Genomic DNA, 55,638 nt, shown 5'->3' with positions numbered 1-55,638 from the left:
CCTCGGTGCGCAGGCGGGTGATGCAGCCTTCGACCTCTTCGATGTTGTCGATGCCGCCGAGACCGGCGACGATCTTCTCAGCCTTGCTGGCCATTGCTTTCTCCCTCTGTCTCGGCCCGTCGGCTGCTCTGCCGGGTGCCGTCGTGCGCTGTGCTGCCGTCCCCGGCCGGAGGTCGGGGGGTGATGGGTCCGGTTCGGTGCTGACGCGAGGTCAGCCGACGGTCGTACCGCGTCATGCCGTGTCGTGCTGCCCGGCAGCGCGACCAGCATGACCCGATCCGGAGCGATATGCCACGTTAGTCCACTTTTGGCCCATTCCGGCGCGCATGCCCCGGACCGCCGTCCGAGGATGACGATCAGCGGGGTTCGTGCTCCCGGTGCTCGCGGCCTGCGTCCCGAAGTGGTCTACACCAATATATGTGTACTCCGATGAACGCAGGAAGAGCCCCGGGTGTTCCTGGCCCTGCCCGAAGGTCCCCCCGGGGGCCCGCGGCCGGCAACTGCTCTCGGAGGGCGAAGGATGAGTTCGGCAGGCGCCACAGCCCCGCAGACCGCGTGGTGGCACACCTTCTACGGCGGCCTCCAGAAGATGGGCCGCTCGCTCCAGCTCCCGGTCGCAGTGCTCCCGGCCGCCGGCATCCTCAACCGGCTCGGTCAGCCGGACGTCTTCGGCAAGGACGGCCTGGGCTGGGACAACGTCGCCAAGGTCTTCGCGGCGGCGGGCGGCGCGCTGCTGGACTCCTCGCTCGGTCTGCCGATGCTGTTCTGCATCGGCGTCGCGATCGGCATGGCGAAGAAGGCGGACGGCTCGACCGCGCTGGCGGCCGTGGTCGGCTTCCTCGTCTTCTACCAGGTCCTGCACGCCTTCCCGGAGGACTGCAAGCTGCCGACCGTGCTGGTCGGCAACCAGTGCGTGGACTTCACCTCCGCCAAGGCGGCCGCGGCGACCTACCAGAACCCGGGCGTACTGGGCGGCATCCTGATCGGCCTGCTGTCGGCGTGGCTCTGGGTGCGTTTCCACCGCACCAGACTGGTGGACTGGCTGGGCTTCTTCAACGGGCGCCGTCTGGTGCCGATGATCACCGCCCTGGTCGGCATGGTGGTCGCCGTCATCGCGGTCTGGGCGTGGCCGCCGATCGGCCGGGCCTTCAACGACTTCAGCCAGACCCTCGCCGACCTGGACGCGTGGGGCGCGGGCATCTTCGGTCTCGCCAACCGCGCACTGCTGCTGATCGGCATGCACCAGTTGCTGAACACCTTCGTCTGGTTCCAGTTCGGCGACTTCACGAAACCGGACGGCGCCGTCGTCCACGGCGACATCCCGCGCTTCCTGGCCGGCGACCCCACGGCGGGCCAGTTCACCTCCGGTTTCTTCCCCATCATGATGTTCGCGCTGCCCGCCGCCGCCCTGGCGATGGCCCACGCGGCCAAACCGCACCGGCGCAAGGAGATCTACGGCCTGATGCTCTCGGTCGGCCTGACCTCCTTCGTCACGGGCGTGACCGAGCCGATCGAGTACTCCTTCGCCTACGTCGCCCCGGCGCTGTACGCGGTGCACGCGCTGCTGACGGGCGCGTCGATGGCCGTCACCTGGGGGCTGGGGGTACACGACGGGTTCAGCTTCTCGGCCGGCCTGATCGACTACGCGATCAACTGGAGCCTGGCCACCAAGCCCTGGATGATCATCCCGATCGGGCTCTGCTTCGCCGCCGTGTACTACGTGCTGTTCCGGTTCATCATCGTGAAATTCAACATGAAAACGCCCGGACGCGAGGACGACGACGAGGTCGAGGACGTGACCAAGGCATAAACCGAGCGTCACCACGAGCTATCCGATAAAGCCCCCGGACGACCGGTCCGGGGGCTTTCGGCTTATCCGGGGCGGGCCTTTGGTCCCGACACGAGACTCCGGACAATTCCGGGGCCGGAAATTCGGGGACAGGACCACGACCCCGACCGCGCCCGGCCTGCGCCCGGGCGGCACCCGGACAGCACCGGCGGGCACGGCGGGCAGGCGTCGACGGGCAACGGGGCCCGCACAGGAGGGCAACGGGTGGGCCGCAGGGGGACACCGGGCGGGCACGGCGCCCGCGGACCGCGGCCGGGGGGTCCGGGTGGGGGTCCGGGTGGGGGGAAGATCACAACCCGCCGAGAACCACCGCCGGACAATCCGCCACCACCGCCGCCCTGCCGTTTCGCCTCCGGTTTCCTGCGCGAAGAGATCGCGGCGGCGGACCCGGGAGCAATCCCGACGACGATTACCGGGTGCCCGGCGAGGGGGGTACATGACACCGGCGCCCCGCAGGGCCGCGACCGTCCGGGGCGGGCCGGCTCGGGCCCGGCTCCCCCGGCCGCCGCGACCTCGGCCACCTCCCCCGCCGTCCTCCGGCGGACCCCCGCCCGCCCCTCCCCCGCGTCCGGGGCCGTCCGGGGCTCCCGAGGCCCCTCCCGTCCGGCCTCCGACGGCCCTGCGGGCCGGGCCTGCCGGGGGTCCCGGCTTTTTGTTGCGCAAATAGCCAAAATCCCAATCACCGCGGGTAATCATGATCGTCGATCCGCAAGTAGGTTTCGATTTCATAGCGCTTCCCATCAGCAGCGCTTTCGGGGGTTCCCCCCCTTCTCCACCCGTGCTACAAAACTGGTCTACACCACGTGTGGTGTAGACCAGTTCGCGGTTCGGCCCCCTGTGCCTGTCCCCCGACCGACCCGCCCTTGCCGTTAGGAACCCACCCCCATGAGTCAGTCTGCGCAGGCACCGGCGCCCGCCGCGGCTCCGGCCACGCCAAGCCCCACCAAGAAGTTCGGCCAGAACCTGATCCAGGGTCTGCAGAAGATCGGCCGCAGCCTGCAGCTGCCCATCGCCGTGCTCCCGGCCGCCGGTCTGCTCCTGCGCCTCGGCCAGGACGACGTCTTCGGCAAGGACGGCCTCGGCTGGGACAAGGTCGCCGCGGTGTTCGCCACCGCCGGCAACGGTGTCTTCGACAACCTGCCGCTGCTCTTCGCGGTGGGCATCGCCATCGGCTTCGCCAAGAAGGCCGACGGCTCGACCGCCCTCGCCGCCCTGGTCGGCTTCCTGGTCTACAAGAACGTGCTCACCGCGTTCCCGATCACCGAGGGCCACGTCACGGACGGCAAGTGGGTCGCCCCGACCTACCAGAACCCGGGTGTGCTCGGCGGTATCGTGATCGGTCTGCTCAGCGCCGTGCTGTGGCAGAAGTACCACCGCACCAAGCTGGTCGACTGGCTCGGCTTCTTCAACGGCCGCCGTCTCGTCCCGATCATCATGGCCTTCGTCGGCACCGCCGTCGGTGTCCTCTTCGCCCTGACCTGGGGCCCGATCGGCGACGCCATCAAGAGCCTGAACGACACCCTGATCGGGGCCGGCGCGCTCGGCGCAGGCGCCTTCGGCCTGGTCAACCGCGGTCTGCTGCCGGTCGGCATGCACCAGTTCGTGAACTCCTTCGCCTGGTTCCAGACCGGTGACTTCACCAAGCCCGACGGCACCGTCGTGCACGGCGACCTGACCCGCTTCTTCGCCGGCGACCCCACCGCCGGACAGTTCATGTCGGGCTTCTACCCGATCATGATGTTCGCGCTGCCCGCCGCCGCCTTCGCCATCGCCCACACCGCCAAGCCGCACCGCCGCAAGGCCGTCACCGGCATGATGCTGTCCCTGGCGCTGACCTCCTTCGTCACCGGTGTCACCGAGCCGATCGAGTTCTCCTTCGTCTTCATCGCCCCGCTGCTGTACGTCATCCACGCGCTCCTCACCGCCGTCTCGATGGCCCTCACCTGGGCGCTCGGGGTGCACGACGGCTTCACCTTCTCCGGCGGTCTGATCGACTACCTGCTCGCCTGGAACAAGGCCACCGACCCGTGGATGATCATCCCGCTCGGCCTGGCGTTCGCCGCCCTGTACTACTTCCTCTTCCGCTTCGCGATCGTCAAGTTCGACCTCAAGACCCCCGGTCGCGAGGACGACGACGAGATCGAGGACGTCACCAAGGCCTGACGCCGGGAACCACCTGACGCCGCTCACGGCCCCGCCCCGCCACCCGCTCCCCCGGGTGGCGGGGCGGGGCCGTTCGCGTGCCCCGCCCGGGTCCCGTAGCGGGTCCCGTCCGCGCCCCGTACCGGAGACCGCCCGTGCCCCGTACCGGAGACCGTCCGTGCCCCGTACCGGAGACCGCCCGTGTCTCGTACCGGAGACCGCCCGTGTCTCGTACCGGAGACCGCCCGTGTCTCGTACCGGAGGCCGCCCGGTGAGACGGTGGTTGACGAACCGGGAAGATCGCTGGTCAACTGAAGCGGTGAACGCCCCTCGCATGCTGGTCACCCGCAGCCACATCGACTTCGGTCGCGTGTGGTCCGCGGCGTGTTGCGCCTGACCCGAGCGTTCCCCCCGCCGCCGCGCCGCTGACGTCCCCGCCGCGCCCCGGCCGCACCGCCTCCCGTCCCGCCCGTGACCCGGGGCTGCCGCCGTCCGCCCGGCCGCACCGCGCGCGAACCCGCGCGCGGCGGGCCCGCACGGCACACCACGCGTCCGTACGCACCGCGTCCGCGCACCTCGCGGCCCGGCGCACCGCCTCCGCACGCACCGCTTCCGTACGAGGAAAGTCAAGGCCACACATGCCCCGCCAGCTGCATCTTTCCGCCGCCCTCGACAGTCCGGGCCACGTCGACGCCGGTCACTTCACCGCCCTCGCCCACCTCGCCGAACGGGCCACCCTCGACTTCGTCACCCTCGACGACTCCTACACCCCCGAGCCGCGCCGGCTCGACGCGCTCGCCACCTTCGCCAGGCTCGCCCCGGTCACCGGCGGCCTCGGCCTGGTGCCGACCGTCACCACCACCCACACCGAGCCGTTCCACACCTCGATATCCGTCAACACCCTGGACTGGGTGAGCGAGGGCCGCGCCGGCTGGCTGGTCGGCGTCTCCGACACCGAGGCCGAGGCGAAGGCCTTCGGCCGCAAGGGCACCGCGCCGGCCGACGAGCTCTGGGCCGAGGCGGCCGACGCCGCCGAGGTCGCCTCCCGGCTCTGGGACAGCTGGGAGGACGACGCGGAGATCCGCGACACCGCCACCGGCCGGTTCATCGACCGCGAAAAGCTGCACTACATCGACTTCGAGGGGCCGCACTTCTCGGTCCGCGGACCCTCGATCACCCCGCGTCCGCCGCAGGGCCGGCCGGTCGTCGCCGTCACGGTCTCCGCCTCCGACCTCGCCCCGGACGCCGCCGCCGGGGGCCGCGCCCGGGTCGACACGGCCGTCCGGTACGCCGACGTCGTCCTCCTGGACGCCCCCGACCGGGCCGCCCGGCTGACCGCCGCCACCGAACTTCGGCTGCGCGGCGGCGAGTCCCTGCGGATCCTGGCCAGGATCCCGGCCGCGCTCACCGACGACGCCGCCGCATCCGCGCTGGTCACCGAGGTGACCGAGGGCGGCGGCGGAGTAGACGGCTTCCACCTGGTGCCCGTCGACCCGGCCCGTGACCTCGCCGCCGTCGCCGACCGCGTCGTCCCGGCGCTGCGCGAGCGCGGCCTGTTCCGCACCGCGTACAGCGGCCGCACCCTGCGCGACCACCTCGGCCTGGCCCGCCCGGCCGGCCGCTACGCCGTCGCCGCCACCATCACCCACACCCCCGCCGCCGGCAACGACGCCGCCGCCCCCGCCGCTCCCGCCGAGGTGACCCGATGACGGACCGCCCGCTCAAGCAGATCCACCTCGCCGCGCACTTCCCCGGCGTCAACAACACCACCGTCTGGACCGACCCCGCGTCCGCCAGCCAGATCGACTTCAGCTCCTTCCGCCGGCTCGCGGAGACCGCCGAGCGCGGGCGGTTCGACTTCTTCTTCCTCGCCGAGGGCCTGCGGCTGCGCGAGGTCAAGGGCCGCATCCACGACCTGGACGTGGTCGGCCGCCCCGAGTCGATCACCGTGCTGGGCGCGCTCGCCGCCGTCACCACCCACCTCGGGCTGGCCGCCACCGTCAACGCCACCTTCAACGAGCCCTACGAACTGGCCCGCCGGTTCGCCTCGCTGGACCACCTGTCCGGCGGCCGGGCCGCCTGGAACGTGGTGACCTCCTCGGACGCCTTCACCGGCGAGAACTTCCGCCGCGGCGGCTACCTCGACCGCGCCGACCGGTACACCCGGGCCGCCGAGTTCGTCCAGCTGGCCCGGGAGTTCTGGGACGCGACGGACGGCGGCACGGTCCGCCACCAGGGCCCGCAGTTCGACGTCGAGGGGACCCTCTCGGTGCCCCGCCCGCCGCAGGGACACCCGGTCGTCATCCAGGCCGGCGACTCCGACGAGGGCCGCGAGTTCGCCGCCGCCACGGCCGACGTCATCTTCAGCCGGCACCACACCCTCACCGCCGGCCAGGCGTTCCACGCCGACGTCAAGCGCCGGCTGGCCGCGTACGGGCGCAAGCCGGACGAGCTCAAGATCATGCCCGGGGTCACCTACGTCCTGGGCGACACCCAGGCGGACGCCGTCGAGCAGGCCGCCGAGATCCGGCGCGCCCAGGTCAGCCCGGCGACCACGATCGGCTACCTGGAGCAGGTCTGGGGCATCGACCTCTCCGACCACGACCCGGACGGCCCGCTGCCCACCGTCGACCCGCTCCCTGACTCCGGCATCGTCAAGGGCCGGACCACGCTCGGCGATCCGCTGGAGATCGCCGCCAAGTGGCGCGCGGTGGCCGCCGAGAAGAAGCTCACCAGCCGCGAACTGGTGATCGAGGTGACCGGCCGGCAGTCCTTCATCGGCACCCCGGAGGCGGTCGCCGAGCAGGTCAACACCTACGTGCAGAGCGACGCGGCGGACGGCTTCATCCTCGTCCCGCACCTCACCCCGGGCGGGCTGGACGGGTTCGTCGACCGGGTGGTGCCGCTGCTCCAGGAACGCGGGGTGTTCCGCACCGAGTACTCCGGGACGACGCTGCGCGACCACCTCGGTCTGCCGGTCCCCAACCGGCGCTGACCCGGCCCGCGTCCGACCGCCCGGCCGCACCGCCCCGGCCGTCTCGGGCCGTATCTCCGACCGTATCTCCGGCCGGGGCCGGGGCGGTCAGACGCGGCCGAGACGGGCCGCGTACACGCCGGCCTGGAAGCGGCTCTCCGCGCCCAGGCCGGCGGTCAGTTCGGCGACCAGCCGGCGCACCGTCCGCTCGGACACCTCCAGCTTCCGGGCGATCGCCACGTCGGTCAGCCCGGCCGCCAGCAGCCGCAGCACCGCGCCGTGCCGATCCGTCATCTCCTCCGCACCGGGTACGAGTTCGACCGGCGTGCAGGCCGCCGACCAGAAGTACTCGAACAGTTCGGCCACCAGCGCGACCAGCGCCGGCTCGCGCACCACCACCGCCGCCTCGGCGGCGGGGGCGTCCCCGCCCGGCCCGGTGCCCGGGGCGGGCAGGATCGCCAGCCGGGCGTCGACCACGATCAGCCAGAGCGGCAGCGAGTGGGCCGTCCTGATCCGCGCCCCGGCCGCGGTCAGCTCCCGGACGTGCGCGAGCACGGCCGGCCGGCGCAGCGCCGCGGCCGGGTAGATGGTGCGCAGCGCGGCCCCGTGGGCGAGGGCGAGCCGCTCGCGGGCGAGCTTGCCTGCGAGGGCGGCCCCGGAGAGGTCCTGGCCGGGGCGGAGCGAGAGCGCCTCGGTGCGGGCGCCGCGGGCGGCGTCCTCCAGCAGGGCGGCGATCCGTTCGGCGCCGCTGACCAGTTCGAGGGCGCTGCCGGTCCGGTGCCGGTGCTGGACGGGGAGGTAGCGGGTGTGCAGGCGGTCGACCGAGTCGCGGGCCCGGTGGAGCGCGCCGACCAGGGCGGTGACCTGTTCGTCGGCGTCGATCAGCAGTTGGCGGACGGCGGTGTCGACGGAGACGGCGGCGTGGCCGGGGGGATCTCCGGCGGCGGTGGGCTGGAGCAGGCCGAGGGCCAGCAGTTCGGCGGTGGCGGCGGCGAGTCGCGGTTCGTCCCAGTCGGGGCCGGTGGCGGCGGGCGGGCGGCCGGGTTCGGCGAGCAGGCGGGCGTAGAGCTGGGTGGCGTCGCCGTCGGTGGGGCTCTCCATCGGCGCAGCCTAGTGAAGGGGGTACGGGTCGGGCGGGGGTTTCCGAGGGGCGAGACGGCTCGCTTCCGCTCCCGGTCATGGCCGGTTCCGGCAGTGCCGGAGCGGCTGACCTGCGGCGGGCGGGTGGTCAGGATGGGCGGCATGGCAGCTCTTCCCGAAGCTTCGACGATCTGGTTGGACGGCGCGCTGGTGCCCTGGCAGCAGGCGCGGACGCACGTCCTGACGCACGGCCTGCACTACGGCACGGGGGTGTTGGAGGGCACCCGGGCGTTCGCCACTGCGGACGGTCCGGCGGTCTTCCGGCTGTCCGAGCACCTGCACCGGCTGGACCGCAGTGCGCGCATGCTGCGGATGGAACTCCCTTTCTCCGTGGACGACTTGGCCGTGGCGACGGTGGACCTGGTGCGGGCCAACGGTCATCGCTCCTGCTACCTGCGGCACTTCGCCTTCCTGGGGTACGGCGCGATGGGCCTGGACATGCGGTTCTCGCCGACCACGACGGCCATCGCGAGCTGGGAGTGGCACGGGCAGCTCCCGGACGCCGCTGCGGGGATCAGACTGAAGACGAGCAGTTGGCGGCGGACCGATCCGAACACGGTGCCACCGGCCGCGAAGGCGACGGGCCCGTACCTGAACGCGGTGCTGGCGCGCCGGGAGGCGACCGACGCGGGGTACGACGAGGCGCTGCTGCTGGGACCGGACGGCACGGTGAGCGAGTGCACCGGCGAGAACGTGTTCGCGGTGCGCGGCGGGGTGTTGCGCACGCCGCCGGCGAGCGCGGGCGCGCTGGAGGGGATCACCCAGGACACGGTGCTGACGCTGGCCCGGGACCTGGGGGTGGAGGTGCGGGTGGAGGCGCTGCTGCGGTCGGACCTGTACGCGGCGGACGAGGTGTTCCTGTGCGGTACGGCGGCGGGGGTGGTGGCGGTGGGTTCGCTGGACGACCGCGCGTTGCCGTGTGCGCCGGGCCCGCTGACGGTGCGGTTGCGGGAGGCGTACGAGGCGGCGGTCTCGGGCGCGGATCCGCGGTACCGGCACTGGTTGACGCCGGTGGGCGCGTAGGCGCCTACGCGTCTGGGCGCGTGGGGCGTGCGGGCGTGTGGGCGCGCGGGGGCACGGGCCCGGCGTGGGGCGCGCGGGCCGGGGTCAGATCGGGTAGACCGCGCCGGCCCGGGCGATCTCGACGGGGCCGGCGAACGCGGCGGTGGCGTCCCGGAGGTTGTGCTCGGCGTCGGTCCACGGCGGGATGTGGGTGAGGACGAGCCGGCGGGCGCGGGCGGCGGTGGCGTGCTCGCCGGCCTCCCGGCCGTTGAGGTGGACGGCCCGGTAGGTGTCGCGGCCGTCGATGTAGGCGGCCTCGCAGAGGAAGAGGTCGGCGTCGCGGGCGAGTTCGACGAGTTCGGGGCTCTCGCCGGTGTCGCCGGAGTAGACGAGGCTGCGACCGTCGTGTTCCAGCCGGAAGGCGAAGGCGTCGACGGGGTGGTTGACCTGGGCGACCTCGACGCGGAACGGGCCGAGGTCGAAGCGTCCGGGGGTGAGGGTGCGGAACTCGAACACCTCCTTCATGCCCGGGTTCTCGGGCATGTCGTAGGCGCGGGCCATCCGTTCGGCGGTGCCGGCCGGGCCGTAGACGGGCATCGGGTCCGGACAGCCCTCGGCGCGGTAGTTGCGGGCGACCCAGTAGGCGCAGAGGTCGACGCAGTGGTCGGCGTGCAGGTGGCTGAGCAGGACGGCGTCGACCTCGTAGATCGACACGTACTTCTGCAGGGCGCCGAGTGCGCCGTTGCCGAGGTCGAGCACGACGCGGTAGCCGTCGGCCTCCACGAGGTAGCTGGAGCACGGCGAGTCGGCGGACGGGAAGCTCCCCGAGCACCCCACCACGGTCAGTTTCATCCGAGCCCCTCCGCCCCGACACGTCCTGGCAGCCGCTGGTCATGACAGAGCGGGCCGGGTCGGCCGGCCGGTAGCGCTGCCCTTCGCGTGTGTCGAGGGTAAGGGCGGAGGGGCACTTTGCCCCCGTCTCCGTGCCGTGCTGTGGCTGGAATCACCAGAACGCCGGGGAGCCGGGGGCGTGCCTCGGTCGGCGGGCGGTCGGACGGTCGTTCAGCGGTGGTTCGGCGGTGGGTTCAGCGGTGGCCGGGACGCCGGCGGGCCCAGGCGCGGATGGTCTCGGGGTACCAGCGGGGGTGGCCGCTGCCGTCGGTCACGTCCGGTTCGGGGATCAGGCCGTGCCGTCGGTAGTTGCGGACGGTCTCGGGCTGGACGTTGATGTGGCGGGCGATCTCGGCGTACGACCACAGGTCGGTGCTGCGGCTCACGGGTCACCTCCGGCTGTGCGTGGGGGGACGTGCGTGATCAGCTTTTCCGGGCCCGGCGGCACCTTTAGCGCAGAACTGACACCGTGGTCGTACCGTGACAGACCGGGAGCACGGTACGGACAAATCCCCGATCGTCACGGGGACGAACGGGCGTCCGTCCGGCGAACGGCCGCGCGGACGGGCGCCGCGCGGACGGGCTCCACGGCCGGCCGCCCGGGCCGGGCGGTCTCAGGCCCAGAGCTGACCCTGCAGCGCCTCGACGGCCGCCTCGGTGGACTCGGCGGTGTAGATGCCGGTGGAGAGGTACTTCCAGCCGCCGTCGGCGACCACGAAGACGATGTCGGCGCGCTCGCCGGCCTTGGCGGCCTTGCGGCCGACGCCGATCGCCGCGTGCAGGATCGCACCGGTGGAGACGCCCGCGAAGATGCCCTCCCGCTGGAGGAGTTCGCGGGTGCGCTGCACGGCGTCGGCGGAGCCGACCGAGAAGCGGGTGGTGAGCACCTCGGCGTCGTACAGCTCGGGGACGAAGCCCTCGTCGAGGTTGCGCAGGCCGTAGACCAGGTCGTCGTAGCGCGGTTCGGCCGCGACGATCCGCACGCCGGGGACCTTCTCGCGCAGGAACCGGCCGACGCCCATCAGGGTGCCGGTGGTGCCGAGGCCGGCCACGAAGTGGGTGACGGCGGGCAGGTCGGCGAGGATCTCGGGCCCGGTGGTGGCGTAGTGGGCGCCGGCGTTGTCGGGGTTTCCGTACTGGTAGAGCATGACCCAGTCGGGGTGCTCGGCGGCGATCTCCTTGGCGATGCGCACCGCGGTGTTGGAGCCGCCGGCGGCCGGCGAGGGGATGATCTCGGCGCCCCACATGCGGAGCAGTTCGCGCCGTTCCTCGCTGGTGTTCTCGGGCATCACGCAGACCATCCGGTAGCCCTTGAGCTTGGCCGCCATGGCGAGCGCGATGCCGGTGTTGCCGCTGGTGGGCTCCAGGACGGTGCAGCCCGGGGTGAGCCGGCCGTCGGCCTCGGCGCGCTCGATCATGTGCAGCGCCGGGCGGTCCTTGATGGAGCCGGTGGGGTTGCGGTCCTCCAGCTTGGCCCAGAGGGTGACCAGGCCCTCGGTGTTGCCGGGGATCTCGGCGGAGAGCCGGGGCAGGCGGACCAGCGGGGTGTTGCCGACGGCTTCGAGCGGGCTGTCGTAACGCAAGGGGTGCCTCCGGCAACGGCGGTGAGGGTCGGGTCGGGCAGCTCGCCCCGCTCCGGCCGACCGCGGTGGCGGGCGGAGCGGGGCGGGGCGAGCGGGAGGTCAGCGGGCGCCGCCGGCCACGGCGGGCAGGATGGTGACACTGTCACCGTCGGCGACGTTGGTGGAGATGCCCTCCAGGAAGCGGACGTCCTCGTCGTTCAGGTAGACGTTGACGAAGCGGCGCAGTTCGCCGCCGTCCAGCAGGCGGGCGGCGATGCCCGGGTGGCGGGCGTCGAGGTCGTTGAAGAGCTCCGCGAGGTTGCTGCCGGTGCCCTCGACGGCCTTGGCGCCGTCGGTGTAGGTGCGGAGGATGGTCGGGATGCGGACCTCGATGGCCATGGGTGCGCTCCTGTGCGAGTCGTGAGGTGGGGTGGACGCCGCAGCGGGCGCGGCAGGGCGTGGTGGGCCCGGAGCGTGGAACCTGCGACGGGCCTGGGCGGGCGGCTCAGCGCGAGCGCGCCGGCGTGCCGGGACAGATCGCACTGGCGAGCCGGCACAGGTCGACGTGCAGGCGCGCCACGAGGCGGGTGCCCGGGGCCTGGGTGCTCACATCGACGGAACGCATGGGCTCATCGTATAGATTCCCGGGCCCGCTCATCCATGCCCGTCTCGGGATCCGGATGCTTCCGTTTCCCATGCTGAGACTACCGGGGAACGGCAAAGGCCCGCCGACGACGCACGGGCGGTCGGCGGGCCTCGCCCAGGTGGGTGCGGGTCAGGGCTGGTGGGCCTCGACGACCTGGACGTCTTCCTCTGTGATCTCACCGTCCACGATGCGGAACGAGCGGAACTGGTAAGGGTCCTCCGGGCCGTTGCCGTCAGCGGTGGAGACGAGGACGTAGTGGGCGTTCGGCTCGGAGGCGTAGCTCACGTCGGTGCGCGACGGGTAGGCCTCGGTGGCGGTGTGCGAGTGGTAGACGATCACGGGCACCTCGTCCCGGTCGTCCATCTCGCGGTAGAGCTTCAGCAGGTCACCCGAGTCGAACTCGTAGAAGGTCGGCGAGCGGGCCGCGTTGAGCATCGGGATGAACCGCTCGGGGCGGTCGCTGCCCTCCGGGCCGGCGACGACGCCGCAGGCCTCGTCCGGGTGGTCGGCGCGGGCGTGGGCGAGGATCGCGTCGCGCAGTTCTCGGGTGATGGTCAACATGCGGCCAGGATAGCCACGCCCCGGCGGCCGTCGGCCGTGGTGTCCACGGCCTGGGCCGCCGGGGTCTCGCGGGCCGGTCAGTGCGGGTCGCCGGCCCCGCCCCCGGAGCCGTTGCGGGCGTGCAGGTGGTCGTGCGCGACGGCGTGGACGGCCTCCGGGCGGCGGCGCTTGAGCACCTGGTAGCCGATCACCAGGACCACGGCCCAGCCCGGGAAGACGTACAGCGAGATCCGGTTGCTCTCGTCCAGGGCGATCAGCACGACCACGAGGACGAGGAAGGCGAGCGCGGCCCAGCTGGTCCAGGTGCCGCCGGGGGCCTTGAAGCTCGGCGGCGGCAGGTGGCCGCCCCTCCAGGCCTTCCGGTAGCGGATCTGGCAGATCAGGATCATCGCCCAGGTCCAGAGGCCGCAGACGGTGGCGACCGAGGTGATGTACTCGAACGCCTTGGCCGGGACGAGGTAGTTGAGCACCACGCCGGCGCCCATCAGCAGGCAGGAGAGGGTGATCGCGGCGGCCGGGGTGCGGCTGGAGTTGAGCTTGGTGAGCCGGCCGGGGGCCTGGCCGCGCAGGGCGAGGTCGCGGAGCATCCGGCCCGTGGAGTACATGCCGGAGTTGCAGGAGGAGAGCGCGGCGGTGAGCACCACGAAGTTGATGATGCCGGCGGCGGCGGGGATGCCGATCTTGCCGAAGGCGGCGACGAACGGGCTGACGCCGGGCTGGAACTCGGTCCACGGGACCAGCGAGAGGATGACCACCAGGGCGCCGATGTAGAAGAGCGCGATACGCCACGGCAGGGTGTTGATGGCGCGCGGCAGGGTCTTCTTCGGGTTCTCGCTCTCGCCGGCGGTGACGCCGACGAGTTCGACGCCGAGGTAGGCGAACATGACGATCTGCAGGGTCATCACGGTGGCGCCGATGCCCTTGGGGAAGAAGCCGCCGTTCTCCCAGAGGTGGGTGATCGACGCGGTGTCACCGGCGTCGCTGAAGCCGAGGGTGAGCACCCCGATGCCGATCAGGATCATGCCGATGATGGCGGTCACCTTGATCATGGAGAACCAGAACTCGATCTCGCCGAAGAGCTTCACCGAGATCAGGTTGGCCCCGTAGAGGATGACCAGGAACGTGAGCGCGCTGAGCCACTGCGGGATGCCGGGCGCCCAGAACTTCACGTAGACGGCGGCGGCGGTGGTTTCCGCCATGCCCGTGACAACCCAGAAGAGCCAGTACGTCCAGCCGGTCACGTAACCCGCGAACGGGCCGAGGAACTCCCGCGCGTACTCGGCGAAACTCCCGGACACCGGGCGGTAGGTGAGCAGTTCGCCGAGTGCCCGCATGATCGCGAAGATCACCACGCCGGCGACGGCGTAGGACAGGATCAGGCTGGGGCCGGACTTGGAGATCGCGGTGCCGGCGCCGAGGAAGAGACCGGTGCCGATCGCGCCGCCGATCGCGATCATCTGGATCTGGCGGCTGCCGAGCCCCCGCTGATAGCCCTCCTCGTCCGGTTTGGCGTCGACGACTTCGTCGTAAACCTGCTCGGCCATGCTGGCACCGTCCTGGATGGGTGGTCTCGTGGGGTGGGGAGAAGTCGTACCACGCGGGATCCGGACAGCGGTGTCCATCTGAGCGATATTTGAGCATGTCCCGATAGGGTTTCGCCCGTTTTAACCGGAAAGGCCCGACCGGTCGTCCGCATGCTGGACGGGTGGTCGGGGCCTTTCGGAAGGGCGCGCGGGCGGCCCGGAGGCCGGTCCGGAGCACCCGGCCGGCGTACACGACCGGAGCGCCCGGCCGTCGCGCGGATCAGCCGGAGATCGACTCCAGCAACGACTCCTGGAGGGCGCCGAGCCAGAGGTAGGCCATCACCAGCGGCTTGCGCTCGTCGCTGTCCGGCAGGTCGTAGAGTCCCTGCTCGTCCTCGTCGGTGATCTCCAGCCGCACCCCCAGGGTGAGCCGCAGGTCGTTGAGCGCGCCCAGCCAGCGCAGGCACTCGGCGGCGGCCAGCTTCAGCACCCCGCCCTCGCCGTCGAGCCCGTCCAGGGCCCGGACGACGTGCAGCGCGTCCTCGCGCTTGCGGGCCCGCAGGTCCAGCTCGGTGTAGCGGCGGAACTCGGCGGCGGCCTCCCGGGACTCGTCGTCCGCGGGCTTCGCCGGATCGCCGTAGGCGTCCGGGAAGAGCCGGGCCAGCGCCGGGTCGTCGGGCGCCTCGCTCGGCCCCTCGGCGAACAGGGCGGCCAGCGGGTCGTCGTTCTCCCCGCCCGGGCCGGGGCCGATCAGCTCCAGCATCTGCACTTCCAGCGAGCGCAGGATGGAGGCCTCCAGCTCGTCCAGCGCGATCGCCGCGCTCCCGCCGCCGGCACTCTCGAACAACCCAGCCATCGGTATCGGTCAGCCCGTCTTCGTCGTCTCTGGTGGTGTACTGCGGTCGGGCGGTGTCAGTCGTGCTGCAGCGTGGCCCACAGGCCGTAGCCGTGCATCGCCTGCACGTCGCGTTCCATCTCCTCGCGGGATCCGCTGGAGACCACCGTCCGACCCTTGGTGTGCACCTCCATCATCAGCTTCCGGGCCTTGTCCTTCGGGTAGCCGAAGTAGGCCTGGAAGACGTACTGGACGTAGCTCATCAGGTTGACCGGGTCGTTGTGGACGATGGTGACCCAGGGGGTGTCGGGTTCCACCACCGGCAGGCCTTCGACCTCCGGGCGCTCGATCTCCACGGGCGCGACACTCACCGACGGGTCCCTCCTCACGACTCTGATCCCACAGGGCCGCCACGGGCCCCTTCAGCCCCCATGCTGCCATCCGGGGGACCGGCGGGCGATTCCGCCCCGGCGCCCGCAACGCGCCGGACGATCTCCTCCGACGAGAAATCGTCAATCTGACGCTAAGGGGTAGTAGCATCATCCTCATGGACGCCACTTCCGTGCCCGCGGCCGGCTCGACCGCGCTGCTCACCGACCGCTACGAGCTCACCATGCTGCAGGCCGCCCTGCGCAGCGGAGCCGCGCACCGCCGCTCCGTCTTCGAGGTGTTCACCCGCCGACTGCCCGGCGGCCGACGCTACGGCGTGGTGGCCGGCACCGGCCGGGTCCTGGACGCCGTCGAGAACTTCCGCTTCACCTCCGCCCAGCTCGACTGGCTGTCGGACCAGCACGTGGTCGACGAGGAGACCCTGCGCTTCCTCGCCGACTACCGGTTCACCGGGGACATCCACGGCTACCCCGAGGGCGAGGTCTACTTCCCCGGATCGCCGCTGCTCACCGTCGAGGGCAGCTTCGCCGAGGGGGTGATCCTGGAGACGGTGATCCTCTCGATCCTCAACCACGACTCGGCCATCGCGGCCGCGGCCTCCCGGATGGCCTCCGCCGCCGGCGGACGCCCGGTGATCGAGATGGGCGCCCGGCGCGCCCACGAGCAGGCCGCCGTCGCCGCCGCCCGCGCCGCGTACGTGGCCGGCTTCTCGGCCACCTCCGACCTGGAGGCCGGCTTCACCTACGGCATCCCGACCACCGGAACGGCCGCGCACGCCTTCACCCTCGTCCACGACAGCGAGCGGGACGCCTTCCGGGCCCAGATCGCCTCGATGGGCCGGGGCACCACCCTGCTGGTCGACACCTACGACCTGCGCGAGGCCGTCCGCACCGCCGTCGAGGTGGCCGGCCCCGAGCTGGGCGCGGTCCGGATCGACTCCGGCGACCTCACGCTGCTCGCCCACCGGGTCCGCCGCCAGCTCGACGAGCTCGGCGCCACCGAGACCCGGATCATCGTCACCTCCGACCTCGACGAGTACGCGATCGCCGCGCTGGCCGCCGCCCCGGTGGACGGCTACGGCGTCGGCACCAGCCTGGTCACCGGCAGCGGCCACCCGACGTGCGCGATGGTCTACAAGCTGGTCGCCCGGGCCACCGAACCGGACGGCCCGCTGCTCCCGGTCGCCAAGCGGGCGGCCGGCGGCAAGACCAGCACCGGCGGGCGCAAGTGGGCGGCCCGGCGGCCCGACGCGGACGGCGTCGCCGAGGCCGAGGTGGTCGGCACCGGGCGGATCCCGGCCGAGCTGGAGCCGCACCTCGTCCAGGTGCCGCTGGTCAAGGGCGGCGAGGTGGTCGGCCGCGAGTCGCTCACCGCCGCGCGGGAACGGCACGTCCGGGCCCGGGCCGCGCTGCCGCTGTCGGCCACCCAGCTCTCCAAGGGCGACCCGGTGCTGGCGACCGAACTGCAGGTCTGACGACCGTTCGCACACGGGGCGGACGGTCGGGCCCGCACCGGGCCTTCCGCCCCCGGATGCCACTGCCTACAGTCGACCGTAGAGTTCCCCCCAAGTCCCCACCGCCGGGCCCGCACGGAGCCCCGCCCGGCCCCCGCCGACCACCGCCGAGTCCCCGCACCGGAGAAGCTCCACCGGCGCCCGGCCGAAGCCCCGCCGAAGCCCACCGAACCTGTCGGACGCGCCCCGAACCGGCGCGCCGCCCCCACCAGACCGAGGAATGCGAGCCATGCACCGGGCACTGATCGTCGTCGACGTGCAGAACGACTTCTGCGAGGGCGGCAGTCTGGCCGTCGCGGGCGGGGCCGAGGTGGCCGCCGCGATCACCGACCTCATCGCCGAGTCCGCCCCCGGCTACCGGCACATCCTCGCCACCCGCGACAACCACATCGACCCGGGTGACCACTTCTCCGACCGGCCCGACTACGTGCGCAGCTGGCCGGTGCACTGCGTGGCGGGCACGGAGGGGGTGGGCTTCCACCCCAACTTCGCCCCGTCCGTCACCTCCGGCGCGATCGAGGCGGTCTTCGACAAGGGCGCGTACGCGGCCGCGTACAGCGGTTTCGAGGGCGTGGACGAGAACAACCGCGGGCCGGCCGAGTGGCTGCGCGAGCGGCAGGTCACCGAGGTGGACGTGGTCGGCCTCGCCACCGACCACTGCGTGAAGGCCACCGCCCTGGACGCGGTGCGGGCCGGGTTCACCACCCGGGTCCTGCTCGACCTGACGGCCGGGGTCTCCGAGCCGACCACCACCGCCGCGCTGGCGGAGCTGCGGGCGGCCGGGGTGGAGCTGATCGGAACGCCCGTGGTCGGGGGCTGAGCGTCCCGCCCTGCGGGTTCAGCGCTCGGTGATCAGCAGCTCCACCACGTCGGTGCCGCCCAGCCGGAACGCCTCGCGCAACTCGGCGCCGACGGCGTCCGCGTCGTCCGCCAGGCGCGTGCCGGAGACGTAGACCACCCGGACCCCGAGGTACTCCATCCGGTGCTGGCCGCCGCGCACCCAGGCCGCCTCCCCCTCGCTGACGCAGCGCAGTTCGGAGTCCACCTCCACGGCCACGCCCGCCGCGGGCCAGTACAGGTCGGGTACGGCGATGTAGGTGCCGCCGCGCATCCGCAGCTCCGGGCCGGTCAGCGGGGCGGGCAGCAGCCACTCGTCGACCAGCTCGCCGACCCGGCGCAGCACCGCGTCCCGTTCGGCGGCCAGCAGGCCGTCCAGCACCGCCCGCACCCGGGGGTCGTCGACCAGCCCGGACTCGACCAGCTCGGCGGTCAACTCCCGCACGGTGCAGCGGAGCTCGGGGCGGCCGACGGCCTCGCCCAGCACCTCCCGGACCGGCACCGGACCGGCCGGGCCCGCACCGGACGTCCACTCGCGCAGTGCGTCCGCGACCGCCCGGGCGACCGGCGCGCAGGCCAGGCCGTGCACCGAGCGGGCCACCAGCTCCCGTTCGGTGCGCCGGATCCGGACCTCGCCCGCGTCCTTCAGCCGGCGCTGGCGGGGCACCAGCACGTCCACACCGGTGACGGCGGGCAGTCGGGGCACCGCGGTGAAGCCGTACAGCGCCAGCGCGGCGGCACCGGTGATCACCGCCCCCTCGCGGCGCCCCTCCTCGCGGCCGTTCTGCGCCGCGTAGAGCAGGGCCGCCCACATCCGCTGCTCCGGCGAGGGCTCGCCGGACTGCAGCAGGTAGACCCGGGGCAGCAGCCGCTGCCAGGAACCGCCGCGGCGGCAGTGTTCACTGACGACCCGGCTCGGCACGCCCCGGGCGCGCAGCTGGCCTGCGGTGACGACGTTCTGCTGACGGCGCGCCAGCTCCTCCAGGGAAGGCGGCGGCGTGGGAATCCGGTAGCTCATGCCGACACCATCCCCAACCGCCCGGAACGTCGACCGGCCGCCTGACGCACTGTTACCCAACCGTCGCGAAACCGGGACCAGCCCGCACTAAAGTCCTCATACCCTCACCCATTCGGAGGAATGGGTGATCATATGCTTGTCAGAACCGGTCCTCGTCGACGAGTCACCAGTATGTCTGACCGTGCGTGACCAAGCACATACGCCGAAGTCACCTCCGGGCGTCACTCCCGCCCTCCGCATTGCCTACCCTTAGTGCATGTCACGTGACGAGACCGCCGGCCTCCGCGCGGCCCAGCTCCGCCTCGGCCGCCTGCCCGGATACGTCCGCCGGCCAGACCCGGCCCGCCGCAGCGGTGAACAGGGCCATACCTACAAGAAGGGCTGGGAGGTCCGCTTCACCGCCCGCAGCGAGGCGGAGATAGCGGAGATCCGCGATCTGGTGGTCGCCGCCGGGTTCGCCCCCGCCAGACCCTTCTTCAAGGGCCACCAGCTGATCCAACCCGTCTACGGGATGGCCGCCGTCCAGGCCTACCTCGCCGCTAGACAGGCGGCCGAGGAACACGCCGCCCGCGCCGTCCACGGACGCGGCCGGCGCGGCACCGACGAAACGGACCACGAAGCCGTCCACGAACCCGGTGGAGCCGCCTGCGAGACACCCGGACCCGCCCACGACGCCGCCGCCGGCGCCGCCGACGTCAGTGGCGGCCACGGCAACGCGATCGGCCGCGCCGACCGCGGCCGGCTGGAGGCCGCCGGCGCCGCTGCGGCCGCCGCCGAGGCCGCCGCGGCCTCGGCCGCCCGACTGGCCCGCCGACGGGTCGTCGAGACGTTCCCCGCCCAACTCGAACGGAGCACCGCGGCGGACGCCCGGGTCGCCGCCGCCGAGACCCGCCGACCTTACTGACGCTCAGTCAATTTCCTTCTGGTACGCGGCTACAGGCCGACAACGGGCCGGGCGCGCGGAACGCGCGCGACGGGGCCGGCCCACCGATCAACCCACCCGGGGAGCCACTGCCCCCGGCCCCGCACCCCAGTCCACCGGGCCCGCCGAGCGCATGAACGGTGGTGCGGACGGTGGTGCGGAATCAGCTTCGCGCCGCAGGCGTGGACGAGAGCCGCCGAACCGCTTACGGTGGCACATCACACCGTCCGCGACGGCGCGCCGACCGGCCCGCCGCCCCGGCCGTGCCACCCCGCTGACCGGCCACGACGCACCAGCAGCAACGCCTCTGACATCACTGCGCACCGCTCACCCCCCGCTCACCACCGCCGCGCCACCCGCCGGCCCCCACCCGGCCACCGCCGGAACCGGCCGCGCGTCGGCGCCTTCCGGGCATTCCATCCGATTGGTAACCCAGCGCACCGAGCGCCTACCGTAGAGTGAGCACAGATGATCGACCGTCAGATGCCCATCTCACTTGCCGAGAAGCCGAGATGACCAATCGTCAGGACAGCACCGCCGAGCCACCCCCGGGGCCCGGCGTACCTCCCGCCGTACCGCTGGAGTTCGCGGCGTTCTGCGAACTCCACCGACCGCGGTACCTCAGCTACGCCCACGTCTGGCTGCCCGACCACACCCAGGCGGTCGGCGCCGTCCAGCAGGCGTTCGCCGAAATCGCCGTCCACTGGCGCGAATTACTGGGAAGCTCCAACCCCACCGCGCGCGCCTGGCAGATCCTGCGCAACACCGTCGGCGAGCACACCCGGCAGAGCGGCCCGCCACCGGACCGCCCCGGCCACGCCGCCGATGACGACCTCGCCATCCTGCACTACGTCGTCGGACTCGCCGCACCCGAGATCGCCGACGTCATCGGTACCGACACCGCCAGCGTGGCCGGTCGACTGCGCCGCACCATGCTGCGCGAGGCCTCCGGCTGGTGACCCGGGGCGCGTCGCCCTGCCCGTCGCGCCCCCCGTCACCGCCGCACCCCGACCCGAACCGCCGGCCGACCGGAGTGACCCGTCGGAAGGACCCACCCGAAGGACCCGTCCGAGGGACCGGCCGGATCCCGTTCAGACCCGCTCGCCCGTCACGTCGTACAGGTGGTGGACCGGATCGTGGATCAGGTAGCGGGAGAACGACTCCACCGTGAAACGCGCCCCGTCGCTGCGGTTTCCGGTCCGCGCCCACTGCGCGCCCACCACCCCCTCGAAGGCCACCGCCAGCAGCTCCGCGGCCTCCGCCAGCTCCACCGCCACCACCGCCGGCTCCTGCTCCCCGTACCGCTCGGCGACAGCCGTCCCGTCCTGGTCCCAGTTCGGGAACAGCGGGTCCTCCCGGTCCAGCATCAGGTCCAGCCGCACGCGGAACAGCCGGAACACGTCCCGGACGTGGCACGCGTACTCGACGTCCGACCAGATCTCCGGACGCGGCCGACGGCGCAGCGCCCCCGGGTCCCCCGCCAGCACGGCCGTCCAGCCCTCCGCGTTGGCCCGGATCATCCCGGCGACGTCCCCCCGGTCCACCGCTCCGGAATCCAGCCCGCAGTCCGGGCAGGGGCGCTCCAGGACCCAGGTCCAGTCCTTGGAGTCCGGAACGATCCCGTCGGCGGCGGCCTCGGCCTGCTCAGAAGTGGTCATGCCCCCAGCATGGCCGGGCCCGCACCCGCCCCACCAGCGGCGTCCGCGCCAGCGGTCGCCGAAATGCTGCCACGCCGTCCGCCCGCGGCCACCGGGCGCCACCGGGCGCCGCTCCGGCGGGCCCCTACGCGAAGGGCTCCCGCTCGTACGCCTCGCGCGCCGCCAGCAGCTCCGCCAGGTTCGCGCGGCTCCAGTCGCAGACCGCGTCCATCGGCCCCAGCAGCGTCCGCCCGAGCGGCGTCAGCGCGTACTCGACCCGCGGCGGGTTCTCGTCGTACTCGGTCCGGACGACCACGCCCTCGTACTCCATCGCGCGCAGCGACTCGGCGAGCACCTTCGCGGTGATCCCCGCCAGCGGGACCCGCAGCTCGGAGAAGCGGCGCGGGCCGCCCTCCAGGCAGCGCATGATCTTCCACGCCCACTTGCGGCCGCCCAGCACCGGGACCGTCTGCACCGGGCAGTCCGGGTCGAAGAAGTCCGCCGGCAGCGGTACGGGCACGGTCCGCGTCGTTCCCCCGGTCTGCGTCATGCCCCGACGGTAACGGACCCGGCGCCCGCGCGGTCCGGGCCGCGGTACGGCCCCGTCCGCCGGCCAGGCCCCGTCGGCCGCCGGTACCGTTGAAGTAACCGGCACCCCCCGGTCTACCGTCACGGCAACGGCGGGCGACGACGCCCCCGACGAACGGACGGAGACCGCGATGAGCAGAACCGACAGCCCGATCGAAGCACCCGTGGACGTCATCGTCTTCGGCGCCGGCGGCCAGGTCGGCCGCGCCGTGGTCGCCGAGGCCCGGCGCCGCGGGCTGACCGTCACCGCCGCCGTCCGCGACCCCGGACGCCACGCCGACCTCACCGGCCCCGGCGTCACCCTGGTGTCCTGCGACATCACCGACCCCGCCGCCGTCACCGGCGCGGCCCGCGGCCACTCCGCCGCCGTGAGCACCGTCTACACCCCCGACGTGCCCTCCGCCGAGTTCTACCCCGCCGTCGCCCGCGCCCTCGTCGCCGGCCTCCCCGCGGCCGGGGTCCGCCGGCTGGTCCACGTCGGAGTGGCCACCACCCTGGAGACCGCCCCCGGCGTGGCCGTCCACGACGACCCCGCCTTCCCCGAGGCCCACCGCGCCTTCTCGCTCGGCCACGCCGCCGCCCTCGACCTGCTCCGGGCCTCCCCCACCACTCTCGACTGGGTCACCGTCACCCCGCCCCTGGACCTCGACCGCACCGCCCCCGGCACCGGCCGCTACCGGCTCGGCGGCCCGCAGGTCCTCGGCCGGCGGATCGCCCAGGCCGACCTCGCCGTCGCCGTCGCGGACCAGATCACCGGACCGGCCGCCCGCCACCGCGAGCAGATCGCCGTCGCCGAATAGCCCGAGCGGTCCGGCCGCCGTCCGGACCGCTCGGGGAGACCTCGCACCGGGACATCGCCCCTGGTCGGAACGGGGCACTCCGGTCCATGCTGGACACCATGCACATCCGCGACGCCACCCCCGACGACTGGCCCGCCATCTGGCCGTTCCTGCGCGACATCGTCGCCGCCGGCGAGACCTACTGCTGGGACCGGGACACCCCCGAGGACCGTGCCCGCGCCACCTGGTTCAAGCCCGGCGGCCGTGTCCTCGTCGCCGTCGACGAGGACACGGCCGGGACCGTCCTCGGCACCGCGGAGATCCACCCCAACCAGGCCGGCGCCGGCGCCCACGTCGCCAACGCCGGTTTCATGGTCGACCCCCGACACGCCGGCCGCGGCGTCGCCCGCGCCCTCTGCGCCCACGTCCTCGACCGGGCCCGCGCCGACGGCTACCGCGCCATGCAGTTCAACGCCGTCGTCGAGACCAACCACCGCGCCGTCGCCCTCTGGCAGTCGTTCGGCTTCGACGTCCTCGCCACCGTCCCCGCCGCCTTCGACCACCCCACCGAGGGCCCCGTCGGCCTCCACCTCATGCACCGCACCCTGTAGCCCGGACGGCCACTACCCCAGCCGCCGACGCCGCCCCCGCACCACCAGCACCGCCCCGACCGCCCCCCCGGCCACCACCAGCCCCGCCGCCCCCGTCACCGTGTACGCAACCCCCGCATTCCCCCCGGACCCCTGCCCCGCCACAGGCTCCTCCCACGGTTCGTCCGCAGCAGGAACCGCAGGAGGAGCGCTCCGTTGGGACTCGGGTCGCCCGACCAGGGGATTGGCCCGTGGGCCGTCGTCCACGACCGGATTTGGTTCCAGCGCTTTGCTCGGGGCCAATATCCCGTACCCGTAGCGCTCGTTCGGCAGGTTCGAGGCATCCGCTGGCCGAGTGGCGCTCCGGATCATCCGGTTGATGACCTGACCGGCCGAGAGGTTGGGGTACTTCGCGCGAATGAGCGCGGCTGTGGCGGACACGTAGGCGGTGGAGTCGGACGTGCCATTGGCGATCGCATATCCCGCCGAGGACGTCGCACTCGCTCGCGGGACCTCGGCACCCGGTGCAACCAGCGTGGTTTCTGGCCCGTACGTCGATTTCCCCCAGAGAAGACCGTTGCGGTCCACTGCGCCGACCGCCACGACGCCGGGAAAGGCCGCCGGGTATTCAACCGGCTCGACCCGATCACCACCGTTTCCGGTGGCCGCCACCAGAACCACGTCCTTGTCGATGGCATACTTCACGGCCGCGCGCGTGTCCGGATCGTCTCCCTCGAAGCCGCCAATCGACATATTCACAACCTTGGCGCCGTGGTCTACCGCAAACCTGATGGCTTTGGCCACTCCCTGGGTCAAGGCCGGGTCACCCTCGTCCCACTTGAGTCGAATCGGAAGAACCTTCGCCTTCGGCGCCAGCCCCATGACTCCGGCCTTGCTGCCATGGCCATGTCCGGCAATGAGGCTTGCCATTCCCGTTCCATGGCCACTGCCGTCCACCGTGCCGTCGGTGTTCTCTCCTGAGAAATCGGCCCCAGGCAAAACCTGCCCGATCAGATCGACGTGCTCTTTCAGCACACCGCTGTCGATGACGGCGACGATTACGCCCTCACCCTGCGAGACCGGCCAGACCGCTGAATCTGCCTGGTAGCCGACAAGCGTCCACTGTGAATCCCTGATGTTGTCCGCCATAGCCGGTCCGGCGTTCGAGGCCGCGAGGAGCCCCGTTGCCAGCAGCACAACCGTGCCGCACCTGAGCCGCCAAGTCCTCAAGCCCAGTCACTCCACTCTCAGCGGTTGTCCACGGTTATGCCAGCTACAAGAAGCACTGTCGACTAGTCAGCCTGAAGGTCGACGGTCACTTCACCACGGGCGGGTTGACGCATTCCTCCGGTGCCCAGGTTTCGCCATCTTCGACCAGGTACGCGGGACGCCCAGACCCCGCCGCCTCGTCTTTCCTCCGCCGTTGTGCGCTACCCAGCGGAACCATCGGCCCTGAAGGCATCGACACGCCCGCCGCAGGCTCGGTCCGAACCCGGTTGAGGGAGACTCCCGCCCCGGAGCCCCCCTCTGGTAGAGCCTTCTTGCTACCGGATCCAGGACCGGATCGATCCCCCACCCCTACGACCGTCCCGGCCCCTCGTGCATCAGCAGCCGAAGAACCCCGGCCTCCTGAAACCACACCGCCCCCAGGGAAGCCGTCAGCACCGAAGGCGGCGACACCGCGAGCACCGACGGGACCACGCCCGCTGCCGGCTCCGTGCTCTTCGGGCCGGATCGGCGTGCCCCGGTCGCCGATAGGGCCTGACATGCGACCCGACCCCGGAACTTCGGGCTGATGAACCGATCTGCCGACTCCGCCTGGCAAAGCGGCACTCCCTGCACCTACAGAAAAGCCAGAGTTTGGCTGGCTGGTGCTCAATGGCCCCGTCGCGTCGCTGGAGTGCGAGGCTGGCCGCGATTGGGGGAGGCTGACACCGTCAATAGCGGTTCCAGCCCCAAAGTTGGGCGAGCCTGTAGCGGTAGGTGGCGGAAGTGGAACTCCACCCTTTACTCCAGGATCCGACGGCGCCGGCACGACCTCTGGCCCTGTTAGGGGTCTTGCTACTGCCCCAGAGACCACCTGCGAACCCGCCATCGATCCTGGGTCCGGTCCTCGACCTGGGTTCACCCGAGCATAGCGATTCCCGAACTCTGCGCTGCCGACCGGACGGCTGCCAATAGTCGCCCCACCCAGCCCGGTGCCGCCGAATGCCCCTCCCAGCGCCGCAAACCCACTCGATTCATCGGAAACGATCCCTGTGGCGTCGTCACGCTCATTACTCTTGCCCTTCGTCGGCGTGCCCATCGGCTGCGGGGGCTTCAGCATCGGGGCGGCTGTGCGGTAGTGCATGGCGAGGGTCTGCATGACGGTGGCGGCTTCGAGTTTCCGCTGGTCGGCGAGGGCGGTGCGGCTGTCCTCGTCGTCGGCGCCGAAGAGGGCGGAGAAGGTGTCGCCGACGCCGTCGGTGAGCTGGTCCCAGCCGCCGGGTTCCTCCGGCATGTCGCGTTTGGCCTTGGCGATGGCCTCGGAGACGGCCTTGAGGGTGATGGCGGCGTCGTTGGCGTAGGAGGCAGCGTTGTTGATGGTGGCGGCGAGGTGGAGCATGCGGGCGTGGAAGGCGTCGCTGGTGGTGCCTTCCCAGGAGGTGGCGGCCTCGGTGCTGGCGCGGGTGAGGGTGGTGCGGATGGCTTTGAGGGTGTCGGCGGCGCGGCGCCAGGGGTCGGCGGCGGCCATGACCTCGCCCGGGTTGAGGGCCTGGGCCATCGTGCGGAGTTCGGCGTGGCTGTAGTGCCTGAAGTCCGTGTACTTCACCGGACGCCCTTTCCGTCGTCGTGCCGGGCGGGGGCCACGGTCCGGGCGTAGGCGGCGGCGCTGGTGGCGGAGGGGTTGGCTACGGACCAGCCGTCGTCGCCGAGCTTCAGCTTGTTCCGGGTGCGGCGTTCCTGCTCCTCGTAGTTGGTGGCGGTGAGTTCGGCCTTCTTCTGGGCCTCGTCGACCGCGTCCTGGAGCTGGTCGAGCACGTCGCGCAGGCCGTCCCGCATGGTCTGGTAGCGGCCGTGCAGGTCGGTGGCCTCGGCGAAGGTGCCGAGGGCGTTCCGGCCGATGCCGCTGCGTCCGTGTGTCGTGGTGCCGTCGGCGTGGTGCTGGAACTCGGCCAGCAGCAGCCGCACCTGGGCGGCGAAGGCGCGCAGCTGTTCGACCTCGACGCGGTAGCCGCGTCCGCCCCCGCCTGTCGACCCGGTGCCCGTTCCGGTTCCCGTTGCCACGTGCGGCGCCTCCCCCGTGCGTCCGTCCGGTGTGTCGTGCGCGGTGCTGGTGCGGCGGCGCCGTGGGGTGGCGGCCGGTGGGTCATGTCTAACACACGGTCCGGGCGAGCAGAACGGTCCTCGGCGGAACGCCCGGACGCGTCTGGCGGTCCGTCAACTGAGGTGCGCCTGCTGCCTTGCGGTGAGGGCGCGGCGGCAGAGCGAGTCGGCGTGGCGGGTGGTCTCGGGGAGCCGGTAGCGGGGGGCCAGCGCGAGGGTGGTGTCGACGGCTTCGGCGAGGCCGATGCGGTGGCCGACGGAGACGAAGACGGGTTTGACGCCGGGGCGGGTGCGGAGGGCCCGCCCGACCTCCTCGCCGGTGGCCGGATCGGTGAGCGGGGTCGAGTCGCCGCGGGCGGGGCCGGGGTCCCGGTGGTCGAAGGTGAACGGGGTCTTGGCGACGCCGAGGGTGCGCAGGCCGGTGAGGACGCCGAGGTGGCTGGCGAGGCCGAGGCGGCGCGGGTGCGCGAGGCCGTAGCCGTCGCAGACGACGGTGCCGGGTCGGTGGGTGAGGGCGGCGAGGGCGTCGAGGACGGCGGGGAGTTCGCGGAAGGCGAGCAGACCGGGGATGTAGGGGAAGGCGATCCGGCCGGTGGCGGTGGTCTCCTCGACGACGTCGAGGGTGGTGCGGTCGAGGACGACGGCGGCTGCGACGACGAGGTCGCGCTCGTCGTCGTAGGCGACGTCGACGCCCGCGACGAGCCGGTCGTCGGCGCCGGCCGGGCCAGGGGCGTCGGCGGCGCCGTACGGCTGGACGAGCGGGCGCAGCCGCTCCTGTTCGGCGAGCGCCTGGGCCTCGGTGGTCGGCCAGTCGGCGGGGATGGGCACGGCGGTTCCCCCCTGGGAGTACGGAGCGGATCGGTCGGTCGCACGGAGCGAGCGGGACGGGCCCACCGTATCCAGCGGGGCGGACGACCCCGGGGTGAGCCCGTGCGCCCCCTGTGCCCCGGGTGGGGCGGGTTAGCCTGGTCGGAATGCCGGAGGACCGGCCGGTCCTCCCGAACTCCCTTTCCGGGCGGGCCTTCTGGCTTCCGGTGCGAACCGCTCGTTCCCCTCGACGTGCGAAGGACTCCGCCATGCCGCGCCGCCCGACTCCGGCCCAGTTCGTCCTCGGTGTGTTCACCGTCGTCGCCGCCACCGTGGCGCTGCTGGCCGCCACCGGTGCCGAGGAGGTACCGGAGGTGGCGGTGGTGGTGGTCTTCTCGCTCGCCCTCGGCACGTTGGTGACGGTGCTGTCGCTGCGGGCCGCCGCCGGGCGTGCGGACCGGGCGGCTGCCGGGCACGGCTACGCCCGGCAGCGCTGAGGCGGCGCCACCGGGCGTACCAGGTGTTCCGGGCGTACCGGGTGTTCCGGGGTGCGAGGTGCGGGTTCGAGCGGGCCGGGCGGTCGCGCGGCGGGGCTCGGACGGTGCGGGGCTCAGACGGTGGAGACCACCACGGTCTTGGCGGCCTTGTCGTGGATGCACTGGCGGTAGGGCTTGTCGAAGACGCCGAACATGCCGTCGATCAGCCACCAGAGCCAGGCGCAGCAGAGGACGGCGGGCAGGATGAAGACCGCGGCCCGGGTCCAGGCGGCGGACTGGGTCGGCGGGCTGCCGTCGATCAGCATGGCGACCCGGATCTTCATGGCCTTCTTGCCCAGAGTCTGGCCGTCCCGGCCGAGCATCACCCCGTCGTAGACGAGGTAGATGGCGCAGGCGACCCAGAAGGCACCGGCGGAGCCGGAGCTGTCGGAGAGGCTGGCGAAGGGCAGCACCAGCAGGACGGCCACGGCCTGCACCAGCAGGTAGTCGATCAGCTGGGCGAGGATCCGGTTGGGCCAGCTGCCGAGCGGCGGCATCCCCGGGACGGGGCCGGCGCCGGGTGTGCCGTGGCCGGCGGGACCGTGGCCGGGCGGGGGCTGGTCGTAGGGCGACCGGCCGGGCGGGGGCTGTCCCTGTCCGTACGGCGAGCCGCCGTAGGTGCCGCCGTACGCGCCGGGGCGGTCGGAGGGGGCGCCGGACGGCGGCGGGGTGCCGTACGGGTCCGACGGCGTACCTTCCGGCGTGCCGCCGCCCTGCTGCGGGGGCTTCTTGTCGAAGGAGGGCTGGCCGCCCCCCTCCGGCTCGGGGCCTGAGGGGTCGTGGGTGCTCATCCCCCGAGTAGAACATCACACATTCTATGAACTTGGGATATTTGGTCGGTTTTGTCCGACCTGGCTCTCGGGCGGACCCGGGTCAGAGCCGGACCACGCGGGTACGGGCCGCCCGGTCGTGCCAGCCGCGCCGGGCGGGGCGGTCGAACAGCGGCCAGACCAGGCCGACCAGCAGCAGCGTCGAAACCTGCCTGACGAGCCATCGCACCAGCGACCGGCCGAGGCCCAACCGGGCGCGGGCGGCTGACGAGGCGGCGGACGGAGCGGCGGCAGGGACGGCCGCGGCGGCGTCGATCACCCGGATCCGGGCCAGCCGTTTGCCGAAGGTCTGGCCGGTACGGGCGGTCGGCAGGACCTCGTAGAGCAGGCCGACGAAGAGGAGGATGCCGATCAGGACGGCGACCTTGCCGACCACCACGCCGTCCAGCATCCAGACGTCGACCTGACGGCGCGTGAGCCGGCTGGCCATCCTCGCCTGGGCGAGCTTCTCCTGAAGGTGGTCCGCGACGGACGTGCCGAGCGGGATCCCGGCGGCGGTGGCGACGACGGCCAGGACGGCGGTGTCCACCAGCCGGGCGGCGAGCCGCCGGCCGGGCCCGGCCGGCTGCGGCGCGGGCCTGATCGTCCGGCGCCGGGTCCCCGCCGCCCGGGTCGCGGACGATCGGGTCGGGGCCGACGCACTCCCCGCGGAGCGGGACGCGGGCGGACGGGTGGCGGCGGGCACAGGAGCAGCGGGAACGGACGCGACCGGCACGGGAGCGGCAGGCCGGGCGGACCGCGTGGGCCCGGTCAGCGGCGCCCCCTCCGGCCCGGCCGACGCCGTCGTCGTCACCGCCTCCCCCTCCACCGAGGCGGACGTCGGGGCGGCCACCGGGGCGGCCACCGGAGCAACCGCCGGGGCCGAGGCCCGGAGCGGCACCGGCTTCTCCACCGGAGCCGGAACGGCCGCCCCGGCAGACGCCTCCACTCCGGGAACCACTCCCCAGGAGACCCAGCGCGGTGCGGCGCCCTGCTCCATCGGGCCGCGCGGTGCCCGGGGGTCCGCCTGCCGGTCGGGCGGTTCCACCGCCGCGACGGAACCGGGCGCCGCGACGGGGACCGCCCCCTGCGGCCTGGGTTCCGGGACCGCCCCGAGCATGCCCTCGCCGGCCGGCTCCACGATCGGGTCCGGCGCCACGTCTGCCGCCTCGTAGGCCGACCCGACGCCGGTCCGGAACACCGGCCCGCCCTCCGGCACCGAGAAGGTGAACGAGGCGCCGCCCGACGTCTCGTCCAGGTATACGGGCCCGGTGTCCCCGGGCGAGGCCGGCACCGACTCCGAAATCAACACCGGCTCCGACATCGGCACCGACTCCGAAATCAACACCGGCTCCGACATCGGCACCGGCTCCGACGTCGGCACCGAAACCGAGTCCGCCGCAGTCTCCCCGACCGGGTCGGCGGCCGGTTCGACGGCCGTCGGCGGCGGCATGTACCGCGCGCCCACCCCGGCCGCCGCACCGGACCGCCGGGTCGCGTACCGGGGCGGTTCCAGCACCTCGCCCGCCGCCGGGGCGGGCCGAGTCGTGCCGGGCACCCAGGAGGTGCCGCCCCAGTAGCGGACGAAACCGGGCACGGAGGGGTCGGGGTAGTAGCCCGGCACGGGGCCCGCGGCCGTCTCCGTGCTGCCGCCCGCGAGAGGCCGGTCCGTCATGGGGGTCTTCTTTCCTGGCAGGGCCGATGCGGCTCGCCCGGCGAGGGGTGCGCGCGACGGTGGCTCGGGCGGCACCGGGTGGCGGCGGTGGCGGCGCGCGCGAGGGGGCGTCGGCGGGTGGGCGGACAGTCGCCGGACAGTCACCAAGGGTAGTGCCTCGGCGGACCCGGGGTGTGAAGTTGGCCGTTCACCGGACAGCCCGGGCCCGCCCGCGGTAAGGAAGACGGCGCGAACGCCGGAGCGCGCGCCCGTTCTCTCCGCGTTCACCACTCCCCGACGCCCGCCCCGAACCCCCCACCGCGGTCCCGGTTCCGAACCCTCACCGAGGGCCTCCGTCAAAAAGATCTCGAAAACACGTGTAAGAGCGCTCCCGGACCGCGCTCTCCAAGGTCACAGGGCCCGATACCGGGCATGAAGCGCAGGCAGAGAGGAAACCGATCATGGAGCGCCCGACGAGCGTGGTCGAGCACGAACTGGAACTCAACCTGGTGCTCTCCCCCGAGCACAGCGTCCCCGTCCCGGCCCGGCTTTCCTACGGCAGCCACGACCCGTACGCCGTCTACATCACCTTCCACCTGGACACCGGCTCGCCGGTCACCTGGGTGTTCGCGCGGGAGCTGCTGGTGGAGGGCACCTTCCGGCCCTGCGGGCAGGGGGACGTCCGGATCTGGCCGACCCGATCGGGCCGGCGCAGCGTGCTCTGCATGGCGCTGAGCTCGCCGGCCGGGGACGCACTGCTGGAGGCGCCGCTGCCGGCGGTGGCCGCCTGGCTGGAGCGGGCGCACCGGCTGGTGCCGCCGGGCAGCGAGATGGCCGCGCTCGACATGGACGGTTCACTGGCCGAGCTGCTCGCGTGAGCCGCACGGCCCGGGCGCACCGGTCCGGGCCCGCCCCGAACAGCGCGACGACCCCGAGCACCCCGACGGCGCCGAACACCTCGACCGCCCCGAGCACCCCGACCGCCCCGGACAGCCCGACCGCGCGCAGCGGCCCGGTCGCCCCCGGCGGACCGGCGGCAGCCGGCGACTCAGCTGGCCGCGGGGGCCTGCTGACGTTCGCGCGCGGGGTCCGGCCGGTCGCCGACCCGCTGGCCGGGCAGCGCCACGAGCGGCGCGCCGGCGGCCAGCCGCCGGGCCCTTATGCGTAGCGCGGCGGCCAGCAGGAAGCAGATCCCGACCAGCGGGTAGACCGAGGTCGGGATCTGGCGGAGCGGCGAGAGCTCCAGCACCAGCGCGCCCTGCGGTTTGGCGGCCCACATCGCGAAGGACACGAAGGCGACCAGCGTGGCCCAGAAGGCGGCCCGCCAGCGAACCTTCCGGACGGCGGCCGGACGGCCGTGTTCGACCGCCGCCTCGCAGCCGAGCAGGACGATCATCGGCACGCACCAGACCCAGTGGTGGGTCCAGCTGATCGGCGAGATCAGTACCGCGGTGACGGCGGCGCAGCAGACGCCCCACGCCTCGGCGCGCGGCAGCCAGCGGGTGCTGTTCGCGGCCCAGGCGGCGATCCCGAGACCGGCCACCGCGACGGCGGCGGAGGCCAGCGTGCCCACCGCACCCGGCTCGGCGGTGTGCAGGAGACGGGCGACGGCGCCGCTCAGCGCCTGGTTGTCGACGATCTCGGTCTTGCCGACCCGCGAGGAGTCGTAGAGGTACTTGGTCCAGAAGCCCCAGGTCGCGTCGGGCAGGAACAGGGCACCGATCAGGAAGGTGCCGAGGAAGGTCGCGCCGGCGACGAAGGCGGCGCGGACCCGGCCGGTGATCAGCAGGTAGACGGCGAACAGCCCGGGGGTGAGCTTGATCCCTGCGGCGATGCCGATGGCGATGCCCTTGCTGCGCCGCCCGTCGGGCCGGGTGAGGTCCCAGAGGATCAGGCAGGCGAGGGCGAGGTTGATCTGGCCGTAGCGCAGCGTGGTGTAGACGGGTTCGAGCCAGACGCCGGCGCCGGTGACCAGGATCACGCCGATCGGGCGCAGCTCGCGGCGCGGCCAGCCCACCAGTTTGAACGACAGGTGGGTGAACAGGGCGAGCAGTCCGAGGTTGCCGAGCGTGATCGCGACCCGCAGGAACGGCACCGGGAACCAGGTCGTCGGCACGAAGAGCATCGCGGCGAACGGCGGGTAGGTGGCCGGCAGGTTCCACTGGGTGACGCGCAGCCCGTAGAGGTCGTCGCCGTTGGCGACGGCCGCGCCCTCGGCCCGGTAGACGATCATGTCCACCATCGAGGTGTGGGCGAAGTGCCGGACGACCGCGTAGGCCATCAGGGAGAACAGCGCCAGTGCGGAGACGGCCAGCAGCGGCCGGCGCGGGGCCTCGCGCAGGGCGCGGGCGGGCGCGCCGAGGGCGGTCCGCAGCCGCTCCGACAGGGGGGCGGGCGCCTGCTCCGGTACGGTTCGCACCGCGCTGCGCTCGTCTTGCACCGCTGTCACTGTTCGCTCCGTCCACCGTTCGGCCAACCAGCGACGATACCCGATGCCCGTCGACCGGACCCGGCCGCGAACGGTGACGGGGAGTGACGGTGGTGCCGGCCGGCCGTGCCCTGTTGCGGTCGGGGCACGGCCGGCCGGAGCCGGGGGGCGGGTACCGGACCGGTACCCGGCGTGGTCAGCCGGTGTAGGCGCCGAGGGCCCGGGTGAAGTCCAGCGGCTGCTGGACGATCGAGCTGCAGCTGGCGTCGGCGTAGGCCTTGGCCCCGCCCTCGCAGGCCTTGTCGCGGGTGCCGGACCACATCGCCAGCCAGGCGAGGTGCTTGGACTTGGCGAACTCGGCGAGCTGCTTGGCGTCGGCGACGGTGAAGATCTCGCTGGCCACGTCGTTGACGCCGATCATCGGGGTGACCGCGACCTTGCGCCAGGCGGCGGCGTCGTCGAGGCCGAGCACGCTCTTGACCTGGGCCTGGGTGGCGGTGGCCGCGGCGATGGCGTACTTGCCCATCTGGCCCTGCGGGTTCGGGGCGACGCCGTCGCCGAAGTCCATCGCCATGATGTTGACCGCGCCGATCGCCACGCCGTTGTTCTTGGCGTCGGCGACCAGGTTGACGCCCTCCTGGGTCAGGCCGGAGGGGAGTGCGGGCAGGGTGAAGGAGACGTCCAGGGCCTTGCCCTTGGCGGCGGCGTTCTTCTGCAGCTGGGCGATGGCCTGGGCGCGGCGGGTGTTGGCGGCGCCGTTGGCGATCGCGCCGCCCTCGACGTCGAAGTCGACCTTGGTGAGGCCGAAGGTGTCCACGGTCTTCTGGTAGACGGCGGTCAGGTCGGCCGTGGAGGAGCAGGCGAGGGCCAGCTCGCTGCCGTTGGCACCGCCGAAGGAGACCCGGACGTCGCCGCCGAGGGCGCGCAGGGCGCCGATCTGGGCGGCCACGGCGTCGGCGGCGAGGTCGCTGACGCCGCCCCACTTCGGGGTGCAGCCGCCGCCGGAGACCACGAAGGCCAGGTTGAAGTTCTTGACGCCGGTGGCCTTGGCGGTGGCGACCAGGTCGTAGGGCGGGTACAGCGAGGTGTCCACGTACGGGGCGAAGCCGGCGCCGGTGACCGGGACGGGGGTGTCCGTCGCGGTGGCGGTGGGCGTCGGGACCGGCGTGGTCGCGGTCGCGGTGGGCGTCGGCGCCGGGGTGGTGGGCCTGGTCGTGGTGACGGTCGGGCTCGGCGTTCCGGGCTTGGTCGCGGTGGCCGAGGCCGAGGCGCTCGCCGAAGCCGAGGCAGAGGCAGAGGCAGAGGCGGACGCCGACGCGGTGGCCGACGCCGTGGCCGACGCCGTGGCGGAGGCGGTGGAGGTCGGGCGCCCCGACGGGGTGGGCGCCGTCCCGTCACCGGCCTTGCAGGAGACCTTGTTGATCAGGCAGTTGCCCGGTTCGCCCTGCGCGGCGCCGGCGCCCTGGGCGACGAAGCCGATCACGATGCTCTTGCCCGGATCCAGCCGCTTGCTCCACGACTCCGGCTTGACGGTGACGTGCTGGCCCTCGACCGTGAACGCGGCGTTCCAGAGCGAGTCGATCTTCGCCCCGGCCGGCAGGTCGAAGGTGAGCGTCCAGTCCTCGATGGCGCTGCTGTCCGGGTTGGAGACCAGGTACTGGCCGGTGTAGCCGGCGTCCCAGCTGCTGGTGCGGCTGTAGACGGCGCCGAGCGAGGCGGCGCTGGCCGAGGAGGCGAGGACGACGACGCCCCCGGCGACCAGGGCCGCGGCGACCGCCGAGGCGGCGAGGACCGCTCCCTTGCGGCTGCGACGGCGGCGTCCTGGACGGCGGTCGGGCTGCTGGGTCGTCATGGGGGCGTACCTCCGCGGCAGGCAGGTGGGGACCGGGTGGAGTCACGGGTGTCCGCCGGACGCGTGGGTGCGTGGACCCGTCGCGGGCGAGCGTGACCCGGCCCGGTCGAGGGTGACCGGCACGGTCGGATGACCGGCGCGGACGACGCTAGCGGCGCCGGATGGCCGAAACCCGCCTGCTGAGCCAGGGGTAGAGCTCTCTTACGGTGCGCTTAAGAAAGAGGAGCGGACGTCTCACCGCACCGGTGCCGAAACCTTTCGCCAAGTCATCGCGCGGGCGATCAGCGCGAGAACAGCGCCCCGCGGCTGCGACGCCGGCTGGTCCGCCCGGTCCGCGCCGGCACGGTGCCGTCCTGCCGGCTCTGCAGCCTGAGCCGGATCTCGGCGCCGCCGAGCACCGACGAGCTGCCGAGCGCGAGGTCGCCCCCGGTGGCCTCGGCGAGCTTGCGGACGATGTCCAGGCCCAGACCCGTGGAGCCCTCGCCACCGTGGCCCTCACCGCGCTTCAGGGCGGCGGCCGGGTCGGTGAAACCGGGACCGGCGTCGCCGACCAGCACGATCACCGAGCTCTCGGTGGCCAGCACGTCCACCGAGAAGGCGGTGCCGATCGCCGTGTGCCGGAAGACGTTGCCGAGCAGCGCGTCGACGGCGGCGGCGAGGTCCCCGCGCTGGACCGGGACGGGCGTCTCCCGCTCGGCGCCCGCCAGCTGCCAGCGGCGGCCCTCGTCCTCGGCGAGTGCGGACCAGAAGCCGACCCGCTCCCGGATCACCTCGGCGGCGTCGCAGCCGACCAGGACGACGGGCGCGTCCTCCGGCGCCCGCCGGGCCGACCGGATGATCTGGTCGACCTCGCGCTCCAGCTGGGAGACGGCGTGCCGGGTGGCGTCCGCCGCGTCCCCTTCGCCGAGCGAGGCCGCGTTGAGCCGCAGCACGGTCAGCGGGGTACGCAGCCGGTGCGACAGGTCTGCGGCCAACTCGCGTTCGGCTGCAAGGAGTTGCACGACACGGTCGGCCATCGCGTTGAACGCGTGGGCGGCCTCGCGCAGCTCCTCGGGGCTGCCCGCGGCCTGCTTGCCCTCCACCGGCACGCGGACGGTGAGGTTCCCGGAGCCCAGCGAGCGGGCGGCGGCGGCCAGCCGGCGGGCGGAGGCGACGATCCGCGCACCCATCCGGTCGGCGACCAGGACCGAGATGGCGACCAAGGCCAGCGCGACCCCGGAGAGCACCTGCCAGGCGGTCGAGACACCCCGGGTGAGGTCGCCGTCGGCCACGAACACCTCGACCACGGCGGTCCGGACGGTGTCCACCGCGACCGGCTGGAGCAGCGCGTACCCGCCCGGGACCTCGACGGTGAACGAACGTCCCTGGACGCCCGCGGTGGTCACGTCGGCGCCCAGGGCGCGAACCTCGCCGATGGTCGCACCGGCCGACGGCCCGGGCCCGGCCGCCCCGGATCCCACCGGCGCGGGACCCGGCCCGGCCTGCGCCGCGGCCACCCCGCTCGCCGCCGACCCGCTCGCGACCGCGCCCGGGCCGCCGCTGCCCGCACCGGCGGACGCCGGGCCCGGAACCCCGCCTGACGGACCGCCCGTCGGACCGGCGGTCGCACCCGACCCCGTGGACGCCTTGGTCCCCGACCCCTCGGGCGGCGGCAGGTGCACGGCCATCCGCCCCTGCGCACCCGCGTCGGTGGAGGCCACCGCCCGGGCTATGGCGTCCTGGTCGGTGGTGATGGCGAGCGCCGGACCGAGCGCCGCCGCCTGCCGCTCGGCCGCGGTGAACGCCCGGTCCCGGGCGGTCTGCTGGACCATCAGGCCGAGCGGGATGAGGAAGGCCAGCGCGACCATGGTGGTCCCGGCCACGGCGGCCTTGATCAGGGCCCAGCGCAGCGAGTGTCCGAACCTCCTCATGTCCGGCGCTCCCCGGGGACGGGCCCGGGCCCGGCGGGGTGCCCGGCGGCCTCCAGCCGGACCCCGACGCCGCGCACGGTGTGCAGGTAGCGGGGACTGGACGCGGTCTCGCCGAGCTTGCGCCGCAGCCACGAGAGGTGCACGTCGATGGTCTGGTCCCCGCCGTAGGTCTGCCGCCACACCTCGGCCAGGATCTCCTTGCGCGGCACGACCACGCCGGGCCTGGCGGCGAGGAAGGCCAGCAGGTCGAACTCCCGGCGGGTCAGGTCGAGCGGTCTGCCGTCCAGCGAGGCCTCCCGGCGCTGGAGGTCGATGGCCAGCCCCCCGACCCGCAGCACCTGGCTGACCGGCGCCGCGCCGCCGCCGAGCCGGCGCAGCACGGCGGCCATCCGGGCGCTGAGGTGTTCCCCGGAGAACGGCTTCACCAGGTAGTCGTCGGCGCCGTCGTTGAGCAGCCGGACGATCTCGGCCTCGTCGTCGCGGGCGGTGGAGATGATCACCGGGACGTTGGTCAGTCCACGGATCATCTTGAGGGCCTCGCTGCCGTCCAGGTCCGGCAGTCCGAGATCGAGGATCACCAGGTCACAGCCGACCTGGGCGACCTCGCGCAATGCCTCAAGTGCCGTGCCCACGCTACGAACCGCGTGGCCGGTGTCGGACAGGTGGCGGATGAGGGCGGATCGCACGAAGGGGTCGTCCTCGACCACGAGCACTGTTGCCATGGGGCTGCACGGTACGCCATCGCCCCCGAATGGTCTGTACCTCGGGGTGGCTCCGGACGGGACCGCCGGCCAGGTCGGCACCGGTTCGGCCGGGCCGCCGGGGGTTTGTGCAAGTTCCCTGCCTAAGTACCGGGGCGCCCGTCTGCCCGGCCCGAGAGTACGGCAGGATGTGCGCACGATGCGGAACGGACTGGTACAGCTCGGCGCCTGGGCGGCGGCCACCGGGGCGGCGGTGGCGCTGTCCTGGTTCGGCGTGCACGCGGTGCTGACCGGCGCCGCCTTCGAACAGCCCACCGCGCTGCCGTTGCCGTCCCCGGCGTCGGCCGACGGGGCGAGACCCACGCCGACGCTCACGGTGACGCAGCAGCAGTCGGCGACCCGGTCGGAGTCGCCCGCGGCGCCGCCGACCGCGTCGGCGAGCTCCCCGCGGCCCACCGCCCCCGTGGCGCCGTCGCCCCCCGCGACGCCCGCGGCCCCCTCCGCCGCCGCTCCGTCCCCGCACCGACCCTCGCCGGTCACCTCCACCACGTCCTCCGTGCGCAGCTATCTCGTCCCGGGCGGCAAGGTCGCCCTGGACCTCAAGACGGACAACGCCTCGCTGATCTCCGCCGCGCCGGACCAGGGGTGGAAGATGCAGGTCTGGAACGGCCCGCAGTGGATCCGGGTGGACTTCACCAAGGACAACCAGGCCAATTCGGTGTTCGTCTACTGGAACGGCCACCCGCCGGTGGTCGACACCGTCACCCGCTGACCGCGGGTGCCCCGGCAGCCGTCACCACCGGTCGAAGGGGACGTAGCCGGGCAGGTACGGGCCGGCGTACCGGGACCGGTCGACCAGGGTGTGCCGGGTTCCGCCGGGCACACCGATCGCGGCGAGCACCACCGTGCCGTACGCGTCCCGCACCTCGTAGGGCTCGGCCAGCGAGGCCGCGCCCCGGTCGACGGCGAAGTCGTACGCGTAACAGACGTCCGGCACGGAGACCGCGAGGTCGACGACGCCGTCGCCGTGCCGGGCCAGGTAACCGGCCAGTTCCCGGCCGCGCGGGCCGATCACCTGGACGAGGGAGGTGAGCACGAACCGCGTCCCGGGTGCCCGCAGGACGTAGGAGACGGTCTCCGGCTCGCCGGTCTCGGGTCCTGCGTAGGCCGTACAGCGGAGGCCGAGCGCGACGGCGTACCGGCGGGCTGCCCGCTCGGCGTCGCCGACCGCGAAGACCACCGCGTCGGCATGGCCCATGGGGAGGAGCTCGGGCTCTCCCAGGCCGGCGGTGAGCAGCACGGGTTCGATGGCGGTGTCGGTCATGTCGGCCCTCCCGGTAGGTGTACGGACCACGGTTGACGGTCCCGTCCGCCGGTACGGGGGCCGGCTCACGGGGTTGTGGCTGGAGGGTGGCGCCGAGTCGACCTCCACGCAACTGTTCCGTTTCCTCCTGGTCAAGGTGTGCTCCGGGGCGGGAGAATCGACCGGACCGCTGTACAGAATGCCCACCGGAGGACGGAGCCCGCGATGCCCCCCGCCCATGCGCCCGGCTCCCCCGGATCGTCCAACTCGCCCGTCGGTCAAGGACATTCCGGCCCGACCGGCGCCCTCGGCGGCGCCCCTGCGGGCAGCCCGGCCGGCGGCCCGACCGGCGCCCCCGGCGGCAGTGCCCTCGGCAATCCGACCGGCGGCCCCTCGGGCGTCCTGCCCGGCGGTACGGCCGGGAGCACCAACGACGCGATCGACGCGCTGGACGGCCGGCTGATCCGGCTGCTCGCCGAGGAACCCCGGATCGGCGTGCTGGAGTGCTCGCGCCGGCTCCAGGTCGCGCGCGGCACGGTGCAGGCACGACTGGACCGGCTCCAGGCGCGGGGCGTGATCGGCGGGTTCGGACCCGAGGTGGACCCGGCGGCCCTGGGCTACCCGGTGACGGCCTTCGCGACCCTGGAGATCTCCCAGGGCCAGGGCGCCGACGTGCGCAGGCACCTGGCGTCGGTGCCGGAGGTCCTGGAACTGCACACCATCACCGGCCACGGCGACATGATGGTGCGGATCGTGGCCCGGTCCAACGCCGATCTGCAGCGGGTGATCGACCGGGTGGTGGGGTTCGACGGGATCGTCCGGTCCTCGACGGCGATCGCGCTGGAGAACCCGGTGCCGTACCGGATCCTCCCGCTGGTCGACCAGGCCGCGGCGGAGTGATCGGCCCCGGCCCGGAGCCGGGGGCGCCGATCACCAGGCGCCGGGATTCCCGCCGGACGCACCGCCCGCCGGACGCACCGCGGCCGGACCTCCGGCCGGACGCACCGCCCGCCCTCAGCAGCCGGGGACGGTCCCGCCCGTCCGCAGCGCGTCCAGCGCCGAGACCGCCTCCGCCAGCGTCCCCACCGGCACCAGCCGCAGCCCGTCGGGCGTGTTCACCTTCGCGTCCGCGCACTCGTCCTTGGGCAGCAGGAACACCGTCGCGCCGTCCCGCGCGGCCGCCTGCGTCTTGAGCGGGACACCGCCCACGGCCCCGATCGTCCCCTGGTCGTCGATGGTCCCCGTGCCCGCGACGGTCAGCCCGCCCGTGAGGTCGCCGCCCTTGCCGTCCCCCGCGAGCTTGTCGACGATCCCGAGCGCCAGCATCTGGCCCGCGCTCGGGCCGCCGATGTCGCCGAGGTCGACCTTCACCTTCACCTGGTCGGGTGAGAGGTGGAGGTAGGAGAGGGCGGCCGCGGTGGCGCTGTCCTGCGACTGCGCCATCTGCTGGGCCGTCACCTCCTCCGCCTTGTCCGGGTCGCCCTGCGGGTAGACGGTGTCGGTCGGCCGGACGGCCTCCTCCTGGTCGAACCAGGCCTGGAGCGAACGCCAGAGGGCGGCCCGCTCCCCCGGGTTGGTCGCCGAGATGGTCACCATCCGCAGCTGCCCCCGGGTGTTCCGGACCGGCGCCCCGGTGACGGTCAGCACCGGCCGGTCCTGATAGCTGCCGAGGGTGTCCGCGGTCACGCCCGGCCAGGTCAGCGTGTACGGCAGCGGAACGAAGGCGGCCACGCCGAACAGTGCGGCGACCAGCGCCCCGCAGAGCGCGAGCGCTCGGGTCCGGGGGGCGGTCAGGGCCTTGGGCAGCTTGGAGTCGGACACAGAGGCATCCAAACACACCGGGGCCGCCGGGCGGGCACGTACACGGTCCCCCGGCCGGCCCGCCGGACCGCCCGGCCCGGGGCGCGGTACGACCGGCGGGCCCGTTCCCCGGCCGTGCGTCCGCTGCCGCAGTGCGTCCGCTACCGCAGTGCGTCGGCGACCTCGGTGGCCGCCTCCACCACCCGCGGACCGACCCGTTCCGGGACGAGTCCGTTGAGCATCACCACGCCGACGCTGCCCTCGATCCCGCTCAGTCCCAGCAGCGCGGCGGCGGCGCCGGAAGCCCCGGACTGCTCCTCCGCCCGGGTGATGACGAACCCCTGCTCGGGCCGGCGCTGGCTCGGGAAGGCCCGCGCCTCCAGGATCGCCCGGCCGGCCGCGCTCTCGCCCAGCGGGTGGCGCAGTCCGGTGCGGTAGGCGACGTGGAAGTCGGTCCAGCTGGGCTCGACCACGGCCACGGCCAGCGCCTCGTTGCCGTCCACCAGGGTGAGGTGAGCGGTGGCACCGAGGTCCTCGGCGAGGCTGCGCAGGGCGGGCAGCGCGGCCTCGCGCAGCAGCGGATGGACGCGGTGGGCGAGCCGCAGGACGCCCAGCCCGACCCGGGCCCGGCCTCCGATGTCCCGGCGGACCAGCCCGTGCTGTTCCAGGGTGGCCAGCAGCCGGTAGACGACGGTCCGGTTGACGGCGAGCCGGGCCGCCAGCTCGGTGACGGTGAGCCCGCGTTCCGAGTCGGCGAGGAGTTTGAGGACCCGGACGCCTCGGTCCAGGGTTTGGGAGGTCTCTGCAGTCACGACGCGCATTCCTTTCCGCGGCGGGTCGCGGATCGGCTGACCGGTCCGGGACTCGAATGTCGCGCGCAGGGTGGGTGGCCGCGCTCGGGCCGCGGTGTGTCGTCCTTGACGTCCTGGGGCCCTGCGCGCCCGTCTCGCGGGGGTCACCCGGCGGGAGAGCGTGTGGGAAAGGTAGTGAAGGAATTGCGGCGGCGGAAGTGGTTGTCCAAAATTCGGTCAAGATCGATTGTTCGAGCCTTGACGAACGGGGACAAAGCATCATATTTTGCCCACCCCACCGGGACGCAAGTTCGACCACACTCCGAAGTCCGGACACTCGGACGCCACGGGGCGGGCCGTCCGGCCGTCCGGTCAGAACAGGTTGCGCAGGACCGTCCAGGCCGTCGCCACGCCGATCAGCACCGCCGTCCCGCGCCGGCCGAGCGGCGGCTGCCAGCGCCGCCCCGCCAGGCCGTGCCGCAGCCAGACCAGGTAGAGCGCGGCGACCAGCGGGAGCGACAGCAGCAGCGCCGCGTTGTCCTGCCAGGCCGCGGCGAGGTCACCGTGCATCAGGTCGTAGGCCATCCGGGTGCCGCCGCAGCCGGGGCAGTCCAGGCCGGTGACCTTGCGCCAGGGGCAGAACGGCAGGACCTGTCCCGGCAGGTGGGGGTTGCGCGACCAGAGGTACGCGGCGCCGGCCAGACCGCCGGCGAGCACCGCGACCGGCGGCCCGGCGGTACGCAGCCGGGCCCGCCCCCGGCCGGCGGTTCCGGGAACGGCGAAGCCGCCCCGGCCTGAGCCGGGGCGGCGACGCACCTTCGCGAACGGGCGCAAGGGTCAGCTGCGCAGCAGCCGGCCCTGGGCGTCGGTCCGGTCGTTGCTGGTGAGGAACAGGATGCCGTCGATCAGCGACCAGACGCCGAGGCCGCCGCAGGTCAGCAGCTGGGCGATGCCCATGCCGATGTGACCGGTGTAGAAGCGGCCGATGCCCAGGCTGCCGAGCAGGATCGTCAGGATGCCGGCGACGATCTTCGACTTGTCGGAGAGCTCGGGCTGCTGGTGCGGGGGGTACGACACGTTCGGTGTGCTCCTTGAAGGCAGGCAGTCCCGGGCGCGACGGTGGGTCGCGGGCCGGGTCGGTGAGGTGCGGCGAACCGATGTCACCGAGGCTTCGGCGGCGACCACGGACGGGTGGGCGCACGGCTTCGACAGCTCGACGGCGGTTCGGCACGCGGAACATTAGCCGATCATCACACCGACTGTCTCCACGAATCCTTCGCGACTACCTGAACGTCACATGACCTTATGGTCACAGCACTCCCTCGACGCCGAGCAGGCGACGAGGAAGCACTGCCGGAGTACCGACGGCCCCCGAACTTCCCTGACGGGCGGTTACTTGGCCCATTCCCGGATCTGGGCGATCCGCGCATTCAACTGATTGACGGTCGCCTGCGCGGTCAGCGGCCCACCGCACTGGCGGCGCAGCTCGTTGTGGATGGTGCCGTGCGGCTGACTGGTGCGGTGGTGCCAGGCCGCCACGAGGGCGTTCAACTCCTTGCGCAGTTCCCGGAGTTCCTGGTGCGTCACCACGGGCCGCTGCTCGGCCGGCAGCTCCAGCAGGTCGGCCTCCTCGGCCGGCTTGCTCTTGCTCCGCTGGATCTGCCGGTGCTGGCGCTTCTGCAGCAGCATCTGCACCTGGTCCGGCTCCAGCAGGCCCGGGATACCGAGGTAGTCCTCCTCCTCCTCGCTGCCCGGGTGCGCCTGCATGCCGAACTCCATGGCGTTGTACAGCACCCGGTCGAAGACCGCGTCGGAGCCCAGCGCCTCGTACGAGAACTCGTCGCCACCGGCGCCGTCCGGACCGTCGTTGGCCCGCTCGGCCTCGGCGAGCAGCCGGTCCTCCTCGTCGAAGAGGCCCTCGCCCTCCTTCTTCGGCCGGTCCAGCACGTGGTCGCGCTGGAGCTCCATCTCGTTGGCGAAGCCCAGCAGCGTCGGGATGGTCGGCAGGAAGACGGAGGCCGTCTCGCCCCGCTTGCGGGCCCGCACGAAACGTCCGACGGCCTGCGCGAAGAAGAGCGGGGTGGAGATCGAGGTGGCGTAGACGCCGACCGCCAGGCGCGGCACGTCGACACCCTCGGACACCATCCGGACGGCGACCATCCAGCGCGAGTCACCGTCCGCGTAGTCGGAGATCCGCTTGGACGCCTCCACCTCGTCGGAGAGCACCACGGTGGCCTTCTCCCCGGTGATCTCGCGCAGCATCTTGGCGTAGGAGCGGGCGGTGTTCTGGTCGGTGGCGATCACCAGGCCGCCGGCGTCCGGGATCGCCTTGCGGACCTCGCTCAGCCGCCGGTCGGCGGCCTGGAGCACGGCCGGGATCCACTCGCCCTGAGGGGCCAATGCGGTCCGCCACGCCTGGGCGATCAGGTCCTTGGTCATCGGCTCGCCGAGCCGGGCCTCCAGCTCGTCGCCGGACTTCGTGCGCCAGCGCATGTTGCCGCTGTACGACAGGAAGATCACCGGACGGACGACGTGGTCGGCGAGCGCGTGCCCGTAGCCGTAGGTGTAGTCGGCGACCGACTTGCGGATGCCGTCACCGCCCGCCTCGTACTGGACGAACGGGATCGGGTTGGTGTCCGAGCGGAACGGCGTCCCGGTGAGCGCGAGCCGGCGGGCGGCCGGCTCGAAGGCCTCGAAGCAGGCCTCGCCCCAGGACTTCGAGTCACCGGCGTGGTGGATCTCGTCCATGATGACCAGCGTCTTGCGGGCCTCGGTCCGGTTGCGGTGCAGCATCGGGTTCACGCCGATGCCCGCGTAGGTGACCACGATGCCGTGGTACTCCCGGGAGAGCGGACCGGAGGAGTAGGCCGGGTCCAGCTTGATGCCTATCCGCGCGGCGGCCTCGGCCCACTGCTTCTTCAGGTGCTCGGTCGGTGCGACCACGGTGATCTGCTGGATCAGGTGGTTGTGGAGCAGGTACGAGGCCAGCGTCAGCGCGAAGGTGGTCTTACCGGCGCCCGGGGTGGCGACGGCGAGGAAGTCGCGGGGCTGGCTCTCGATGTACTTGTCCAGCGCCCCCTGCTGCCAGGCCCGGAGCTTGCCGGCGGTGCCCCAGGGGGCGCGGCCGGGGAACGCCGGCGACAGGTGGTGCGAGGAGGTCGGCGCGGCATGGCCGCTCGGCCGGACGGGCGCGTGCGGCTCGTCCGCGTCGGAGAAGAGCGGCATCGAGGAGGCGGCGGCAGTACTCACGGTCTCCGAAGGGGGATCATCGCAGGTCAGAGGCGGTTTGGCAGCCCCGTCCCGCGGTCGGGCGGCGATCGGGCAACCCACCCAGCCTACCGGGCCCGGCGCCGAACGGGCGGCCGGGGCGGCTCCGCGCGTGGCCCGCGCGCGGCCCGCACGGCCGGAAAGCGACGTGACGCGCATCACATCGGAAAACCCGGGAAAGGCAGGTAATCGGAACCCCCCGGACCGTCTCTCATCCGGGTGAGGCCACCCCACCCTCCACAGCCGTCACAGGCCTCACACCAGCGAAGGGACCCCGCCGTGCACACCGTCGTCGAAGAGACCGTCCAGGCCCGCCTGATCCTCTCCCCCCACCGTTCCGCCCGGCTCCGGGTGACGCTGGCCTACGTGCCGGAGGATCCGCTCGCCGTCCGCATGGCCTTCCCCGCCGAGTTCTCGCTGGACGACCGGGCCGAGGCGGCCGGCCCCGACCACGGCGACGACATCGTCTGGGTCTTCGCCCGCGGGCTGCTCGCCGACGGCCTGGAGCTGCCCTCCGGGGCCGGCGACGTCCACGTCCGGCCCGCGCCCGGCCGGCGCACCATGGTCGAGCTGCGCGCGCCCGAGGGAACCGCGCTGGTCGGGTTCGACTCCGACGACCTGCGGAAGTTCCTGTGGCGCAGCCGGCTGGTCGTCCCGGAGGGCGAGGAGCACCTGCACCTGGACGCCGACCGCGCGCTCGCCGAGCTGCTCGGCTGAGCCGCGGGCCCTCGAACAGCAGGACCCGCACCGGCAGGGCCCGGACGGCGAAGGGCCCGGGGCGACGGCGGCCGCCCCGGGCCCTTCCCGGTCACGCTCCGGGCGACCGGTCCCGACCGGTCCCGACCGGTCCCGACCGGCTACGACGAGAGCTTGCGCATCAACCGGACGCCCTGCGCCGGCGTCAGGTGCGGCAGGTACGCCTTGCCGATCGCCCGGGTGATGCTGGGCAGCGCCGCCGGGTCCGGGTAGGCCATGTACATCGGCCGGTACTCCGGCTGGAACTTCGCCTTGAACGCGAGCAGCGAGCGGAAGCCGTAGACCGGCTCCAGCACCCGGCCCAGCCAGTCCAGGGTCTTCTGCAGCCCGGTGGGCGGTTCCTTCTCCGAGCGGGCCAGCGGTGCGCCGGAGAGCGAGAGGAAGCTCGCGCCCTCCTGCTTGAAGCCGAGCGCGGCGGAGGCGATCAGGAACTCGGTCACGCCGCGGAACCCGTCGGAGCGCCGGCGCATGAAGTCCAGCGTCCAGCCGACCGGCTCGCCGTTCTCGTAGACCGGCATCCAGCTGGTCAGCCCGTGCACGGTGCGGTCCTGGTCGACGGCGATCAGCAGCCGGACCGCCGGGTCGTCCAGCTCCTCCAGTCCTCCGAGGGTGAAGCCCATCTCGGGCAGCCCCTTCTCCGAGACCCACTCCTCCGAGATGGCCCGGATCTGCTCCTTCAGGGCGATCGGCGCCTCGTGGTACGACCACCACTCGGCGGTGATGCCCTGCTTGCCTGCCTTGTTCAGCGCGGTCCTGATGTCCTGCCACTTGCGGCCGGTGAAGGCCAGCTCGGGGAGGGCGACCACGGTGTCCTCGGCGACCTGCAGCGAGCGCCAGCCGAGTTGCTCGGCGGCGGAGCGCGTCTCCGGGGTGACGCTGTAGAAGCACGGCGTCCAGCCCCGGGCGTCGCAGTACCGGGCGAAGCCGGCCACCGCCCGGCGGCGCGCGTCCGGTGCGCCGAACGGGTCGCCGGTGGTCAGCGCGACGGTGTTCAGCACCCGGTAGGCGACGGCGGCCCGGCCGTCCTCGTCGAACCAGTAGTGGTTGCCGTCCCAGGTGGTGAGGAAGGAGAGCGACCCGCCGCCGTGCTCGGTGAGCAGCGCCCGGGCCCGGGTGGCGTCCTCGGCGTCCACGTGCAGCACCGGCCGCCGGAAGGCCAGCAGCAGTGCGGTCAGCGCGACCGCCCAGAAGGCGAGTCCGCAGTACGTCTCCAGGAACCGCGCGAACGGCCCGACCGCGATCGGGTAGTGCGGCATCAGGTCGTTGTACGCGGGCGGCAGGAACTGGGCCGGCAGCCCGGCGACCAGTCCGCGGAGGGTGGCCCCCGGTTCGAACTGGCCCGCCGTCAGCACGCCCAGGCCCGCGTACGCCGCGGAGGCGACGGCCAGCGCGCCGCCGACCACCAGGGCCAGCCGGCCGAGGACGGCGCGCGGCACCCGCAGCGGGAACCGCTTCCGGGTGGCCAGCAGCAGCGCGGTGGTGATCAGCGGCAGCAGCAGCGCCTCGACGAAGTACTGGAGGACGTCGCCCGAGCCGGTGCCGGTCTCGGTGAACAGCCAGACCAGCAGGGCGGTCCAGAGCAGCTCGGTGGCGATCGTGATCCGCCAGGCGAGCCGCAGACCGCGGCGCAGGCCCTCGGCGAGCACCAGCAACAGGGCCGGGAACAGCGTGGCCATCAGCCGGGCCGGGGTGTCGAAGATCCGCTCGACGGCGTGTGCGCGGGCGCAGTCGTGGGCCGAGCGGGCGCAGAATTCGGCGACCTCGTCCGGGGTGAGGCGGTGCGAGAGGTAGATCTCGGAGAAGGTGTTGAACGGCCCGGCCGCGTTGTCGTACAGCGAGGCGATCATCGGCCCGAGCGCGGCGGCGACCAGGCAGAGTGCGACCAGCACCCGGGTCTCGGTGTGCGAGGAGCGGTGCGAGCGCAGGTGCGGCCGGCCCCGGCTGAGGAGCGCGCCGGCGGCCAGGCCGATCAGAGCGCCGGAGATCCGCTGGACGCTCTGCAGGTGGCCGACGTACAGGGTCATCACCAGCGGGACGAGCACCACCAGCAGGTGCAGCCGGCGCCGCCAGAGCACGGTCAGCCGGTAGCCGAGCACGCCGGCCAGGGCGAACAGGCCGGTCACCGGTCCGATGGCGGTCTGCTCGGCGGCGGCCGCCCACTGGTCGTCGGCCCGTGCGGCGACCGCGCTCAGCCCGCTGCCGAGCAGGGTGCCCAGCAGCTGCCCGACGACCAGGACGGCGAGCGTGCGCGGCCGGCCGAGCCTGCTCTCCGCGACCGGGCCGAGCAGGAGCAGCAGCAGGCTGGTGGAGATGTACGAGCCCGCGCTCGCGCACCAGAACAGCGAGGTGACCGGCGCCCACCAGTGGCCCTCGGCCAGGGTCGGCAGGCCGACGCCGGCCTTGGCCAGCACGCCCCGGGAGGCGCCGTGCGCCAGGCTGCCGGAGGCACCGCCGACCGCCCAGAGGACGGCGAGCAGGGTGAGGGTCAGCGGCGCCGCGCGCAGCCGGGCGACGATCCGGGCGGCGGCCGCCCGGACGGGCCGCCGACCGGGCCGGGTGTCCGGCGCCGGGGACTTCGGCGCGGGGGTCTTGGGCCCGGAGGGCTCGGGTGCCGGGCCGTCAGACGCCCGGACGCCGGGAGCCCTGGCGGGCTGCACCGGAACGCCCTGGGCCGAGACGGCGGGCTCGCCCCGGTCGGCGAACAGGGCCGAGGCCGCCCCCAGCCGGATCACCGGATCAGCCCGGTCTGTTGCGCCATCCAGGGCAACTGGTCGACGATGCCCGGCCGGAAGATGATCCAGCCGTGCCCGCCGGGCATCAGGTCGAATTTGGCGTTCATCCCCGCATCCAGTGCCGCCTTGTACACCTTCTCCTGCTGCGGACGGAACTCGTTGTCGGTGCGGCCGACCACGATCGCGGCCGCGGTGTCCGGGAACTTCCTGGCGGCCATCACCTGGAGCGGGTCGATGGCGTTGAACTTCGCCTCGTCACCGTCGAAGGCCGCCGCGACGGTCTGCGCGCGGGTCCCCAGGGTGGGCTCGTCCTGGCCCGCCATGTCCAGGAACGATCCGTAGACCTCGGGGGCGTTGACGGCGAGCTGGAGCGCGCAGGTGCCGCCCATCGAGGCACCGCCGATCACCCAGGACTTCCGTCCCTCGGCCGCCTGGAGGTTGGCGCGCACCCAGTCGGGCACGTCCTGGGCCAGGTAGGTCTGCGTGTTGGCGATCTTGGAGTCGAAGCAGAGCGTGTTGGTCCAGGTCGACCCCAGCTGGTCGGGCATCACCACGATCGGCGCCAGGCCCTGGTGCTGGGCGGCGAAGGCGTCGAGCGCCTCGTTGACCTGGCCGGCCAGCACCCAGTCGCCCGGGGTCCCGGGCTGGCCGGAGACGAGCACCACGACCGGGAGCAGCGGTCGGGGGCTGGCCTGGTAGGCCGGCGGCAGGTAGACGTACGCGTCGCGGGCCTTGAAGCCGGACTTGGTCCCCGGGATCGGGACGGTGGAGACCGTGCCCTTCGCCGGCAGCCCCGGCGGGGCCGTCCAGACCTCCTCCATCACCTTGCCGGGCGGGGGGCTCACGGTCGTGGCGGCCTTGGCCGTGGTCAGCTCCTGGGTCTTGGAGAGCCAGGGCGCGAGCATGACGCGGCCGGTCGGGAACTGGTCGAAGCCCCGGTTCACCTGGGAGGAGGCCATCAGCAGCACGAGCGACCCGGCGCCGATCGCCAGGAGCTTGCGCCGCAGCGCCGTACCGGGCGTCCGGAAGGCGGCCAGGCTCAACCCGAGCAGGGCGACGGCGATCCACCAGGTGATGTACCGGGGCAGCCCCTCGGGGAAGGGGTGCCACCAGCCGTCGACCACGATGTCCAGCAGCAGGCTCGCCGCGGCGGCGGTGAGCAGCGCGACCGGGAGCCGGCGGCGCCACCAGGTGCGGCTGCGCGCCAGCAGGGCGAGGACGAGCAGGGAACCCCAGCCGGCCGCCAGGATGGCGTACGGGATCGGGCCGCGGGTCAGCGGCCAGTCGATCGGGTTCCAGGTCAGGGCGAGGGAGACGGAGGTCATACGTTCTTTCCCGGCTGCTTGGTGTCGGCCAGGAAACCGTAGGCGACCACGTTTCCCTGGTAGCCGCGGTCCTCGCTGTACCCACCGCCGCAGGTGATCACCCGCAGCTGTGCGTCGGCGGCCTGGCGGTACACCCGGTCGTCCGGGAAGTCCTTTCGGTCGTGCACTTCGATGGCGTAGAGCTGGTAGACGGCGGTGCGGCCGTCCTCGCGGAGGATCTCGATCCGGTCGCCGCGGTGGAGCGCGCCCAGGTCGTAGAAGACGGCGGGCCCGCTGTCGTTGTCGACGTGTCCGGCGAGGATGGCGGTGCCCCGCTGTCCGGGGGAGGCCCCGCCGCGGTACCAGCCGGCGAGGTTGCGGTCGGACTCCGGCGGGGTCTGGAGGTGTCCGTCCCGGTCGAGGCCGAGGCCGGTGACCGGGGCGTCGAGCCGGACGGAGGGGATCCGGATCCGGGTCGGCGTCGAGGGTCCGAGCGGCGGCACCACGGAGACCGGGGCGAAGCCCGAGAGGGCCTGCCCCGCTCCGGGGGCCGGGGGGAGGTCGCCGTGACCGCCGTCGTTCAGCAGCCACGCACCCAGCACGAGCGCGGCCCCGACGGCCAGAGTGCCCGGCCACGGGCTCCTGCTCTGCTGGGCGCCCACCGGCGCTCCCCTCTGCTGACGAGGAACCGGTTGCCGGTTCCTGGAAGTTTTCTGAGAGCAATGCAACCGGATCGGACCTTATGCCACATCCATACGACGGTCGTACTTACTCCCCCCGTTCGGCAGGGTCCGGCGGGCCCCAGCTGGTCCGAGCGGGTGAAATGTCACCACAAGGACACCGGCCCGCCACCTGGCGGACGCCGGTTACCGCGACGACCTCTTCATCGGACACTCAGGAACACCGTCCTGGTTGCATCGTTCGGGCGATCAGTTCCGACCGTTCGTGGTGAACCATCGACCGAACTTGATCACATGCCATGCTGACCCCGTTCACAGGCCTATCACCGCACTTGTCTGACCGGCCCGCTGTCCGCCTCCGGACAGCCGTGCCCGCCGGCCGTGCCCCGCCTGGTGTGCCCCGCCTCCCCGCGCACGCCCCACGAACGGAGTGACCATGGACGCTCTCTCCCGCCGCACCCTGCTGGCCGCGGGTGCCGCCGGCGCAGCCGCCCTCGCGGCCGGCTGCGGCCGGACCGACGCCGGCGGGCTGACGGGCACCCCGGAACCGCTGCCGGCCACCCCGGGGGTCGACCAGGCCGGGCCCCCGACCGAGGCCGCGAAGCCACCGGTCACCGTGATCGGCGACGGCTCCACCTCCGACACCGGCCCGCAGCCGAACCAGCCCACCGCCGAACCGCTCGGGCTCGGCGGGCGCCCGCCCCAGTTCGTGGTCTTCTCCTGGGACGGCGCCGGCGAGCTCGACAACGGGCTGTTCGCCCGGTTCCGCCGGCTCGCCACGGAGCACAACGCCTCGATGACCTTCTTCCTCAGCGGCCTCTACCTGCTGCCCGAGTCCAAGAAGGACCTCTACCGCCCCCCGCAGCACAAGGTCGGCGCCTCCGACATCGGCTACCTGAGCGACCAGCACATCCACGACACGCTGGAGAACCTGCACGGCGCCTGGCTGGAGGGCCATGAGATCGGCACCCACTTCAACGGCCACTTCTGCGGCGCCACCGGCGTCGGCCAGTGGTCGCCGGAGGAGTGGGACCACGAGATCCAGCAGGCGATGGACTTCGTCACCAACTGGCGGACCACCACCGGCTTCACCGACCTGCCGGCGCTGCCCTTCGACTACCGCAAGGAGCTGATCGGCAGCCGCACCCCCTGCCTGGAGGGCCAGCGCAACCTGCTGCCCACCGCCGTCAAGCGCGGATGGCGCTACGACAGCAGCGGCAACGGGACGCAGATCTGGCCCCAGAAGATCCAGGGCGGCGCGCTCTGGGACCTCCCCCTGCAGTCCATCCCCTTCCCCGGGCACACCTTCCAGGTGCTCTCGATGGACTACAACATCATGTTCAACCAGTGCGGCAGCAACACCAAGGCCGACCCGGCGCTCCACCCCGGGTACCAGACCCAGGCCCGGGACGCCTACCTGATGGGGTTCGAGCGGGCGTACACCACCAACCGGGCGCCGTTCGTCATCGGCAACCACTTCGAGGAGTGGAACGGCGGCATCTACATGAACGCCGTCGAGGACGTGCTCAAGGCGATCGCCGGCCGCCCGGAGGTCCGGCTGGTCTCCTTCCGGCAGCTGGTCGACTGGCTGGACGCGCAGGACCCGGCGGTGCTGCGCAAGCTGCAGAGCCTCGCCGTCGGCCAGGCCCCGGCCGGCGGCTGGGAGACCTTCCTCGGCTCCCCCGCCCCGGCCCCCGCCCCGGCACCGGCCGCCGCAGGCTGAACCGGCCCCTCCGGACCGGGCCGGGCGGCACGTCAGGTCCGGACCGGGTCGGCCTTCCGGACCCGGCCGGAGACGAGCGCGCCGAGCAGCGCCACCCCGGTCATGACCAGGAAGATCACCGCGAACGCGGTGGTCGTCCCGGTCCCCCCGGCCCCGTCGTGGGCGGCGGTCACCGAGCCGCCGCCCAGCGCCGAGAACAGCACCCCGGACAGCCCCACCAGCAGCACGTTGCCGAGGGCGTCGCTCATCTGCAGCGAGGCCGAGTTGGCCCCGGCGTCCTGCGGCGCCGACAGCTTCATCATCAGCACGCTGACACTCGCCACCGTCAGCCCCATGCCGATCCCGCCGACGCCCCAGGCGACCGCCGCCACCCAGACCGGCACCTCTGGGACCAGCACCAGCGCGGCCCCCGCGATCGCCACCGCGGTCAGCACGAACCCGCCCCGGATCATCGCCTCGCGGTACCGCTCGGCCCGGGGCCGGCCCTGGAGCCAGGAGCCCAGCGCCCAGGAGAGCCCGCCGCTGGTCAGGGTGAGCCCGGCCAGGGTCGGCGAGAGGTCCCGCTCGGTCACCATCATCAGCGGGATGAACGCCTCGGCCGCGAAGAACGCCCCGGCGGCCACCCCGCGCAGCAGGATCACCGTCGGCAGCCCGCGCCCGGCCCGCAGCGTCCCGGTCGGCAGCAGCCCCAGCACGGCCGGGAGCAGCAGCGCCGCACCGGCCGCCGCCGGCAGCAGGCCGAGCAGGTCCAGCCGCTGGCCCGCGTACTGCAGCAGGGCCGCGCCGAGCGCGGCCATCGCGGCCAGCACCGTCCGGCGCCGGTCGAACGCGGCGCCCTTCGGCAGCGGCTGCTCCCGCTCCGACCGGCGCAGCGCCGGACCCATCACCGCCAGCGGCAGCAGGATCAGCGCCGGCACGGCCAGGAACACCCAGCGCCAGCCGAGGTGCTGGGTGACGGCCCCGGAGACCACCGGACCGATGATCGAGGGCAGCACCCAGGCCGACGAGAAGGCCGCGAACACCGCCGGCCGCAGCCGCTCCGGGTAGGCCCGGCCGACCACCACGTACAGCGCGACGATCACCAGCCCGCCGCCCAGACCCTGGACCGCCCGGCCCCCCACGAAGATCCACATCCCGGGCGCCGCACCGGCCACCACCAGGCCCGCGCCGAACACCGCGATGCCGGTGAAGAGCGGCTGGAGCGGCCCGCGCCGGTCGCACCACTGGCCGGAGACGACCAGCGCGAACAGCGTCGTGGTGAAGTAACCGGAGAACGCGAAGGCGTACAGCCCGATCCCGTCCAGCTCACGGGCGGCCACCGGCATCGCGGTGTTGACCGCCGTCGCCTCGAAGGCCAGCAGCAGCACCACCGACACGATGCCGAGGGTGAGCGCACGGTAGCGGCTGCCGAGGACCCCTCCACCGGGGTCGGTCGGTATCGGGACGCGGTCAGGGTCGACCGAGGTGGGGGAGGCTGTGGTCATACGTACTACCGTAAGCCCCGTACACCCCGTTGATACCTGACCGTGGTCGTCACCCGCCTCCGCCGTCGGTCCTAGGACCGACGTCCCGACCGAGGCCCCTACCGATGCCCCGACGGGTACCGATGCCCCGACGGGCGCCCGGGGGCGCGCGGGCCGGCGACTCAGTGCAGCACCTTGAGGCCCACCACGCCGGAGACGATCAGGAGCAGGCAGCCGATCCGCGCCGCGGTCACCGCGTCGCCCAGCACGGCCATCCCGTACACGGCCGTCCCCACCGCGCCGATACCGACCCAGACCGCGTAGCCGGTACCGATCGGGATCGAGCGCATCGCGTACGCCAGTCCGCCCATGGACAGTGCCAGCGCCACCCCGAAGACGACGGTCGGAACCAGCCGGGAGAAGCCCTTCGACGACTCCAGGGCGACCGCCCACACGGTCTCCAGGACGCCGGAAACGATCAGAACGAGCCAAGCCATGACGGTCGTACCTCCGCAGTCAGCAGCGGCCGGGTTGCCGCTGTGCTGCGCCGTCTTGTCGTCACCGGGTACGACGCGCTCGTCCGGGGCGGCCGGAAGGGGCCACCTGTCTTCGACCGTAGCACACCCCGCCACACAGAATTTACAAATGGATATTGACGTTCCACTGCTCATTCCGCCAAACTGAATTCACCAACACGGCGAACGACGACAAGGAGTCGGACATGGACAGGAAGACGGTGGCCTCCGCGCCCCGCACCTGCGCCGCCGCTCCCCGGTGTTGTCGCGCCTGTCGCTGCTGCCGCCGCGCCTGATCGCCGCCGCAGTCCAGTCTCACCCCACGGCCGTGTGCCCGAGTGGTTTAGGGAACCGCCTGCAAAGCGGTTTACACGGGTTCGATTCCCGTCATGGCCTCCACGAAAAGAATTGCCGGTCGGCGCCCGATAGGCCGACCGGCAATTCTTCATGCTTTTCCACGGCTTTTCCGGGCCGATTTTCCGACGAATTCCCCGTCGTGCCCCGACCGTGCCCCGAGCATTCCCCGTTCGCGGTCCCGTTGGCAGTCCCGGGCTCCGGGAGCCCGGGCGGCGGACCCGGAAGCCGGTTCCGCCGCCCCCGGGGCTCAGCCGGTGACGGCGTCCTCGGGCCGGATCGGCAGCCGGCCGACCGGCAGTCCGGTCGCCGCGCGGACGGCGGCGGCCACCGCCGCCGGGGCCGTCACGGCGGGGACGGCACTGACCGCCTTGGCACCGAACGAGGCGACCACGTCACGCTCCTCCAGCAGTGCGGCGATCCGGATCTCCGGGGTGTCCAGCGCGGTCGGCAGCCGGTAGCCGGTCAGCGAGGGGTTGAGCAGCAGGCCCCCCTCGGTCCGCAGCTCCTCCAGCAGCGCCAGGCCGACGCCCTGGGCGACGCCCGCCTCGATCCGGTCCTCGATCTGGCGCGGGTTCAGCGCCCGGCCGACGTCCTGGGCGACGGTCATCTCGACCACCCGGACGGCGCCGAGCTCGATGTCCACGTCCACCACCGCGCGCATCGCGCAGAACGCGATCGACACGAAGGCGTCGCCCTGGCCGGCCTCGTTCAGGGGCTCGGTCGGGTGCGGGCGGCACTGCGCCGTGGCCCAGAGCTCCTTGCCCTCCAGCGCCTCCGCGACCGGCATGCCGAGCACCCCGTCGTACGAGGTGATCTTGCCGTCGGCGATCTGCAGCAGCTCCACCGACATGCCGAAGTTGGCGGCGATCGGCTGGAGCAGCTGGTGGCGGACCATCAGCGCGGCCCGCTCGACCGCGCCGCCGGAGACCCAGGTGTGCCGGCCGCGGGCGGACGGCCCGGCCACCGACTGGTCGCTGTCGGCCGGCGCGATGTAGACCTCGCTCACGCCGAGCACCGTCTGGACGATCTGCCGGGCCAGCGTCGCGAAGCCGTGGCCCGCGTCGACCGCCGCGCAGATCACCGTCGCGTGGTCGCCGCTGACCCGGACGGTCGCGGTGGAGACCTCGTCCTCGCCCTCGGCGCCCAGCATGTGCACCATGCCCAGCGCGTAGCCGATCCCGCGCCGCACCGCCGCCGGGTCGCCGGCGCCGCCGGGCCCGCCCGGCAGCAGCCACTCGGCGTCCGGGTCGTCCACCGGCAGGGCCGGCAGCGGCTCCTCGGCCACCGCCTCCAGCAGCGCGCTCACCGGGGCCGGGCAGGTGACGGCCTGTCCGGTGGGCAGCGGATCACCGGTGGCCATCACGTTGCGGCGGCGGATCTCCACCAGGTCGACGCCGATCCGGGCGGCCAGCTGGTCCAGCTGCGACTCGTAGGCGAAGCAGGTCTGGAGCGCGCCCTCGCCGCGCATCCGGCCGGCCGGCGGGTTGTTGGTGCGCACCGCCCAGGCGTCCACGAAGACGTTGGGGCAGTTGTACGGGCCCACCG

The 55,638-nt window shown here is 73.1% G+C and carries 54 protein-coding genes, 1 tRNA gene, 1 pseudogene and 1 riboswitch (2 of these 57 running past the window's edge); of the genes and pseudogenes, 19 read left to right on the top strand and 37 right to left on the bottom strand.

Annotated features, from left to right (window positions below; genetic code table 11):
• Window positions 1-94: the beginning of a glucose PTS transporter subunit EIIB gene (locus PUR61_RS35385; RefSeq protein WP_030060521.1), read on the bottom strand. 140 nt of this gene lie to the left of the window's left edge; only the first 94 of its 234 coding nucleotides appear in the window; it begins with the start codon at window positions 92-94; the stop codon falls past the left edge of the window.
• Window positions 95-520: 426 nt separating this feature from the next.
• On the opposite strand from PUR61_RS35385, the gene PUR61_RS35380 reads away from it, so the two are divergent.
• The 4 genes from PUR61_RS35380 (at window position 521) to PUR61_RS35365 (ending at window position 6,986) form a co-directional block, all read left to right on the top strand.
• Complete coding sequence (locus tag PUR61_RS35380; protein ID WP_329883632.1) at window positions 521-1,810, top strand: PTS transporter subunit EIIC; 1,290 nt, start codon at window positions 521-523, stop codon at window positions 1,808-1,810.
• A 924-nt stretch (window positions 1,811-2,734) separates the two neighbouring features.
• Window positions 2,735-4,012: a PTS transporter subunit EIIC gene (locus tag PUR61_RS35375; RefSeq protein WP_329883631.1), complete on the top strand. Its 1,278-nt coding sequence runs from the start codon at window positions 2,735-2,737 to the stop codon at window positions 4,010-4,012.
• 617 nt (window positions 4,013-4,629) lie between these two features.
• Window positions 4,630-5,700, top strand: a complete 1,071-nt coding sequence (locus tag PUR61_RS35370) for an LLM class flavin-dependent oxidoreductase (RefSeq protein ID WP_329883630.1) — start codon at window positions 4,630-4,632, stop codon at window positions 5,698-5,700.
• Window positions 5,697-6,986, top strand: coding sequence for an LLM class flavin-dependent oxidoreductase (locus PUR61_RS35365; protein WP_329883629.1), 1,290 nt, complete (start codon window positions 5,697-5,699; stop codon window positions 6,984-6,986). The genes PUR61_RS35370 and PUR61_RS35365 overlap by 4 nt, the downstream gene beginning before the upstream one ends.
• An 87-nt stretch (window positions 6,987-7,073) precedes the next feature.
• Here PUR61_RS35365 and PUR61_RS35360 read toward each other — a convergent pair whose 3' ends face one another.
• The gene (locus PUR61_RS35360; protein WP_329883628.1) at window positions 7,074-8,066 is read right to left on the bottom strand and encodes a helix-turn-helix transcriptional regulator; all 993 of its coding nucleotides are present in this window, start codon (window positions 8,064-8,066) and stop codon (window positions 7,074-7,076) included.
• A gap of 141 nt (window positions 8,067-8,207) precedes the next feature.
• Here PUR61_RS35360 and PUR61_RS35355 point away from each other — a divergent pair, with 141 nt between their 5' ends.
• Window positions 8,208-9,128, top strand: coding sequence for a branched-chain amino acid transaminase (locus tag PUR61_RS35355; RefSeq protein WP_329883627.1), 921 nt, complete (start codon window positions 8,208-8,210; stop codon window positions 9,126-9,128).
• 84 nt (window positions 9,129-9,212) lie between these two features.
• On the opposite strand, the gene PUR61_RS35350 is transcribed toward PUR61_RS35355, so the two are convergent.
• From PUR61_RS35350 to clpS, 9 genes are all read right to left on the bottom strand, one after another.
• Window positions 9,213-9,959 (bottom strand): MBL fold metallo-hydrolase, encoded by a 747-nt coding sequence (locus PUR61_RS35350; RefSeq protein ID WP_329883626.1) that lies wholly within the window; start codon window positions 9,957-9,959, stop codon window positions 9,213-9,215.
• Window positions 9,960-10,192: 233 nt separating this feature from the next.
• A complete protein-coding gene (locus PUR61_RS35345) occupies window positions 10,193-10,384 on the bottom strand; it encodes a MerR family transcriptional regulator (RefSeq protein ID WP_329883625.1) in 192 nt (63 codons plus the stop codon).
• Window positions 10,385-10,612: 228 nt separating this feature from the next.
• Window positions 10,613-11,581: a PLP-dependent cysteine synthase family protein gene (locus tag PUR61_RS35340; RefSeq protein WP_329883624.1), complete on the bottom strand. Its 969-nt coding sequence runs from the start codon at window positions 11,579-11,581 to the stop codon at window positions 10,613-10,615.
• Between the two features lie 99 nt (window positions 11,582-11,680).
• Entirely contained in the window at window positions 11,681-11,959 is a 279-nt protein-coding gene (locus PUR61_RS35335; RefSeq protein ID WP_329883622.1) for a MoaD/ThiS family protein, read from the bottom strand.
• A gap of 106 nt (window positions 11,960-12,065) precedes the next feature.
• Complete coding sequence (locus tag PUR61_RS35330; protein ID WP_327677307.1) at window positions 12,066-12,185, bottom strand: putative leader peptide; 120 nt, start codon at window positions 12,183-12,185, stop codon at window positions 12,066-12,068.
• A gap of 150 nt (window positions 12,186-12,335) precedes the next feature.
• Entirely contained in the window at window positions 12,336-12,767 is a 432-nt protein-coding gene (locus PUR61_RS35325; protein WP_329883621.1) for a M67 family metallopeptidase, read from the bottom strand.
• Window positions 12,768-12,844: 77 nt separating this feature from the next.
• Window positions 12,845-14,311, bottom strand: a complete 1,467-nt coding sequence (locus tag PUR61_RS35320) for an amino acid permease (RefSeq protein WP_329883620.1) — start codon at window positions 14,309-14,311, stop codon at window positions 12,845-12,847.
• Between the two features lie 259 nt (window positions 14,312-14,570).
• Window positions 14,571-15,146, bottom strand: coding sequence for a DUF2017 domain-containing protein (locus tag PUR61_RS35315; protein ID WP_329883618.1), 576 nt, complete (start codon window positions 15,144-15,146; stop codon window positions 14,571-14,573).
• 56 nt (window positions 15,147-15,202) lie between these two features.
• Window positions 15,203-15,496, bottom strand: coding sequence for an ATP-dependent Clp protease adapter ClpS (gene clpS / locus PUR61_RS35310; RefSeq protein ID WP_063351371.1), 294 nt, complete (start codon window positions 15,494-15,496; stop codon window positions 15,203-15,205).
• A gap of 176 nt (window positions 15,497-15,672) precedes the next feature.
• On the opposite strand from clpS, the gene PUR61_RS35305 reads away from it, so the two are divergent.
• Together PUR61_RS35305 and PUR61_RS35300 are read left to right on the top strand one after the other, a co-directional pair.
• A complete protein-coding gene (locus tag PUR61_RS35305; protein WP_329883617.1) occupies window positions 15,673-16,989 on the top strand; it encodes a nicotinate phosphoribosyltransferase in 1,317 nt (438 codons plus the stop codon).
• 268 nt (window positions 16,990-17,257) lie between these two features.
• Window positions 17,258-17,848, top strand: a complete 591-nt coding sequence (locus PUR61_RS35300; protein ID WP_329883616.1) for an isochorismatase family protein — start codon at window positions 17,258-17,260, stop codon at window positions 17,846-17,848.
• A gap of 18 nt (window positions 17,849-17,866) precedes the next feature.
• On the opposite strand, the gene PUR61_RS35295 is transcribed toward PUR61_RS35300, so the two are convergent.
• A complete protein-coding gene (locus PUR61_RS35295; RefSeq protein ID WP_329883615.1) occupies window positions 17,867-18,883 on the bottom strand; it encodes a hypothetical protein in 1,017 nt (338 codons plus the stop codon).
• A 256-nt stretch (window positions 18,884-19,139) separates the two neighbouring features.
• On the opposite strand from PUR61_RS35295, the gene PUR61_RS35290 reads away from it, so the two are divergent.
• Entirely contained in the window at window positions 19,140-19,787 is a 648-nt protein-coding gene (locus PUR61_RS35290) for a hypothetical protein (protein ID WP_329883614.1), read from the top strand.
• A gap of 530 nt (window positions 19,788-20,317) precedes the next feature.
• The gene (locus tag PUR61_RS35285; RefSeq protein WP_329883613.1) at window positions 20,318-20,764 is read left to right on the top strand and encodes an RNA polymerase sigma factor; all 447 of its coding nucleotides are present in this window, start codon (window positions 20,318-20,320) and stop codon (window positions 20,762-20,764) included.
• A 132-nt stretch (window positions 20,765-20,896) separates the two neighbouring features.
• Here the strand turns inward: PUR61_RS35285 and PUR61_RS35280 are convergent, their stop codons facing one another.
• Together PUR61_RS35280 and PUR61_RS35275 are read right to left on the bottom strand one after the other, a co-directional pair.
• Window positions 20,897-21,463 (bottom strand): DinB family protein, encoded by a 567-nt coding sequence (locus PUR61_RS35280; protein WP_329883612.1) that lies wholly within the window; start codon window positions 21,461-21,463, stop codon window positions 20,897-20,899.
• 124 nt (window positions 21,464-21,587) lie between these two features.
• Window positions 21,588-21,992, bottom strand: coding sequence for a winged helix-turn-helix transcriptional regulator (locus tag PUR61_RS35275; RefSeq protein ID WP_329883611.1), 405 nt, complete (start codon window positions 21,990-21,992; stop codon window positions 21,588-21,590).
• Window positions 21,993-22,161: 169 nt separating this feature from the next.
• Between PUR61_RS35275 and PUR61_RS35270 the strand changes: the two genes are divergently transcribed.
• Window positions 22,162-22,830 (top strand): NAD(P)-dependent oxidoreductase, encoded by a 669-nt coding sequence (locus tag PUR61_RS35270; protein WP_329883610.1) that lies wholly within the window; start codon window positions 22,162-22,164, stop codon window positions 22,828-22,830.
• Between the two features lie 98 nt (window positions 22,831-22,928).
• On the top strand, window positions 22,929-23,420 hold the full coding sequence (locus PUR61_RS35265; protein WP_329883749.1) for a GNAT family N-acetyltransferase: 492 nt from the start codon (window positions 22,929-22,931) through the stop codon (window positions 23,418-23,420).
• Between the two features lie 12 nt (window positions 23,421-23,432).
• Here PUR61_RS35265 and mycP read toward each other — a convergent pair whose 3' ends face one another.
• From mycP to PUR61_RS35245, 4 genes are all read right to left on the bottom strand, one after another.
• The gene (gene mycP, locus PUR61_RS35260) at window positions 23,433-24,596 is read right to left on the bottom strand and encodes a type VII secretion-associated serine protease mycosin (RefSeq protein WP_329883609.1); all 1,164 of its coding nucleotides are present in this window, start codon (window positions 24,594-24,596) and stop codon (window positions 23,433-23,435) included.
• Window positions 24,597-24,714: 118 nt separating this feature from the next.
• Window positions 24,715-26,211, bottom strand: coding sequence for a PPE domain-containing protein (locus PUR61_RS35255; protein ID WP_329883608.1), 1,497 nt, complete (start codon window positions 26,209-26,211; stop codon window positions 24,715-24,717).
• The gene (locus tag PUR61_RS35250) at window positions 26,208-26,666 is read right to left on the bottom strand and encodes a hypothetical protein (RefSeq protein ID WP_329883607.1); all 459 of its coding nucleotides are present in this window, start codon (window positions 26,664-26,666) and stop codon (window positions 26,208-26,210) included. Before PUR61_RS35250 ends, PUR61_RS35255 begins: the two co-directional genes overlap by 4 nt.
• 153 nt (window positions 26,667-26,819) lie before the next feature.
• Complete coding sequence (locus PUR61_RS35245) at window positions 26,820-27,533, bottom strand: endonuclease V (RefSeq protein WP_329883606.1); 714 nt, start codon at window positions 27,531-27,533, stop codon at window positions 26,820-26,822.
• 248 nt (window positions 27,534-27,781) lie between these two features.
• On the opposite strand from PUR61_RS35245, the gene PUR61_RS35240 reads away from it, so the two are divergent.
• Window positions 27,782-28,009 (top strand): hypothetical protein, encoded by a 228-nt coding sequence (locus PUR61_RS35240; RefSeq protein WP_329883605.1) that lies wholly within the window; start codon window positions 27,782-27,784, stop codon window positions 28,007-28,009.
• Between the two features lie 113 nt (window positions 28,010-28,122).
• Here the strand turns inward: PUR61_RS35240 and PUR61_RS35235 are convergent, their stop codons facing one another.
• A complete protein-coding gene (locus PUR61_RS35235; RefSeq protein ID WP_329883604.1) occupies window positions 28,123-28,839 on the bottom strand; it encodes an RDD family protein in 717 nt (238 codons plus the stop codon).
• Between the two features lie 82 nt (window positions 28,840-28,921).
• The gene (locus PUR61_RS35230) at window positions 28,922-30,151 is read right to left on the bottom strand and encodes an RDD family protein (RefSeq protein ID WP_329883748.1); all 1,230 of its coding nucleotides are present in this window, start codon (window positions 30,149-30,151) and stop codon (window positions 28,922-28,924) included.
• Here PUR61_RS35230 and PUR61_RS35225 point away from each other — a divergent pair.
• Window positions 30,129-30,437 (top strand): hypothetical protein, encoded by a 309-nt coding sequence (locus PUR61_RS35225; RefSeq protein ID WP_329883761.1) that lies wholly within the window; start codon window positions 30,129-30,131, stop codon window positions 30,435-30,437. The genes PUR61_RS35230 and PUR61_RS35225 overlap by 23 nt on opposite strands.
• Here the strand turns inward: PUR61_RS35225 and PUR61_RS35220 are convergent.
• Window positions 30,428-30,532 (bottom strand): annotated as a pseudogene (locus tag PUR61_RS35220) (hypothetical protein); the annotation flags it as partial. The gene PUR61_RS35225 and the pseudogene PUR61_RS35220 sit on opposite strands and share 10 nt — an antisense overlap.
• 440 nt (window positions 30,533-30,972) lie before the next feature.
• On the opposite strand from PUR61_RS35220, the gene PUR61_RS35215 reads away from it, so the two are divergent.
• Entirely contained in the window at window positions 30,973-31,389 is a 417-nt protein-coding gene (locus PUR61_RS35215) for an SsgA family sporulation/cell division regulator (RefSeq protein ID WP_329883603.1), read from the top strand.
• Window positions 31,390-31,559: 170 nt separating this feature from the next.
• On the opposite strand, the gene PUR61_RS35210 is transcribed toward PUR61_RS35215, so the two are convergent.
• The 4 genes from PUR61_RS35210 to PUR61_RS35195 all read right to left on the bottom strand — a co-directional run bounded on the left by PUR61_RS35210 (window position 31,560) and on the right by PUR61_RS35195 (window position 37,423).
• Window positions 31,560-32,960, bottom strand: a complete 1,401-nt coding sequence (locus PUR61_RS35210) for a glycosyltransferase 87 family protein (protein WP_329883601.1) — start codon at window positions 32,958-32,960, stop codon at window positions 31,560-31,562.
• 175 nt (window positions 32,961-33,135) lie between these two features.
• Window positions 33,136-34,791 carry a glycoside hydrolase family 18 protein gene (locus PUR61_RS35205; protein WP_329883600.1) on the bottom strand — a complete coding sequence of 552 codons (1,656 nt, stop codon included), beginning with the start codon at window positions 34,789-34,791 and terminating at the stop codon, window positions 33,136-33,138.
• A gap of 281 nt (window positions 34,792-35,072) precedes the next feature.
• Window positions 35,073-36,638 (bottom strand): ATP-binding protein, encoded by a 1,566-nt coding sequence (locus tag PUR61_RS35200; RefSeq protein ID WP_443035297.1) that lies wholly within the window; start codon window positions 36,636-36,638, stop codon window positions 35,073-35,075.
• 59 nt (window positions 36,639-36,697) lie between these two features.
• Window positions 36,698-37,423 (bottom strand): response regulator transcription factor, encoded by a 726-nt coding sequence (locus PUR61_RS35195; RefSeq protein WP_329883598.1) that lies wholly within the window; start codon window positions 37,421-37,423, stop codon window positions 36,698-36,700.
• Window positions 37,424-37,601: 178 nt separating this feature from the next.
• Here PUR61_RS35195 and PUR61_RS35190 point away from each other — a divergent pair, with 178 nt between their 5' ends.
• Window positions 37,602-38,174, top strand: coding sequence for a hypothetical protein (locus PUR61_RS35190; protein WP_329883597.1), 573 nt, complete (start codon window positions 37,602-37,604; stop codon window positions 38,172-38,174).
• Window positions 38,175-38,195: 21 nt separating this feature from the next.
• Here the strand turns inward: PUR61_RS35190 and PUR61_RS35185 are convergent, their stop codons facing one another.
• A complete protein-coding gene (locus PUR61_RS35185; RefSeq protein WP_355399135.1) occupies window positions 38,196-38,726 on the bottom strand; it encodes a VOC family protein in 531 nt (176 codons plus the stop codon).
• A gap of 381 nt (window positions 38,727-39,107) precedes the next feature.
• On the opposite strand from PUR61_RS35185, the gene PUR61_RS35180 reads away from it, so the two are divergent.
• Window positions 39,108-39,605, top strand: coding sequence for an Lrp/AsnC family transcriptional regulator (locus PUR61_RS35180; protein ID WP_329883747.1), 498 nt, complete (start codon window positions 39,108-39,110; stop codon window positions 39,603-39,605).
• Between the two features lie 114 nt (window positions 39,606-39,719).
• On the opposite strand, the gene PUR61_RS35175 is transcribed toward PUR61_RS35180, so the two are convergent.
• The 5 genes from PUR61_RS35175 to PUR61_RS35155 all read right to left on the bottom strand — a co-directional run bounded on the left by PUR61_RS35175 (window position 39,720) and on the right by PUR61_RS35155 (window position 44,521).
• Entirely contained in the window at window positions 39,720-40,526 is an 807-nt protein-coding gene (locus tag PUR61_RS35175; protein WP_329883596.1) for a S16 family serine protease, read from the bottom strand.
• Between the two features lie 140 nt (window positions 40,527-40,666).
• Window positions 40,667-41,317 (bottom strand): IclR family transcriptional regulator, encoded by a 651-nt coding sequence (locus tag PUR61_RS35170; protein WP_270146684.1) that lies wholly within the window; start codon window positions 41,315-41,317, stop codon window positions 40,667-40,669.
• Between the two features lie 351 nt (window positions 41,318-41,668).
• Complete coding sequence (locus PUR61_RS35165) at window positions 41,669-42,112, bottom strand: DUF2752 domain-containing protein (protein ID WP_329883595.1); 444 nt, start codon at window positions 42,110-42,112, stop codon at window positions 41,669-41,671.
• 21 nt (window positions 42,113-42,133) lie between these two features.
• The gene (locus PUR61_RS35160; RefSeq protein WP_329883594.1) at window positions 42,134-42,373 is read right to left on the bottom strand and encodes a TM2 domain-containing protein; all 240 of its coding nucleotides are present in this window, start codon (window positions 42,371-42,373) and stop codon (window positions 42,134-42,136) included.
• Between the two features lie 315 nt (window positions 42,374-42,688).
• On the bottom strand, window positions 42,689-44,521 hold the full coding sequence (locus tag PUR61_RS35155) for a DEAD/DEAH box helicase (RefSeq protein ID WP_329883746.1): 1,833 nt from the start codon (window positions 44,519-44,521) through the stop codon (window positions 42,689-42,691).
• Between the two features lie 321 nt (window positions 44,522-44,842).
• Here PUR61_RS35155 and PUR61_RS35150 point away from each other — a divergent pair, with 321 nt between their 5' ends.
• Window positions 44,843-45,280, top strand: coding sequence for an SsgA family sporulation/cell division regulator (locus tag PUR61_RS35150; RefSeq protein WP_329883593.1), 438 nt, complete (start codon window positions 44,843-44,845; stop codon window positions 45,278-45,280).
• A 140-nt stretch (window positions 45,281-45,420) separates the two neighbouring features.
• Here the strand turns inward: PUR61_RS35150 and PUR61_RS35145 are convergent, their stop codons facing one another.
• The 3 genes from PUR61_RS35145 to PUR61_RS35135 are packed head-to-tail and all read right to left on the bottom strand — an operon-like array spanning window position 45,421 to window position 50,017.
• Window positions 45,421-48,051, bottom strand: coding sequence for a DUF2156 domain-containing protein (locus PUR61_RS35145; protein ID WP_329883592.1), 2,631 nt, complete (start codon window positions 48,049-48,051; stop codon window positions 45,421-45,423).
• Entirely contained in the window at window positions 48,048-49,376 is a 1,329-nt protein-coding gene (locus PUR61_RS35140) for an alpha/beta hydrolase (protein ID WP_329883591.1), read from the bottom strand. Before PUR61_RS35140 ends, PUR61_RS35145 begins: the two co-directional genes overlap by 4 nt.
• Window positions 49,373-50,017: a class F sortase gene (locus PUR61_RS35135; RefSeq protein WP_329883590.1), complete on the bottom strand. Its 645-nt coding sequence runs from the start codon at window positions 50,015-50,017 to the stop codon at window positions 49,373-49,375. Before PUR61_RS35135 ends, PUR61_RS35140 begins: the two co-directional genes overlap by 4 nt.
• Before the next feature lie 454 nt (window positions 50,018-50,471).
• Between PUR61_RS35135 and PUR61_RS35130 the strand changes: the two genes are divergently transcribed.
• The gene (locus PUR61_RS35130) at window positions 50,472-51,758 is read left to right on the top strand and encodes a hypothetical protein (RefSeq protein WP_329883589.1); all 1,287 of its coding nucleotides are present in this window, start codon (window positions 50,472-50,474) and stop codon (window positions 51,756-51,758) included.
• Between the two features lie 32 nt (window positions 51,759-51,790).
• Here PUR61_RS35130 and PUR61_RS35125 read toward each other — a convergent pair whose 3' ends face one another.
• Together PUR61_RS35125 and PUR61_RS35120 are read right to left on the bottom strand one after the other, a co-directional pair.
• The gene (locus PUR61_RS35125; RefSeq protein ID WP_329883588.1) at window positions 51,791-53,242 is read right to left on the bottom strand and encodes an MFS transporter; all 1,452 of its coding nucleotides are present in this window, start codon (window positions 53,240-53,242) and stop codon (window positions 51,791-51,793) included.
• Between the two features lie 161 nt (window positions 53,243-53,403).
• Window positions 53,404-53,718 carry a DMT family transporter gene (locus tag PUR61_RS35120; protein ID WP_329883587.1) on the bottom strand — a complete coding sequence of 105 codons (315 nt, stop codon included), beginning with the start codon at window positions 53,716-53,718 and terminating at the stop codon, window positions 53,404-53,406.
• Window positions 53,719-53,762: 44 nt separating this feature from the next.
• A riboswitch (guanidine-III (ykkC-III) riboswitch) is annotated at window positions 53,763-53,827 on the bottom strand.
• A gap of 233 nt (window positions 53,828-54,060) precedes the next feature.
• Here PUR61_RS35120 and PUR61_RS35115 point away from each other — a divergent pair.
• Window positions 54,061-54,135, top strand: a tRNA-Cys gene (locus PUR61_RS35115).
• A 205-nt stretch (window positions 54,136-54,340) separates the two neighbouring features.
• On the opposite strand, the gene PUR61_RS35110 is transcribed toward PUR61_RS35115, so the two are convergent.
• On the bottom strand, window positions 54,341-55,638 hold the 3' portion of the coding sequence (locus tag PUR61_RS35110) for a xanthine dehydrogenase family protein molybdopterin-binding subunit (RefSeq protein WP_329883586.1). The gene runs 1,030 nt beyond the window's last position; 1,298 of the gene's 2,328 nt are visible here — the last part of the coding sequence; its start codon lies off the right edge, out of view; it ends in the stop codon at window positions 54,341-54,343.

It is taken from the genome of Streptomyces sp. BE20, from assembly GCF_036322525.1.
Taxonomy (GTDB): domain Bacteria; phylum Actinomycetota; class Actinomycetes; order Streptomycetales; family Streptomycetaceae; genus Kitasatospora.
The sequence above is the reverse complement of the archived record's forward strand: the minus strand, read 5'-3'. Positions and strand labels throughout refer to the sequence as shown.

Excerpts from the sequence above, each read along its gene's own strand:
- PUR61_RS35335 (WP_329883622.1), bottom strand. The coding sequence starts at position 11,959 with ATGGCCATCGAGGTCCGCATCCCGACCATCCTCCGCACCTACACCGAC.
- PUR61_RS35280 (WP_329883612.1), bottom strand. The coding sequence starts at position 21,463 with ATGACCACTTCTGAGCAGGCCGAGGCCGCCGCCGACGGGATCGTTCCG.
- PUR61_RS35320 (WP_329883620.1), bottom strand. The coding sequence starts at position 14,311 with ATGGCCGAGCAGGTTTACGACGAAGTCGTCGACGCCAAACCGGACGAG.
- PUR61_RS35155 (WP_329883746.1), bottom strand. The coding sequence starts at position 44,521 with ATGCCGCTCTTCTCCGACGCGGACGAGCCGCACGCGCCCGTCCGGCCG.
- PUR61_RS35350 (WP_329883626.1), bottom strand. The coding sequence starts at position 9,959 with ATGAAACTGACCGTGGTGGGGTGCTCGGGGAGCTTCCCGTCCGCCGAC.
- PUR61_RS35360 (WP_329883628.1), bottom strand. The coding sequence starts at position 8,066 with ATGGAGAGCCCCACCGACGGCGACGCCACCCAGCTCTACGCCCGCCTG.
- PUR61_RS35330 (WP_327677307.1), bottom strand. The coding sequence starts at position 12,185 with ATGCGTTCCGTCGATGTGAGCACCCAGGCCCCGGGCACCCGCCTCGTG.
- PUR61_RS35130 (WP_329883589.1), top strand. The coding sequence starts at position 50,472 with ATGGACGCTCTCTCCCGCCGCACCCTGCTGGCCGCGGGTGCCGCCGGC.
- PUR61_RS35240 (WP_329883605.1), top strand. The coding sequence starts at position 27,782 with ATGCCGCGCCGCCCGACTCCGGCCCAGTTCGTCCTCGGTGTGTTCACC.
- PUR61_RS35235 (WP_329883604.1), bottom strand. The coding sequence starts at position 28,839 with ATGAGCACCCACGACCCCTCAGGCCCCGAGCCGGAGGGGGGCGGCCAG.
- PUR61_RS35265 (WP_329883749.1), top strand. The coding sequence starts at position 22,929 with ATGCACATCCGCGACGCCACCCCCGACGACTGGCCCGCCATCTGGCCG.
- PUR61_RS35380 (WP_329883632.1), top strand. The coding sequence starts at position 521 with ATGAGTTCGGCAGGCGCCACAGCCCCGCAGACCGCGTGGTGGCACACC.
- PUR61_RS35270 (WP_329883610.1), top strand. The coding sequence starts at position 22,162 with ATGAGCAGAACCGACAGCCCGATCGAAGCACCCGTGGACGTCATCGTC.
- PUR61_RS35290 (WP_329883614.1), top strand. The coding sequence starts at position 19,140 with ATGTCACGTGACGAGACCGCCGGCCTCCGCGCGGCCCAGCTCCGCCTC.
- PUR61_RS35195 (WP_329883598.1), bottom strand. The coding sequence starts at position 37,423 with ATGGCAACAGTGCTCGTGGTCGAGGACGACCCCTTCGTGCGATCCGCC.
- PUR61_RS35295 (WP_329883615.1), bottom strand. The coding sequence starts at position 18,883 with ATGAGCTACCGGATTCCCACGCCGCCGCCTTCCCTGGAGGAGCTGGCG.
- PUR61_RS35365 (WP_329883629.1), top strand. The coding sequence starts at position 5,697 with ATGACGGACCGCCCGCTCAAGCAGATCCACCTCGCCGCGCACTTCCCC.
- PUR61_RS35190 (WP_329883597.1), top strand. The coding sequence starts at position 37,602 with ATGCGGAACGGACTGGTACAGCTCGGCGCCTGGGCGGCGGCCACCGGG.
- PUR61_RS35325 (WP_329883621.1), bottom strand. The coding sequence starts at position 12,767 with ATGTTGACCATCACCCGAGAACTGCGCGACGCGATCCTCGCCCACGCC.
- PUR61_RS35285 (WP_329883613.1), top strand. The coding sequence starts at position 20,318 with ATGACCAATCGTCAGGACAGCACCGCCGAGCCACCCCCGGGGCCCGGC.
- PUR61_RS35355 (WP_329883627.1), top strand. The coding sequence starts at position 8,208 with ATGGCAGCTCTTCCCGAAGCTTCGACGATCTGGTTGGACGGCGCGCTG.
- PUR61_RS35300 (WP_329883616.1), top strand. The coding sequence starts at position 17,258 with ATGCACCGGGCACTGATCGTCGTCGACGTGCAGAACGACTTCTGCGAG.
- PUR61_RS35315 (WP_329883618.1), bottom strand. The coding sequence starts at position 15,146 with ATGGCTGGGTTGTTCGAGAGTGCCGGCGGCGGGAGCGCGGCGATCGCG.
- PUR61_RS35205 (WP_329883600.1), bottom strand. The coding sequence starts at position 34,791 with ATGACGACCCAGCAGCCCGACCGCCGTCCAGGACGCCGCCGTCGCAGC.
- PUR61_RS35200 (WP_443035297.1), bottom strand. The coding sequence starts at position 36,638 with ATGGTCGCGCTGGCCTTCCTCATCCCGCTCGGCCTGATGGTCCAGCAG.
- PUR61_RS35275 (WP_329883611.1), bottom strand. The coding sequence starts at position 21,992 with ATGACGCAGACCGGGGGAACGACGCGGACCGTGCCCGTACCGCTGCCG.
- PUR61_RS35305 (WP_329883617.1), top strand. The coding sequence starts at position 15,673 with ATGGACGCCACTTCCGTGCCCGCGGCCGGCTCGACCGCGCTGCTCACC.
- PUR61_RS35185 (WP_355399135.1), bottom strand. The coding sequence starts at position 38,726 with ATGACCGACACCGCCATCGAACCCGTGCTGCTCACCGCCGGCCTGGGA.
- PUR61_RS35125 (WP_329883588.1), bottom strand. The coding sequence starts at position 53,242 with ATGACCACAGCCTCCCCCACCTCGGTCGACCCTGACCGCGTCCCGATA.
- PUR61_RS35215 (WP_329883603.1), top strand. The coding sequence starts at position 30,973 with ATGGAGCGCCCGACGAGCGTGGTCGAGCACGAACTGGAACTCAACCTG.
- PUR61_RS35140 (WP_329883591.1), bottom strand. The coding sequence starts at position 49,376 with ATGACCTCCGTCTCCCTCGCCCTGACCTGGAACCCGATCGACTGGCCG.
- PUR61_RS35120 (WP_329883587.1), bottom strand. The coding sequence starts at position 53,718 with ATGGCTTGGCTCGTTCTGATCGTTTCCGGCGTCCTGGAGACCGTGTGG.
- PUR61_RS35370 (WP_329883630.1), top strand. The coding sequence starts at position 4,630 with ATGCCCCGCCAGCTGCATCTTTCCGCCGCCCTCGACAGTCCGGGCCAC.
- PUR61_RS35375 (WP_329883631.1), top strand. The coding sequence starts at position 2,735 with ATGAGTCAGTCTGCGCAGGCACCGGCGCCCGCCGCGGCTCCGGCCACG.